The organism is Micromonospora sp. NBRC 110038, from assembly GCF_020884815.1.
GTDB lineage: Bacteria > Actinomycetota > Actinomycetes > Mycobacteriales > Micromonosporaceae > Micromonospora > Micromonospora haikouensis.
Genome location: NZ_BBOL01000006.1, coordinates 344,292 through 401,962, shown reverse-complemented (window position 1 = coordinate 401,962; position 57,671 = coordinate 344,292). Strand labels below are relative to the sequence as shown.

Sequence of the window (57,671 nt, the reverse complement as noted above, 5' to 3'; positions counted from 1 at the left end):
CGGGGCGACCGCTTCGACGATCTTCTGGAACGGGGTCTGCCCGTGCTCCATCGCGTCGAGCAGGCCGCCCTTGACCCGGCCGAGCAGTTCGGCGACGGTGGGGTCGCCGGTCAGGTCGCAGCGCAGCGCCACCGGGTTGACGAACATGCCGATCAGCGGGGCCACCTCGGCGGTGTCCCGGCCGGCGGTGGAGACGCCCACGACCACGGTGTCGTCGCCGGAGATCCGCGACAGCAGCGCGGCGAACCCGGTCAGCAGCACCATGTACGGGGTGGCCGCCGACGCGGTGGCGAGGGCGCCGACGGCGTCGAGCAGCCCGTCGGGCAGGTCGAAGCGGACCTCGTCGCCCGCGAAGCCGAGCTGGGCCGGGCGGGGCCGGTCCAGCGGCAGGCCGGTCACGGCGGGGGCGCCGGCCAGGTACGCCTTCCAGAAGTCGAGCTGCCGGTCCAGCTCCGGGCCGGCGAGCTGGTCGCGCTGCCAGGCGGCGAAGTCGGCGTACTGGATGGGCAGCTCGGGCACGGCGGCGGGCGCGCCGGTCAGCGCGGCCGTGGTGAACGCGGACAGCTCGGTGGTGAACAGCACCGCCGAGTGGGCGTCGAAGACGGCGTGGTGCACCACGAACTGCACCGACCACGCCTCGTTGACCTTGACCAGCCGGGCCCGCCACAGCGGCGGAACGTCCAGCGGGATCGGGGTGCGCGCCAGCTCCTCGCGGATCGCGTGGTAGCGGGCGAGCCGCTCGGCCTCGGGCAGGCCCGACAGGTCCTCGGCCGGCAGGCGGACCGGCTCGTGCTCGCGGACCACCTGCACCAGCGTCCCGTCGTCGGAGCGCAGGTGGGTGCGCAGCGCCTCGTGCCGGGCGACGACCTGGTTGAACACCTCGGTCACGGCGTCGGCGTCCAGCTCGGGCGGGAAGGGCCACGGGTTGGACACGTTGTAGACCGGCGAGCCGGGGTCGAGCTGGTTGGCCAGCCACACCCGCTCCTGGGCGAAGGAGGCGGGGAAGGTCCACTCCCGCGTCATGAGGCTGCCTCGCGTACGGAGCGGGGGCGCATGTCGGTCCAGACGGTGTCGATGTGGGCGAGGCACTCGGAGCGCGTGCCGGCGAAGCCGGTGTCGTGCCAGCCCGCGGGGAGCTCCCGGTCGGCCGACCAGATCGAGTACTGCTCCTCGTCGTTGCGCACGACCAGGAATCGGGTTTCGGCCATCAGTTGTCTCCAGTGCTCTCGGGGGTGTGCGGCTCGGCCATCGCGACTGCGATCTTGCGGGGGCCGGTGAACGGCTCCCGGGCGTGCGCGGCCGTCATGTTGTCGACCACCAGCACGTCGTCGCGCTGGTAGTCGAAGCGGACGCTGGCGGCCCGGTACGCGGCCCGCAGGTGGTCCAGCACGTCGGCGGGAATCTCGCCGCCGTCGCCGTAGTAGGTGTTCGACGGCAGCCCGTCGGGGCCGAACATCGCCAGCAGCCCCTCCTGGTATTCCTGCGGCAGGGTGCTCAGGTGGAAGAACGTGGCGTGGTTGAACCAGCGCGGGGTGTCCGAGCCGGGCCGGTAGTGCACCGGTTCGCGCACGGCGCGGGTGCGCAGCCCGTCCGCGCCCACCCACTCCAGGCTGATCCGGTTCGCCGCCGCGTACGCCTCGACCTCGGCGCGGTCGTCGGTGTTGAACACGTCCTGCCAGCGGGTGCCGAAGTCGGCGTGGAAGTTGCGCACCAGCATCCACCGGCGGCGCACGAACTCCTCCCGCACGGCCGGGTCGATCAGCTCGTACACCCGGCGCACGTCCGCCAGGGGCGTCGCGCCGAGGGTGTCCGGCGGCGTGACGCACCAGAAGAACAGCGTCAACGGCCAGCGCGCCTGGTACGAGTTCTCGTTGTGCAGGAAGATCTCCTCGTCCGGCGGGTAGTCGGTCGAGGTGTAGACCCGGCCCTTGATGGCGTGCCGGGGCGAGGACCGCTCGGTGTAGACCAGCGGCTCCCCGGCCAGCGCCCGCACCACCGCGTCGAAGCCGTCGACGCCGCCGACGTCGAAGCCGCGGAACAGCAGCCCGCCGTGGTCGACGAGGGCGGCCCGCAGCTCGGCGCGGCGCTCGCCGATCAGGTCGGTCAGTGCCCGGCCGTCGTTTTCGACGACCACCGGCAGCGTGGCGATCGTGTCGCTCATTGCTCTGTACTCCCTTGCTTGCTCGAAGCCACGACTTCTGGTGCTTCCTCGGTGCTCACGCGCGGGACCGCTTCCTCGGTGCTCACGCGCGGGGCAGCCGCGGGATGCTCGGGGTCGGGGCCGGGGCCGGGGGCTCGTCGGCGGCGGACGCCTCGGCGCGCAGCTCCTCGATGCGGGCGGCGAGCCCGGCGACGGTGGGCGTCTCGAAGAGGCTGCGCATCGGCAGCCGCACCCCGGTCGCCTTGCGCATCGACGCGATGAGCTGCACCGCGACGAGGGAGTTGCCGCCGAGGGCGAAGAAGTCGTCGTCCACGCCGACGACCGGCACGCCGAGGCCGTCGCGCCACACCTGGGCGATGGTGGCCTCCAGCTCGGTGCGCGGCGCGGCCGACGCGCCGGCCTCCACAGTGGCGGCGGACACCGCCGGGTCGGCCTCCGACTCCAGGCTCCCGGTGGTGACCCGGGCGGCGCGGGCCCGGATGTCGGCCACCGACCGGGTGGTGATCACCACCTGGGCGCCGAGGCCGGCGGTGAGGCTGCGGCGGAACGCCTCCGCGCCGTCGACCGGGCGGATGTCCTCGCTGGGCGCACCCGCCGCAGGGCCGTCGGCGTCGGCTGGCGTGCCGTCGGCGGCGAGCCCGCCGGTGACCGCCGACGCGTCCACCCGGCGCAGCACGAAGTCGCTGATCGAGACCAGCTCCCGCCCGTCCGGGTCGGTGAGGGTCAGGTCGGCGGAGACGACCTCGTCGGTGCCGCCGTCGCGGTGGCGCAGGTGGCTGTGGAACCGCCCGGGCAGCGGCCCGCGCACCACGATCCGCCCGTACGACAGCGGCAGGTAGGTGCCGGAGCCCTGCCCCCGGCCGAACGCGGTGGCCACGTCCAGCAGGGCCGGGTGCAGGCCCCACGCGCCGAGGTCGGCGGCGGCCTCGGCGGGTGCGGTCACCAGCGCCAGCTCCTCGCCGTCGGCGAGGTGGTGCGCGGTCAGCGACCGCCAGCGCGGCCCGAAGGTGAGCATGCTGGTGCGGCCCCGGCCGAACGACGCGTCGTCGTCGACCCGGCGGGAGCGGGCGGCCACCGCCGCCACGTCGGCCGCCGCCGGGGCGGGCTCGGTGGTCCAGCCGGCCGCGCCGCGCACGTGGGTGCGCAGCACCCCGGCGGCGAGGCTCTGCACCACGAACTCCGTGGCCCCGTCCTCGGCGGGGGTGAGCGCCACCCGGTACTGGGCGATCGTGCCGTCGGGCACCGAGAACGGCTCCAGGAACACCACGTCGCGCAGCTCCACCGCCGCGTCGGGGCCGGGGGCCGCGACGGCGGCGACCACGGCGGCACGCACCGACTCCAGGTGGGCGGTGCCCGGCACCACCGGCACCCCGCCGATGCGGTGCTCGTCGAGCAGCCAGTGGGTCGTGGCGGAGACCAGCCCGTGCAGCACCGTGCCCTCTGGGCCGGTCACCCGCGTGGTGAGCACCGGGTGGTCGACCGTGGCGGTGACGGCGTCCCGGGTCACCGCCCGGAACCCGGCCGGCGCGGTGCTCTCCGCCGCCATGCCGACCTCGGCCCAGCCGCCCCAGTTCTGCGACACCACCGGCGCGGCCCAGCCGGCCCCGGCGCGGGCGTGCGCGTCGAGGAAGTTGTTGGCCGCGCAGTAGTCGACCTGGCCGAAGCCGCCGATCACGGCGGTGATCGAGGAGCAGAGCACCACGAAGTCCAGCGGCAGGTCGCCGAAGACCTGGGCCAGGGCGAGGGTGCCGGCGAGCTTCGGGGCGAGCACCCGGTCGGCCTCGGCGCGGTCCTTCACCTCGGCCATGCCGCCGCCGGGCAGGCCGGCGGCGTGCACGATCCCGTCGATCCCGCCGAACTCGGCCTCGGCGGCGGCCCGCACCCGGCGCAGGTCGGCCGGGTCGGTGACGTCGGCGGCGAGGACCAGCACCGACGCGCCGGCGGCCTCCATCCGGCGGATCGCGGCGATGGCCCGGCCCGCCCGGTCGTCCGCGCCGTGCACTGCGAGGTGGTCGTCCCACCGCTCGCGCGGCGGCAGGCCCGAGCGGGCCAACAGCACCAGCTTCGCCTTCACGCGGGCGGCGAAGTCCTCGGCGAGGGTGATGCCGATGCCGCCGAGGCCGCCGGTGATGACGTACCGGCCGCCGTCGCGCAGCGCGCCCGGCTCGGCCTCGGCGTCGACCGTCACCTGCTCGTAGCCGGTGACCCAGCGGCGGGACCCGCGCAGCGCCACCTCCGGGTGCGCCGGGTCGACCGGGCGGCGCAGCTCGGCGACCAGGGCGTCCGCGTCGGGCGCGGTGGGGTCGGCGTCGAGCAGCCGCACCGTCAGCCCGGGCAGCTCGACCGGCAGCACCCGGGCCAGGCCGGCGAGCGTGGCGTGCTCGGGGCGGGTCAGGTCCGCGCCGGTCACGTCGCCGATGCCGGCGGTCACCAGGTCCAGGGCCAGCGGGCGCTCGTCGCCGGTGCGGCCGGCCCCGGCGAGGGCCTGCACCAGGTGCAGGGCGCTGAAGAAGCCCCGGTCCTGGGCGGCGAGAGTGGCGGCGATGTCGGTGCCGGTGGGCTCGCCGTCGAGGGCGAGGGCGTGCACCAGCCGCGCCGGCAGGTCGTCGCCGAGGGCGGCGACCAGCGCGTCGAAGTCCTCCCGCGCGGCGGGGCGCAGCGTGAAGCCGCGCGCCCCCGCACCGGCCGCGTCGGTGACGGCGGCGAACGCGTCGCCGGGGCGTACCACGAGGGTGTCGGCGCCCGCGGCGCGCAGGCCGGCGACGAGCGCCTCCCCGCGCGGGCCGTCGGCCAGCACCAGGCACCGGCCGAGCGGCGCGGTGGCCGGCGCGGGCGCGGCCTGCCGCCACACCGGCACGGCGAACCACTCCGGCAGCGGCCGCGGGCCCGTCTCGGCCGGCGCAGCGGCGACCGCCTCCACCGGGTCCGGGTCGACCCAGTAGCGGCGGCGCTCGAACGGGTACGTCGGCAGCGGCACCCGCCGGGCCGCCGGGTCGGAGCCGGTGCGCACGGGCAGGCCGGCGCACCACAGCGCCCCGGCGGTGGCCAGCAGCGTCGCCAGGTCGCCGGCCGGCTCCCCCGGGCCCGGGAGGCTGCCCAGCGGCACCAGGGCCCGCTGCTGCGCCGAGCCCTTGGCGACCTGCATCCGGGCCAGGTTGGCCAGCTGCCGGCCAGGGCCGCACTCCACCAGGGCCCAGGTGCCCTCGGCGAGCAGGGCGGCCACCGCGTCGCCGAAGCGCACCGGCTGGCGCAGGTGCGCCGCCCAGTACGCCGGGTCGGTGGCCTGCGCGTCGGTGATCCAGGTGCCGGAGACGTTCGACACGAACGGGATGCGCGGCGCGCGCAGCGCCACGGTGGCCATCAGCGCGGTGAACTCGGCGAGGATCGGCTCCATCATCGGCGAGTGGAACGCGTGCGAGGTGCGCAGCGCCTTGCTCTTGACCTTGCGGGTGGCCTTCAGCGTCTCGGCGAACGCGGCCACCGCGTCGGCCTCGCCGGCCACCACGCAGGTGCCCGGCCCGTTGACCGTGGCGATCGACACGCCCTCGGGCAGCAGCCCGGCGACCACCGACTCGTCCAGCGGCACAGCCAGCATCGACCCGGCCGGCAGGGACTGCATGAGCCGGCCCCGGGCGGCCACCACCTTCAGCGCGTCGGGCAGGTCCAGCACCCCGGCGACGGTCGCGGCGACGTACTCGCCGATGGAGTGCCCGACCATCGCCGCCGGCCGCACGCCGAAGCGCTGCCAGGCGACGGCCAGGGCGTATTCCACGACGAACAGGGCGGGCTGGGTGTAGCGGGTCTGCGCCAGCAGCTCGGCCGCCTCCGGGTGCCGGCCGAGGATCAGCTCCCGCAGGTCCAGGCCCAGCTCGGCGCGGAGCAGCTCGGCGCACTCGTCGACCACGGAGGCGTAGGCGGGCTCCTCGGCGTAGAGCTGCGCGCCCATGCCGGCGAACTGGGAACCCTGGCCGGAGAAGAGGAAGCCCACCTTCGGGGCGGGCCCGTCGGTCACCCCGCGCACCGCGCGCCGGGGGTTGCGCAGCGCGGCGACCGCGTCGGGCAGGTCGGTGGCGGCCACGGCGAGGCGGTGGGCGTACTGCTGGCGGCCCACCCGCAGGGTGTGCGCGACGTCGGCGAGGTGCGCGGCCCCGCCGTCGGGGTTGCCGGCGAGGTGCTCGGCGAGCCGGTCCACGGCGGCGTCCAGGGCGGTGGCGGTCTTCGCCGAGACGTGCAGCAGCTGCGCCGGGCGCACCCGCCGGTCGGCCCGGTGCGCCGGGGGCGCCTCCTCCAGCACCACGTGGGCGTTGGTGCCGCCGATGCCGAAGGAGCTGACCCCGGCGCGGCGCGGCGCGGCGTCGGTGTCCCACTTGGTGAGGGTGTTCGCCACGTAGAACGGGGTGTCGGCGAACTCGATCGCCGGGTTCGGGGTCTCGTAGTTGATCGTCGGCGGGATCAGCCCGTGCTCCATCGCCAGCACCGTCTTGATCACGCTGACGATGCCGGAGGGCTGGCTGAGGTGGCCGATGTTGGACTTGACCGAGCCGATGCCGCACCAGCCCCGGTCGTCGGTGTCCTTCGTGTAGACCGCCGACAGGGCGGCCACCTCGATCGGGTCGCCCATCGCGGTGCCGGTGCCGTGCGCCTCGACGTAGCTGATGGTGCGCGGGTCGATCCCGGCCATCCCGACGGCCTGGGCGACGGCCTCCATCTGCCCGTCCACGCTGGGCGCGGTGAAGCCGACCTTGCCCGCCCCGTCGTTGTTGATGGCGTTGCCGAGCACCACGGCGCGGATGTGGTCGCCGTCGGCGATCGCGTCGGAGAGCCGCTTGAGCAGCGTCACCCCCACGCCGCTGCCCCACACGGTGCCGTTCGCGGCGGCGTCGAACGGCCGGCACCGCCCGTCGGGCGAGGTGAAGCCGTCCATGCCGAGGTAGCCGGCCTGCGGCAGCTCGATGTTGACGCCGCCGGCCAGGGCCATGTCGCACTCGCCGTTGCGCAGCGCCTCGCACGCCAGGTGGAACGCGACCAGCGAGGTGGAGCAGGCGGTGTGCACGGTCAGGCTCGGCCCCCGCAGGTCCAGCCGGTACGACACGTTCGTCGCCACGTAGTTCGGCGAGTTGCTGGTGGCGATGGAGACGGCGCTGTGCGGGTTGCCGCCGACCTTCCTGTTGCGCAGCACGTTGCGGTTGAGGTACGACGCCGCGCCGGTGCCCGCGTACACGCCGACGGCCCCGTCGTAGCGGGCCGGGTCGTAGCCGGCGTCCTGCAGGGCCGTGTAGCAGGTCTCCAGGAACAGCCGGTGCTGCGGGTCGGTGACCTCGGCCTCCCGGGCGGTCATCCCGAACAGGCCGGCGTCGAACTCGTCGTAGCCGTCGACGAGGGGGGCGCGGCTGACCCAGCCCGGGTCGTCGACCTCCTCGGGCGGCACGCCCCGGGCGATCTGCTCCTCGCGGGTCAGCTCGGTCACCGACTCCACGCCGTCGACCAGGTTGCGCCAGAACTCGTGCACGTCGGCCGCGCCGGGCAGCCGGGCGGCCAACCCGACGATCGCGATCGGCTCGATGCCGTCGTCGGCGGGGTGGTCGGTGTCGATCGCGTTGTCCATCAGGTCGTCCTTCATGCGGTGCCGCCGGGGCGGCGGGGAGGGATACGTCGGGCGCGGCTGCGGCGGGCGGCGGCCCGCAGCGCGGCGCGGGCCAGCTCCGGCCGGTCGGCCGCGCCGTCGAGGTGCGCGGCGAGGGCCCGGACGGTGGGGTGGCGGAACAGGTCGAGCATCGCGATCGACCGGCCGGTGGCGGCGGTCAGCCGGGCGTGCACGGCGGCCAGGGCGAGCGAGTGCCCGCCGATGTCGAAGAAGTTGTCGGCCACGCCGACGCGGTCGCGGCCGAGGACCTCCCGCCAGATGCCGGCGACCAGCTCCTCGGTGTCGGTGAGCGCGTCGGGCCCCGCCGGCAGCGCCACCGGCCGGGCGGGCTCGGCGGACGCGGCGACGGTCATCGCGCCGAGCCCGGCGGTGCGCACCGTCGGCCGGGGCAGCTCGGCGGCCACCTCCCCGGCCGGGGACTGCGGCGCGGCCGCCAGCGCGCCGACGAGGGCGGCCAGGTCGGCCAGCATCGCCTCGACGCGGTCGGCGTCGAACAGGTCGGGGTTGAACACCACCTCGACGCCGAGCCGGCCCGGCCCGGCCGCCCCGGTGACCGCCCGCTCCACCACGTACACGGTGAGGTCGAACGGGGAGCCCGGCTTGGGCACCGGCACCGGCTCGCCGGCCAGCCCGGCCAGCGCCAGCCGGGGCTCGGCGAAGTTGAGCACGTTGAACAGCACCTGCACCAGCGGGGCGCGGGAGGTGTCCCGGCCCACGCCGAGGGCCTCCACGATCCGCTCCAGCGGCGCGCCGGGGTGGGCGGTGGCGTCGTGCAGCTCGGCGGCGCAGCGGTCGACCAGCTCGGCGAAGCTCGCCCCGGCCGTGCGGACCCGCACCGGGACGGTGTCGATGAAGAACCCGACGACGTCGTCGAACGCGGCCAGCCGCCGGTCGGCGACGATCGCGCCGACGACGTGGTCGTCGCCGCCGGTGAGCCGGCTCAGCAGCTCGCCGAACCCGGCCAGCAGCACCGCCGCCACGGTCGTCGAGCGCCGCTCGGCCAGCGCCCGCACCGCCCGGTCCGCCTCGGCGGAGAACGTCACGGCGGCCTCCACCCCGGCGTACGTCTGCACGGCGGGGCGGGGGCGGTCGCGGGGCAGCTCCAGCACCGTCGGCGCGCCGGCCAGGTGCGCGGACCACCAGGCGAGGTCGTCGGCGCCCCGGCGGCGGTCCCGCTCGGCCCGCCACACGGCGTAGTCGGCGTACCGGGCCGCCGGGGCGGGCAGCGCCGGGTCGTCGCCGGCCACCGCGCGGGCGTACGCGGCGGCGAGGTCGGCGTAGAACACCGCCTCCGACCAGCCGTCGAACACGGCGTGGTGCCAGGTGACGGCGAGCACGTGCTCCGCCGGGCCGAGTCGGTAGACGGTCACCTGCCAGGGCGGACCGGTGGCCAGGTCGAACGCGTGGGCCGCCCCGTCGGCGAGCATCCGGGCCAGCTCTGCGGCGGGGTCGCCGCCGCCGGTCAGGTCCACCACGGGCACCGCCACGTCGGTGGGTTCCGCGCAGACCGCGTACGGCACCCCGGCGGTCTGCGGGATGCGCCAGCGCAGCACGTCGTGCCGTTCGGCCACCGCCCGCAGAGCCGCGCCGAGGGCGGGCACGTCCAGCTCGCCGCGCAGCCGGTGGGCCACCGCGATGTTGTAGGGGGCGCTGGACGGGGCAAGCTGGTCGACGAACCACAGCCGCCGCTGCGGCGGGGACAGCGTGGGCGGGTTGCCGGTGGTCAGCCCGTCGGCGGCGGCGGGGGCGGCGGTGATCCGCTGCACCAGGCCGGCGAGGGTGCGGCCGGCGAACACGTCCCGGGTGTCCACGGCGCGGCCCAGCTCGGCGCGCAGCGCCGCGACCAGCCGCATCGCGGCGATGGAGTTGCCGCCGGCGGCGAGGAAGTCGGTGTCGGGGCCGGGGGCCGCGCCGAGCAGCCGCGCCCACGCCCGGGCCACCGCCCGGGTGACCGGGTCGCCGTCGGCCGGGCCGTCGACGTCGGCGGCCCCGGGCGCGGGGCGGGCGGCGGCGGCCAGGGCCCGCAGCGCCGGCCGGTCCAGCTTGCCGGTGGTCGGGCTGACCGGCAGCTCCGCCAGGCGCAGCACCCGGGCGGGGCGCATCGCGGCGGTCAGCCTCGGCTCGGCGTACGCGCGCAGCGCCGCGTCGTCGGGCGCGTCGGCGGGGGTGAGGAACGCGACCAGCTCGGCCCCGGCGGGGGCGTCGACGGCCTCCGCCACGACCCGGTCGACGCCGGGCAGCCCGGCGAGGACGGCCTCGACCTCGCCCAGCTCGATGCGCTGCCCCCTGATCTTCACCTGCCGGTCGGCGCGGCCGAGATAGACGATCCGCCCGTCGGGGGCCTGGGTGACCAGGTCACCGGTGCGGTAGAGCCGCTCGCCGGGCAGGCCGGAGAACGGGTCGGGCACGAACCGCTCGGCGGTCAGGCCGGGCCGGTTGAGGTAGCCGTCGGCCAGGCCGGGGCCGCCGATCAGCAGCTCGCCGGTCTCGCCGGGCGGCACGGGGCGCAGGTCGGCGTCGACGACGTACGCCCGGTGGTTGGGCAGCGGCCGGCCGATCGGCACCGGGTCGGTCTCGGCGGCGGTCAGCTCGGCGGTGACGGCCAGCACGGTGGTCTCGGTGGGGCCGTAGCCGTTGACGAAGCGCCGGCCGGGGGCCCAGCGGGCGGCCAGCTCGGCGGGCACGGCCTCGCCGCCGCAGAGCACGGTGCGCCAGCCGGGCAGCTCGGCCGGGTCCAGCATGGACAGCACCGTCGGGGTGATGAAGCCCCAGTTGACCTCGTGGGCGGCGACGAACCGGGCCAGCCGCGCCGGGTCGGACCGGTCGTCGGCGCCGACGAGCTGCACCGTGCCGCCGAGCAGCAGCGGCACGAACAGGTCCATGGTGGCGGCGTCGAATCCGAGGGAGGCGATGCCGAGGCTGCGCACCGACGCGTCGGCCCCGGTCAGGGCCGCGCAGCCGGTGACGAACTCGACGACGTTGCGGTGGGTGGTGAGCACGCCCTTGGGCCGGCCGGTGGAGCCGGAGGTGAACAGCACGTACGCGGGGTCGCCGGGCCGGGCCGGGCAGGGGGCCAGCGGCGCGGGGCCGGGCAGCCCGAGCGCCGTCACGCCGGAAACGTCCCCGAACTCGGCCTCGGCGGCGTCGCCGACGACGACGCGTACCCCGGCGTCGGCGGCGATCTCCCGCAGCCGGCGGCGGGGGCCGCCCGGCTCCAGCGGCACGTAGCACGCGCCGGCGAGCAGCACGCCGAGGACGGTGACCACCAGGTCCGGGCGGCGGTGCCCGCACACCCCGACCCGGCTGTGCCGGCCCACGCCGCGCTCGCGCAGCGCGGCGGCGACGCCGGCGGCCCGGCCGACCAGCTCCCGGTAGGTGAGCCGCTCGTCCCACTGGCGCACCGCCACCGCGCCCGGGGTCCGCGCGGCCTGCGCGGCGACCAGCTCGGCCAGCGTCGCGTCGGGCCACGGCAGCGGCTCGCCGTGCGCGGCGCTGATGGACAGGATGTCGGTCACCCGTGTTCCCCCCGGTAGGTGGCTGGATCGGTGATCTGCAGGCGCAGCTCGCTGACGTAGCCGCGCCCGGCGGCGTCGGTCACCCAGGCGTCGGCGGGGGCCGGCAGCAGCTCGCTGACGGTGAGCGTGACGGCCGGGTCGGTCCGGGCGGCGGCGTCGGCCATGGCGCACAGCGACTGGGCGTACAGCGGGCCGGTGAGGTCGACGTAGCAGGGCTTGACCTCGGTGCCGACCTTCACGAAGACCCGCTCGGGCAGGCCGAGGCGGGCCCGCCAGCGGCGCACCGCGAGGTAGCGCGCGGACTCCCCGGTGGCCCCGGCCAGGCCGCTGTCGGCGACGGTGGTGCGCCAGGTGCGCCGGGCCACCACCAGCCGGTCGATGGTGATCCGGGGCGTCGTCGGCGCGGGGGCGAGCAGCTTGAAGCTGTCCAGCAGCAGCGCGCCGAGGAGGTTGGCGAACACCTCGACCAGCGGCCAGCGGGCCCCGTCGGGCAGCACCGCGACGAGCCGGCCCGCGACGGACTCCACCCGTACGGCGCTCGCGGCGACGAGGTCGGTGACGTCCGCGCCCCTGGCCGTGTCGATGCCGACCTGCCGGTCGGCCGGGCCCCGCAGGTGCCAGGTGGTGCGGGTGGTCTGCCGGGGGAACCCGGCCGGCGGCAGCAGCCGCAGCCGGGCCGGTCCCAGGTCGGCGTCCACGGCGGCGCGCAGCGCGGCCGGGTCGGGGTGGAACGGGGCGAACACGGCGCTGTCGAACGGCGTCGTCGCCGGGTGCAGCTCGCCCAGGACGAGCTGGAACTCGCCCCGGTTGAGCGCGTCGACGCCGGCCGCGGCGACCTGCACGTCGGGGCTGTGCACGCGGGCGGTGGGCCAGCCCGGCGCGGTGGCGGGAAACAGCGCCGCGGCCCGCCCGGCCAGGTCGGCGCTGCGCAGCCGCAGCTCCGGCTGGTCGGCGGCGACGTCGGCGAGCCCGAACAGCTCCGCCCAGCGGGCGGTGAACCCGGCGCTGGCCACGGCGACGGGGCCGTCCGGGGCGAGGATGAGCCCCTGCGCGAGGGACCACATGTCGGCCAGCCGCACCGGCCCGTCGGCGGCCAGCTCGGCGTGCAGCTCGCCGAGGACCCGCTCGCAGGCCGCGCCGATCTCGGCGGTGAGCCAACGGGCGGCCCGCAGCACGATCGCCAGGGGCGCGGCGAGAGCGTCGAGGACGGCCGACCCGACGGCGACCTCCAGGTCCCGCGTCGTCTCCTCGTAGACGACGGTGCGACCCGTGTACATCTGCCCACCGTGCCGGGTCGCCGACTCCCCGGTGGCGGCGGTGAACGCGGCGTTGAGGGCGGCGAGGGCGGCGGCGAGCCGGGTCGGGTCACCGGCAGCGGCGGCCACGGCGTCGCGGGCGGCGGTGAGCCGGTCGAGGCCGGCGGTCAGGTCGGCGCGCAGCTCGGGGTCGCCGACGGCGGCGATCCGCGCGGCGAGCACCCGCACCGCCTGCGGGTTGTTGGGCAGGCCGGCGTCCCAGGTCAGCAGGCCCCGCTCGACGAGCCGGTCGAGCAGCAGGAAGCCGTCGTCGGCGCGGCGCAGGCCGGCGTCGCCGTCTTCGCACAGCCGCGCCACGATCTCCCGGGCCGGGGTGCGGCCGTCGCAGCCGGCGAGCAGCCGGGCCTCCACGGCGGTCAGCTCCACCGCCGGGGCCAGCGGCGGGCACAGCCGGCGGCCGTCGAGCCGCAGGTGGGGCGGGAGCACCGGGGCCCACCAGCGGCGCACCGCCGGGTCGGCGGCGAGCCGGTCGGCGTACGCGGACAGCGCCCACGCCTCCAGGTGCACCTCGCGGCGGGCCACCAGCCCGGTGCCCGGGGCGAGCCGGGTGTGCGGGCTGTCCGGGTCGACGGTGCCCCAGCAGACCGGCCCGAAGAAGCCGATGGTCTCGGCCTTGCCGCAGTAGCGCTGCCAGTAGCGCAGCACCGCGATCTCCCGCTTGCGGCGGGGCTTGTTGCGCACGGCCGGGTCGGTGCGCAACAGCCCGTCGAGGGCGACGAGCATCTCCGGGTTCTGCCAGGTGACCGCCTCCCGCACGGCCGGGTCGGCGCAGATCCCGGCGAGCACGTCGGAGGAGCGGGCCAGGGCGGCGGCCAGCTCCTTGTCGTACCCGTCGGTGGTGACCTCGCCGGCCAGCAGCGCGTCGGCCGCGGCGGCGGCCTCGGGCGCGGCGAGCAGGTCGAGGCCGGCGGCGGGGAACCCGGCGGTACGCAGCAGCACGTCCCGCCACACCGACCAGCCGGTGTCGCCCAGTGGCAGCAGGTGGCTCACTCCGCGGCCCGCCACTGGTCGTCGACGATGTGCAGCCGCAGCTCGCTGAAGTAGCGGCGGCCGGCGGCGTCGGGCACCCACGCGTCGTCGGGTGTCGGCAGCATCTCGCTGACGGTCAGCGACACGGCGTCGCCGCCGTCGGTGCGGGCGGCCCGCACCATCGCGGCGAACATGGCGGCGTAGGCGGGGCTGGACAGGTCGACGAAGCAGGGCTTGGTCTCGGTGCCGAGCTTGACGTAGACCCGCTCGGGCAGGCCGAGGTCGCGCCGCCAGCGGCGCACGGCGAGGAACCGGTCCCGCTCGGCGGTGACGTCGGCCAGGCCGCACCCGGCCACCGTGGTACGCCACGTCTGCCGGGCCACCACCAGCCGGTCCAGGGTGATCCGGGGCGTGTACGGGGCGGCGGCGACCAGCTTGAACCCGTCCACGGCGTGGGCGCTGAGCAGCCCGGCGAACACCTCGGTCAGCGGCCAGCGCGCCCCGTCGCGGGCGGTGACGACGAGCCGGCCGTCCTCGTCGGTGACGGTGAGGTCGACGGTGGGCAGCACCCGGTCGGGGTCGACGCCGGGGGCGGGCAGGAACGCGAGCTGCCGGTCGGTGGGGCCGGTGAGCGCCTCGGCGGTGCGGCTGGTGCGCCGGGGCCAGTCGGCGGGGAACAGCAGCCGGATCCGGTGCTCGCCGAGGTCGGCGGCGAGCGCCGCGCGCAGCCGCGCCACGTCCGGGTGGGACGGGGTGAACACCTGGCAGTCGAACGACGGCCAGGCGGCGTGCAGCTCGCCGAGCACGACGGTGTAGTCGCCCCGGGCGAGGGCGTCGGCGTCGGCGGCGCAGAGCTGCAGGTCGGGGCTGTGCAGCCGGCCGCTGGTCCAGTCGCTGGGGCGGTCGGGGAACACCTGCGCGACCCGGTCGACCAGGTCGGCCACGGCCAGCCGCACCTCGGTGGCGCCCTCGGGCAGGTCGGCGAGGCCGAACAGTCCCGCCCAGCGGGCGGCGAACTCGGCGGCGACGGCGTCGACGGGCCGCTCGCCGGTGCCCCAGAACAGGCCCTGCACGAGGAACCACAGGTCGGCCAGGCCGACGGGGGCGTCGCCGGCGTCGGCGCGCAGTTCCTCGTAGAGGTCGCGGAACGTCGCCCCGTACGCCTGCTCCAGCTCGCCGGCCAGCCAGCGGGCGGCCCGCAGCAGCACGGCGAGCGGGGCGGCGAGGTCGGCCAGCAGCGGCGCGCCGAAGCTCACGTCGAGGTCGCGGGCGGTGTCCTCGTAGCAGAGGGTGCGCCCGGCGTACATCTGGCCGGCGCGGCGGCGGGCCGGCTGGCCGGTCAGCTCGGTGAACGTGGCGTCGAGCCGGTCGAGGGCGGCGCGCAGCCGGTCGGGGTCGCCGGCGGCGTCGGCCACCTCGTCGCGGGCGGCTTGCAGCCGGTCGAGGCCGGCGCGGGCCGCGAGCCGGGCCGGCTCGTCGCCGATGGCGTCGATGCGGGCGGCCAGGGCCGCCTCGGCGTCGGGGGCGACGGGCAGGTTGGCGTCCCAGGTGATCAGTTCCCGCTCGACGAGGCGGTCGAGCAGGGCGTACCCGTCGTCGGGGCGGCGCAGCCCGATCGCCGGGTCGGCGACCAGGTCGCGGGCGCTGCGGTGGCCGTCGGCGGCGGCGAGCAGGGCCGCCTCGACGGGGGTGAGGGTGACCGGCGGGCGGCCGGGGCGCAGCACCGACCGGTCGCGCAGGCTCAGGTGCGGCTGGAGCAGCGGCGGCCACCACTGCCGCACGGCCAGGTCCGCCCCGACGGTGTCGGCGTACGCGGACAGCGCCCACGACTCGAACCACACCCAGCGCCGCCGGGTCAGGGCCGGCCCGGGGCGCACCCGGGCGGTGTCGGCCTGCTCGGGGTCGAGGGTGACCCAGCAGCTCGGGCCGAAGAAGCCGACGGTCTCGTTCTTGCCGCAGTAGCGCTGCCAGTACTTCAGCAGCGCCCGCTCGCGGTCGCGGCGGCGCACGTTACGCGGCGCGTCGGCCCCGGCGCGGGCCAGCCCGTCGAGGGCGAGCAGGGCGTTGCGGTTCTGCCAGGTGACGGCCTCGCGCAGCAGCGGGTCGGCGGCGAGCTCGTTGAGCCGGCCGGCGGCGGCGGTGAGCGCCTCGGCGAACTCCTTGTCGAACCGTTCCGCGCCGTCGCCGGTGGCGAGCAGGTCGTCGGCCGCGGCGGCGGCCTGCGGGGCGGAGAGCGCGGTGAGCCCGTCGGCGGGAAACCCGGTGGTACGCAGGATCGCGTCACGCCACACCGACCAGCCGGTGTCGCCCAGCGGCACCCGGTGCGCGCCGGCCTCGTCGGCCCCGTCCCCCGTCGTGTCGATCGCCGTTGGCTCCGCCGGGCCGTCCGGGGCCGGCACGGTCCCGTGTGCGCCGGCGACCCGGACGGCGGCGGCGCCCCGGAGGGCGTCGGTGAGGTCGGCGCGGATCGCGGCGACCAGTTCGGGCAGGCAGTCCTGCAGGAAGAAGTGCCCGCCGTCGATCTCGTGGAGGGTGAACCCGGCGGCGGTGTGCCGCTCCCAGGCGGCGCTCTGGGCGTGGCTGACGGCCCGGTCGGACCGGCCGCTGAACGCCACGACCGGCACCGGCAGCGGCTCGCCCGGGACGTACCGGTAGCTGTCGACCCGGCCGAAGTCGGCGCGCAGCAGCGGCAGCAGCAGCTCCACCAGCTCGGGGTGGGCCAGCACCTCCGGCGGCAGCCCGCCGCCGTCGCCGAGGCGGCGCAGCAGTTCCTCGTCGTCCACCGTGGACAGCCCGTCGAACAGGCTCGCGTCGTCGACGTGCGGGGCGCGGGCCCCGCCGACGTACAGCCGCAGCGGCAGCGGCCCGCCGGTGCGGCGCAGCTCGCGGACCACCTCGAAGCCGACCCGCCCGCCCATCGAGTGGCCGTAGATCGCGTACGGGCGGTCGGCCCGCCCGGCGATCGCGGCGGCGACGTCGGCGACGGTGAAGTTCGGGTCCTCGCTGATCCGGTTCTCCCGCCCGGGCAGCTGCACCGGCAGCACCTCGACGTCCGCGCCGAAGGCCCGCTGCCACTCGCGGAACGCGCTGGCCCCGGCCCCGGCGTAGGGCAGGCAGAACAACCGCACCGGCGCCTGGGGTCGGCTTCCGGCGGAGACGAACCAGTTCACCGCGCACCTTTCTGAGGGGGGTCGATCCAGTGCCGCTGACGTTGGAAGGGGTACGTGGGCAGCCCGGTGCGTCGCACGCCGCCCTCGGGGTGCAGGGCCGACCAGTCGACGTCGCGGCCGGCTACCCAGTCGAGGGCCAGCTCCCGCAGCTCGCCGTCCGGGCCGGCGACCCGGGCGTCGGCGGCGGGCAGCTCGGCCGGCCCGGCGGCGGCGAACAGCTCGTCCGGACCGACGGAGTCGAGCAGTTCGTCCAGGCCGGCGAGGGCGGCGGCGAGGTCGGTGGCGACGACCGCCGCCCGGCAGCCGAACTCCCTGCGGCCCAGCGCGAGGGTGGCGGCGACCTCGGCCAGCGCCGGGGACGCCCCGGCCAGGTGCTGCCGCAGCCGGCGCAGCGCCGCCCGCAACGCCACGGGGGTACGCGCCGACACCGGCAGCAGGTGCGCGACCGCGTCGGGAGTGGCCGGCGGCTCGACCGGGGGCGGCTGCTCGACGACGACGTGGGCGTTGGTGCCGCCGAGCCCGAACGAGCTGACCCCGGCCACCCGGCGGGCCGCCTGCGGCCAGTCCCGGGCCTTCGTCGGCACGTAGAACGGGCCGCCCGCCAGGTCGATCTCGGGGTGCGGGCGGGTGAAGTGCAGGTTCGGCGGGATGACGCCGTGCTGGACGGCGAGCACCGCCTTGATCAGGCCGGCGATGCCGGCGGCGGCGTCGAGGTGGCCGATGTTGGTCTTCACCGAGCCGAGCGCGCAGCTCTCGGCGGGCGCCGCGCCCCCGTACACCTCGTGCAGGGCGGCGACCTCCAGGGCGTCGCCGAACGGGGTGCCGCTGCCGTGCGCCTCGATGAGGCGTACCTCGCCGGGGGCGACCTCGGCGGCGGCGAGCGCGCCGGCCACGGCGGCGGCCTGCCCCGACGGGCCGGGGACGGCGTAGCCGGCGCGGTCCGCGCCGTCGTTGGTGACCGCCCAGCCGGGCAGCACCGCGTAGATCCGGTCCCCGTCGGCCTGCGCGTCGGCGAGCCGGCGCAGCGCGACGACCCCGGCACCGGAGCCGAAGCCGGAGCCGTTGGCGGCCTCGTCGAAGGCGCGGCACCGCCCGTCCGGGGACGCCATGCCGCCGGGGGTGTGCCGGTAGCGGGGCCAGGTCACGTTGACGCCGCCGGCCAGGGCGATGTCGCACTGGTAGTCGGCGAGGCTCTGGGCGGCGACGCAGACCGCGACCAGCGAGCTGGAGCAGGCGCTCTGCACGGCCAGCGCCGGCCCGGTCAGCCCGAGGCGGTAGGCGACCTGGCCGGGCAGGTGGTCGGTGAACTGCCGGCCGACCAGCCGGGCCTCCCAGTCGTCGGGGTCGACGTCGCCGACCACCGCCGGGTTGTCCATGAGGTGGAACAGGAAGTACCGGTTGGCGGAGGTGGCGGCGTAGACGCCGACCAGGCCGGGGAACCGGGACGGGTCGTGCCCGGCGTCCTCCAGGGCCTCCCACGCCGTCTCCAGGAACAGCCGGTGCTGCGGGTCGGTGCGGGCGGCCTCCTGCGCGCCGAAGGCGAAGAAGTCGGCGTCGAAGTCGGCCACGTCGTCGAGCCGGCCGGCGGCCCGCACGTGCCGGGGGTCGGCGAGCAGCCGGGGGCCGATGCCCAGCGCGGCCAGCTCGGCGTCGGTGTGGTCGTGGATGGCGTCGACGCCGGCGCAGAGGTTCCACCAGAAGGTGGCGGGGTCGGGCGCGCCGGGGAAGCGGCCGGCGAGCCCGACGACGACGATCTCGTCGCCGGTGTACTCGCGGGCGGCCGTGGCGGGCGCGGCCGGCGCCGGCCCGACGGGCGCGCGGTCGGTCGCGGCCGGCGCGTCGACCAGGCGGGCCTGCGCCTCGATCGTCGGGTTCTCGAACAGCCGCAGCAGGGGCAGCCGCACCCCGAACCGGGCGGCGAGCCGCTGCTGGACGACGCCGAGCAGCAGTGACTGGCCGCCGACGTCGAAGAAGCCGGCGGTGCGGGCGACCGTCTCGCGGCCGAGCACCGCGCACCAGATGTCGTGCACGGCCCGCTCGGTGGCGGTGGCCGGCTCCTGGTCGGCTGCCTCCCTGCCGGTGGTGGCTTCGGCGGCCGGGTCGGGCAGCGCCCGCTCGTCGATCTTGCCGGTGACGGTGAGCGGGAACTCGTCGACCACGACGACGGCCCGGGGCAGGGCGTAGTCCGGCAGCCGCCGGGCGAGGGCGGCGCGCAGGGCCGCCGGGTCGAGGACCCCGCCGGCCGGGCGGGCGTACGCGAGCAGCTCGCCGCCGCGGGCGATCGCGCGGACCGCGCCGACGCCCGGCTCGGCGGCGAGCACGGCCTCGATCTCGGTCAGCTCGACGCGGAAGCCCCGCACCTTGACCTGCCGGTCGAGCCGGCCGAGGCAGACGAGGTCGCCGCCGGGCAGCCGCGCCCCGAGGTCCCCGGTCCGGTACGACCACACGCCGTCGGCGTCGCGGCTGAACCGGTCGTCGGCCCGGTCGAGGTAGCCGGGCGCGACATGCCGCCCCCGCACGACGATCTCCCCGCTTTCGTTGTCGCCGGTCCCGGCGGCTTCGGCTGCGTCGGCGGCCTTCGCGGTGGCTGCGTCGGTGGTTTCGGCAGTGGCTTCGGCGGTGGTTTCGGCGGTGGTGAGGTGCAGCTCGTAGCCGGGCAGCGCGGTGCCGATCGGCAGCGGGCCGGTGGCCGCCGGGTCGGCCTCGGCCAGTGGCAGCGCGTACCGGGCGGCGAACGTCATCTCCGTCGCGCCGTACCCGTTGACCAGCACGCAGGCCGGGGCGAACCGGTCCCGGCCCCGGGCGGCGTCGGCGTGGGTGGCCTGCTCGCCGCCGAGCAGCACCGCCCGGACGCTGTCCAGCCGCCGGTCGCCGAGGGCGTCGAGCAGGAACCGGTAGACGGTCGGGGTGGAGTGGTAGACGGTGACCCGGTGCTTCTCGATCTGGTCGACGGCGTGGGCCAGCCCGTGCCGGCGCAGGTCGACGGGGACGACGGCGGCGCCGGTGAGCAGCGCCGGGTACAGGTCGGGGATGGCCGCGTCGAAGCTGAACGAGGCGAGCAGGCTGAGCCGGTCGTCGGGGCCGATGCCGAGGGTGGCGATCTGGTTGTCGACGACGTGGGCGAGGTTGCGGTGGGTCTGCCCGACGGCCTTCGGCAGCCCGGTCGAGCCGGAGGTGAACAGCACGTAGGCGAGGGCGTCGGGGTCGACCGGCACGGGGCGCAGCGGCGCGGAGGTGACCGCGTCGGTGGTCAGCACGACGCTGGCCGGCTCGGCGGTCCCGGGCCGGTCGACCTGTTCCCGGTGGCCGGATCCGGTCTGGCGCTCGGTCCCAGGCAATTTGGCCGGTTCCCGGTGGTCTGCGGTCAGCCGGTCGGCAAGGTCCCGGTGTTCGGGGGCGGTCAGCACGGCGCGCACCCGCGCGGCGGCGAGCATGTGGCGCAGCCGGTCGGCGGGGAAGCCCGGGTCCAGCGGCACGTACGCGGCCCCGGCGGCGAGCGTGCCGAGGATCGCGGCGACGGTGGCCACGCCGTGCGGGGTCAGCAGGGCGACCCGGTCGCCGGGGCGGACACCGGCGGCGGCGAGCAGCGCGGCGTGACCGCCCGCCGAGGCGGCGAGGGCCGCGTAGCTGACCGGCTGGCCGTCGCCGAGCAGGGCCGGCCGATCGGCGAAGATGGCCGAACGGTCAGCGAAACGATGGACGACGTTGTATATTTCCATGTCAGTGGGCGCGGGTCGTCGCCACGCCGACGGGCGCGCAGCATCCAAGCATCGTGATCACGATCCCCCCCAGGACTTCACAATGGATGCAGCATAGGACTCGATGCCTGGGCGGCAAGATCATCGATCAGAGTCGGACCGAACAGCCGACGGACGCGACCCGGGACGGCCGGCAAGATTCACCCGATCATCCCCCTAGCGCGCACATGAGTTTCGGCCTAGAGACGTACCAGCAAGTAATCTTGCGGCCGAAGCGCCTGGTGACCGGCGTTTTTCCTATGTGGGCGATCCTTAACGGCAGCCCAGGAAGGGCAATGCCGGGCGGGCCGGACGCCGACCATCGTACGCCGCAAAGGCGGCCCCCACCGCCCCACCGCGCCCCGCGTCGACCGCCCCGAACCCTGGCCGCCTCCGCGACACGACACGCCGACGCGATTCCACCGCAACCGGCCACCGAACGCTCACCCCGCGCCACCCGACGACCCACACCACCAGGGCGAGCCACATGCGGCGAACCCGACCGGGCCGGGACCAACCCGAGCGCTCGACGCCCCGACCCCCACCACCCCACGAGGCACCTGAACGAGATCGAGAGATCTTGGTACGAAACGGCCCCCAGAGGGGCCGAAACCTACCAAGATCCGTCACCGCCTCCGCGCGACGTCGCAACACCGGTGGCGAGCACGTTGTCGGCCGTCAGGTCACGTCGTGGTCGACTCATGCACGGGCCGGGGCGGGCCCGGTCAGCCGAGGGGGCCGATCCGCTTGGCGAGACTCACGAACCCGGCCCAGGCGGCAGGCGCGAAGACCAGCGTCCCGCCGTCACGGTCCTTCGTGTCCCGGACGAAGACGACACCAGGCAGGTTGTCGGCGACCTCGACACACGCACCGCCGTTGTTGCCGCTCCTCGTGCTCTTGCGCCACCGAGACTGGCTCATGTCCATGCTGCCGCCGCTTTCCTGATGAGTTCTAGGGATTGCGCCCGCGGCAGGGCATCACCACAGATGCGAGCCCACCGCCGATCCAGCGTAACAAGGTCAGCCGCCTGTTCGAGGATCTGCGCGTGGGCCTGACCATCCACGTGCAGGAGGCGCGCGCCGCCGTCCAGTTCGGCGAGAATGAACGGCCCGCCGAGCCCGGCATACATGCCCACCTCCGCAGGAACGACATGGACCTGCACGAACGGCAGGGTCGCGCAGTCCGCCAGGTGCTCGCACTGGTCGCGCATCATGGACCGGTCCCCACCAGCCGTGCGCCTGAGCACCATCTCATCGATGACCGCGACCAGCAGCATGGGCGGGTCGCGGCGCAGGACCGCCTGTCGGGCCAGACGAGCGGCGACGAGTCGGTCGACCTCACCACTGGACAACGCCTCGCCCGCGAGGGTGGCTCGCGCGTATGCCTCGGTCTGAAGTAGGCCCGGGACCCAGGCCAGCTCGAACCATCGCAGCGAGAGCGCCTCGCGCTCGACGTCGGCCCACCGCCGGAACCACGCCGGCTCGCGCCGCCTGCCGACCTCCGGCCACAACTCCGAGACTTCTCGGCCGAGCAGGGCGGCAACCTTTGCCCGGTGGCGGGACTGCGGGATATGTCCAGGGTTTGCCCACCGCCCTGCCGTCTTCGGGTCCACCTCAACCTGAGCTGCAAGGGCTTCGGCAGTCAGACCGGCAGTCGCCATCGCCTCGATCACCGCGTGGTTCATCCGGCTTCCTTTCTGGATTGTCCCATGCACCTCAACTCCATCCTGCTACAGGGTGTATTCGTCTCACAACCCTCAGCAAGCTGGTGTCGGGGCGGCGCGGGTCGGTCGACAGACGTCTCGACCCGTGTTCGCCGAGGGGGCCGTCGCGGTCCTTCCGCACCAGTCGGGCGGGCGGCCCCCTCTCCACTGCTCCATTGCCGACACGCACCGAGGGAGAGCCATGCCCCACCGACGAGCACGTGACCGGGCGACCCGCCTCGCGCACGGCGGCGCCGCTGCGCCGCGTACCCCGATCGAAGGCCGGCGGAGAGACGGAGGCCGCCGGTGAGGCCCGCGCTCGCGCTGGAGCGGCACTGCGCGGCCGGGCCCACCTGGCGGTGCGCGGCCGACGGCGAGCCGTTCCCCTGCGCCGCATGGCGCAGCCTGCCCCTGGACGACCACGCTGCTGGCGGGCTTCACGCTCTTCCTGCGCCCGGCGATCCACGACCTGCGGGGCCGCCCGGAGGGCCCGACGCCGCCGCAGATCGTGCGGCGGTTCCTGTGGTTCCTGCCGATGACCGACGAGGAGGCGCGGGCGACCGCGCTGCGGTACCGCTGATGTCGGGAGGCCCGCACCTGCCGATGCGCCCCCTCTGGCTGTGCCGCCGCTGCGGGGCCCCGTGGCCGTGCGGCCCGGCGCGGCTGTCGCTGCTCGTCGAGTACCGGGGCGACCGCACCGCCCTGCTGTTCTACCTGGCGCTGCTCATGCAGGAGGCGACGGCGCACCTGACGGCGCTGAACCCGGCGAGCCCGCCCGGCGACCTCACCAACCGCTTCCTGTCCTGGGTACGCGCGCCGCGACCGCCCTCCTGAGCGCCCCGCCTCGGGCCGGTTCCGGGTGAAGAGGACCGGCCCGAGGCGGGGCTCGGCGCTGCCCGCCAGGACAATTGTCACCGCGCACCGGGTACCGGCGGTTCTGCCAGCGCCGGCCTGGCCGTTCGTAGCGTGCTGGGCATGGCTGACCTCGTTCTGTCCCGCACACTCAGATTCGGTGCCCTGATCCTGGCCGCGGTGCTCGCGGCGCAGGCCGCTGCGGCGCTGGCCGCCCCGGCGTCGCCGGCGAGCGCCGGGCCGGTCGTCCGGACCGACAGCGGACTCGTCCGCGGGGTGACCGGCACCGGCTTCCGGGCCTTCCACGGCGTGCCGTACGCGGCGCCCCCGACGGGCGAGGGCCGCTGGCGGGCCCCGCAGCCCGTGCCCGCCTGGTCCGGGGTCCGCGACGCGACCGCGCCGCCCGAGAGGTGCGCGCAGAACATGGTCGGCGGCCCGCCGGCCGGGGTCGAGGACTGCCTCTACCTGAACGTCACCGCGCCCACCACGCCGGGCCCACACCCGGTCCTGGTCTTCGTGCACGGCGGCAGCTTCCAGAACGGATCGGGCGTCGACTACGACCCGGCCCGGCTCGCCACCCGGGGCGGCCTGGTCGTGGTGACCATCAACTACCGGCTCGGGGTGTTCGGCTATCTGGGGCTGCCCGGGCTGGCCGGGTCCGGCACCTTCGGGCTTGCGGACCAGCAGGCCGCGCTGCGCTGGGTGCGACGCAACGCGGCCGCGTTCGGCGGGGATCCGGGCAACGTCACCCTCGACGGCGAATCGGCGGGTGCGGCAAGCGTCTGCGCGCAGCTCACCTCGCCGTCGGCTCGCGGCCTGTTCGACAAGGCGATCATGGAGTCCGGTTCGTGCCTGACCGACTGGCCGGACGCGCTGTTCCTTCCGGGGACCGAGGCCGGGGCGCAGTTCAGTCCCCGCACGACGGTCGAACGGGCCGGCTCGGCCCTCGCCGCCACGCTCGGCTGCCCGGCTGGGCAGGCGCTCGCCTGCCTGCGCGGCCAGGACCCGGCCGCGCTGCTCGCCGCGACGACCGGGACCGGCATCGAGGCGCTCACCACCCCGGCGTACGGGACGGCGCTGTTGCCGGTCTCACCGGCGGCGGCGTTGCGGGCCGGGAGGGCGCTGCGGGTCCCGGCGCTGGTCGGCAACAACCGCCACGAGCACCGGGCGTTCATCGGGTTCATGGAGATCACGCGGGGGGCCTACACGGCAGCCGACTACGAGGCGACGCTGGAGGCGGCGTTCGGCGACCAGGCCGCCCAGGTGGCCGCGCGCTATCCGGTCGACGCCTACCCGACTCCGGGCCTGGCGTGGGCAGCGGCGGCGACCGACCGGATCTGGGCCTGCCCGACCCGCACCGCCCAACGCCTGCTCGCCCGGCACGCGCCGACCTACGCGTACGAGTTCGCCGAGGAGCACGGGCCGGCGCTGACCGCGGACTACCCCTGGGGCGCCGCGCACGGATACGAACTTCCGTACCTCTTCGACGTCGCCAACTTCCTGACGGTCGGCACGGTACAGCCCGAACTGGCCGCCGACATGATCGATTCATGGGCGCGCTTCGCGGCCACCGGGCGGGCGCCATGGCCTGCCGTACGCCCGACCGAGGCGGCACCCTACGCCCGGGTGTTCGCGGTCGGCCGAGGCGGCAGTGTCGACCTGGCCGCCGAGCACCAGTGCGCGTTCTGGGACACGATCGCCACGGAGGCCTCGGCAGGTGGTCGATCCGCCCCGGGTGCCACGCCCACGCCCGTCGGCCCCCGGTCCGCCCACCCGCGCTCGGCCCTGCGCCCCTGACCGCCGCTACGGTGTCCGTCATGTCCGGTGCTGCGGTCGACGCGACGAGTCCCGTCGACCGCAGCACGCGACGCCGTGGGTTCGTCCTCGTGGCGGCCCACACGCTGTGGCTGTGGCTGCTGCTGCCGCCGGCCGCCGCGATCGCGCGGGGGCAGGTTCGGCCCGCGCCGGTGGCGGCGACCGGGCTGGTCGTCTTCGCGCTGCTCTATCTCGCGCTGGTGGCGGTGCCGGTGGCCGGCCTGTCCGTCCGGCCGGCTCTGCACCACGCCGGGCTGGTCCTGCTCGCGCTGCTCGGGGTCGCGCTCGCCGCGACGTATGCCGGTGCCCCGCAGGGGTGGCTGGCCCTGCTGATGTACGTCTGCTCCGCGGGCGCCGTGGGGCTGATCCGGGCGAACTGGGCCTTCGCCTGGGTCGGCGGCAGCGTCGCCGCCGTGCTGGTGATCGGGGCCGCGCGACGGTTGCCCGCTGACGACACCGCCAGGATCGCGCTGATCACCCTGCTCGCGGGTGCCATGACGCTGGCGTTCGCCCGGGTGGCCCGCCTGGTGGACGAGTTGCGCCGCACCCAGCGGGAACTGGCCCGCGCGGTGGTGGAACGGGAGCGGCTCCGGTTCGCCAAGGACCTGCACGACCTGCTCGGTCACACGCTGTCGCTGATGGTGGTGAAGGCCGAGGTGGCCCGCCGGCTCGCCTCGACGGACCCGCACCGGGCCGCGGCGGAGGCGGCCGACATCGAGCGCATCGGCCGCACCGCGCTCACCGAGGTACGCGAGGCGGTCACCGGCTACCGGGAGCACAGCTTCGGCAGGGAACTGGACAACGCCCGGACCGTCCTGGCCGGCGTCGGCATCACCGTCACCGTACGAGGAGATGTCCGTCGACTCGACGTCGAGGCCGACGACGCGTTCGGCTGGGTGCTCCGGGAGGGAGTGACGAACGTGCTGCGGCACAGCCGGGCCTCGCGATGCGACATCGGGGTCGACATCGACGCCGACGGGGCGGTGCTGACCATCCGGGACAACGGGGTGGGCGGTCGACCGGACCTTGGCAACGGCCTGCGTGGCCTCACCGAACGGCTCTCGCAGGTGGGCGGGACGTTGCAGGTCGGCCCGGCTCCCGGTGGCGGTCTGCTGCTCACCGGCCGGGTTCCCGCGCGCCCGAGGGCGACGGGGTCCGAATGATCCGGCTGCTGCTCGCGGAGGACCAGGGAATGATGCGTGGCGCGCTGGCCCTGCTGTTGAACCTCGAACCCGACATCGAGGTGGTGGCCCAGGCCGGAACCGCCGCCGAGGCGATGGAGGCTGCCCGCGAAGTTCGTCCGGACGTGGCGCTGCTGGACATCGAGATGCCCGACGGCAGCGGCCTGGACACCGCGGCGATGCTGCGGGAACAGGTGCCCGACTGCCGGGTGCTGATCCTCACCACGTTCGGCCGGCCCGGCTATCTGCGACAGGCGATGGAAGCCGGCGCGGCGGGGTTCCTGGTCAAGGACGGCCCCGTCGAGCAGCTCGCGGTGGCCGTCCGACGGGTGCTGGCCGGTCATCGGGTGATCGATCCGGCGCTCGCGGCGGCGGCGCTGGCGGCCGGCCCGAACCCGCTCACCTGCCGGGAGCGGCACGTGCTGACCGCCGCCGCAGACGGCGCCACGATCGCCGACATCGCCGCGCGCCTGCACCTGTCGGAGAGCACCGTCCGCAACTACCTGTCGGCCGCCATCGGCAAGACCGGCACCCGTAACCGGATCGAGGCAGCCCTCAGCGCCCGGGCGAACGGCTGGATCTGAGGCCCGGCGGGCCGCGCGGGCGGTCAGCGCGGGACGGGCGACATCGGCTTGGTGCACAGCACGTCGGGCATGGCAGGTAGCCGAGCGCCTGCCAGAACCGCAGCCCGGCCGCGTTGTCCGGCATGACCAGCAGGTTCACCCTCGGGCAGCCCAGCACCACGGCCACCACATCGCCGAACGCCTCGCCGACGAGGAACAGCTCGGGGTCCCGGGGTGAGCCTGGCGGCCAGCTCGGCCCGGGGCACGACGTCGCGACCGGACACGGTCCACACCGCCGCGACAACGTCGTAGTCGCTCCAGCGGAACTGCCGGATGCTCAGCACGGCCTGTCTCCTCTCCCCGGTCATGGTCGTTGGATAACGAAGTCGACGGCAGCCAGCACCGGTGGGAGCATCACCGGGTGGCACCACTGCAGATCATCAGGGGCGACGCGACCAGCCCGCAGGCCAGGGGCCCGAAGATCATCGCCCACGTGTGCAACGACATCGGCGGGTGGGGCAAGGGCTTCGTCCTGGCCGTGTCCCGCCGGTGGCCGGAGCCCGAACGCGCCTACCGGCGGTGGCACCGCGAGCGTTCCGGCAACGACTTCGGCCTCGGCGCGACCCAGTTGGTCCAGGTCCGGCCCGACACCTGGGTGGCCAACATGGTCGCCCAGCGCGGCATCCGCACCGGCAGCAACGGGCCCCCGATCCGGTACGACGCCGTCGAGCGCTGCCTCGACGCCGTCGCCGCGCACGCCACGCGGCTGTCCGCCAGCGTCCACCTGCCGCGCATCGGCTGTGGCCTGGCCGGCGGCCGGTGGGAGCGCATCGAGCCGCTCGTCGTCGCGGCCCTGTGCGACCGCGACATCGCCACCACCGTCTACGACCACGACTGACCGGTGCCCGCCGGTGCGGACATGTCAGGGCCCGCAGACATAATGCCCCCGTGTCGCATGCCGATCTCACGTTGTCCGCCTGGTCGGGTCTGTCCGACGATGCCGCGGCCCGCACCGCCGCCGCCATCGCGCGGAGCACCGGAACGCGCCTGACCGGCGTCGGGCCGCACGCGTACGCCGGCCGAAGCGGCCGGGTCGCCTTCTTCGACCGGGACGGGGCCAGCTTCGCCCTCGTGCCGGGCGGCACCGCACAGCTCGGCCACGACCCCGACCGCTTCGTTCCCGATGCCCGGCTGCGCGCCGACTTCGCCCAGGCCAGCACGGAGTGGGCCCTCACCGAGCCGCTCGACCGCTTCCTGGCCGAGGTGACCTCGCCGCCGCGTCGCGTGTCCCTGCCGGCCCGTCTCGTCGCGGTCCGCTCCGTGGAGGCCGACGCGCTGCTGCCCGCCGACGACGATGACGATGACGATTCCGAGGGCGAGGACGGCCCCGAGGACGGCGACGAGGACGACGGTCACGCGTGGCTGATGGGCGGGCTCGACCGCCTCGGCCTGCGACCGCCGACTCCCGACGAGTGGGAGTACGCCTGCGGGGCCGGGGCCACCACCCTGTTCCGGTGGGGCGACGGGTATCCCGAGGGCCTGCCCTACGGCACGGTGCCGCTCATCCAGGAGCCGAACCTGTTCGGGCTGTTCATCGGCGACGACCCGTACCGCGCCGAGTTCACCGCCGACCCGGCGGTCCTGTGCGGCGGCGACGGCGGCGCGGCGCTCTGCGGGGGCTACGGCAGCTTCCTGAGCTGGATCGTCCTCGCCACCGCCTACCGGGAGCGGGAGCTGGCGGAGACCGTGCACGACGGCGGCCTGATCGGGGAGACGCCGGTGCGCCCCGTCGCGCCGATCCCCTGAGCCGGGGGCCGCTGCCGGGGCACGCCGGCCGGTCACCGCGGCCCGGATGACCCGACACCCTACGATCCATCGGGTACGGCCATCGCCCGTTCTCAGGCTCGGAAGAGGAACCGTGGACTCGTCCCTTGCGATCCTCATCGGCGGCACGGCGGTCTTCGCCGGCGGCGTCGGCTACCTGGTGGCCCGTCGGGACGCCGACCGGCGGCGTGCCGGCTTGGCCGCCGTCGGGGCGGCCGGCGGCGTCGCCGCGAGCTTCCTCCTCATGCTGTACCTCGCGACGGTCGCCCTGCCCGCCACGGTGGGGCTCGTCGCGTTCCTCGCCGGCCTGGTCGCCTACCTGGCGTTCCGGCGCGACCTCGGCCGGCGGCGGGCCGCGCTGGCCGCGGCCGGGGCGGGGGCCTTCGTCGCCGCGGGCTTCCTGTTCGTGGTCTACCTCGCGGTGATCGCCTTCGTCGTCGCCGTCGGCGTCTACCTCCTGGCCCGGGACCGGCTGCGGATCAGCCAGGCGGTGATCCTGACGGGCACCACGCTCGGCGGGCTGCTGGCCGCGTCCGCCCTCGTCTTCTGGGTCAGCCTGAGCTACGTGATGTGACCGCCACCGGGGCGCGCTGCCGCTGCGCCCCGGCGCGCCGGGTCAGCCGGCGCAGCACCCGCCCGCGCCGGAGTCCACGGTGGCCGGTGGCAGCACGGTGAGCAGCCCGCCGGCCAGGCCGGTGGCCAGTCCCCGGGCGGCCGGCTGCGGGGCGGGGCCGCAGCAGTTCTCCCCGTCGACGGAGTCGGCCGGGTCGCTGCTGCACACCCCGGTCTCGGGCAGTTCCAGCCGTACGTCGCGGGCCGCCGCCCAGTCCCCGGCGAGGGCGGCGACGACCGAGCGGACCTGCTCGTAGCCGGTGGCCATGAGGAACGTCGGCGCGCGCCCGTAGCTCTTCATGCCGACCGCGTAGTAGCCGGGCTCGGGGTGGCTCAGCTCGTCGACGCCGTGCGGCGGGACGGTGCCGCAGGAGTGCTCGTTGGGGTCGATCAGCGGGGCCAGGGCCCGGGTCGCGCCGAGCACCGGGTCGAGGTCGAGGCGCAGCTCGGCGGCGATGCCGTGGTCGGGGCGGAAGCCGGTGGCGGCGACGATCCGGTCGACGGTCACCGACTCCTGCCCGCCGTCGGGGCGGCGCACGGTGACGGTGACGCGGTCGCCGGCCGGGTCGAGGGCGTGCACGGAGAAGCCGGTGAGCAGCCGGATCCGGCCCGCCTCGACGTGGGCGCGCAGCCGGGAGCCGAGGGCGCCCCGGGCGGGCAGCGCGTCGGCGTCGCCGCCGCCGTAGGCGCGGGTCGGCGAGGCCGCGCGGATCGCCCAGGTCACCTCCGTGCCGGGCGCGTCGGCGGCCAGCTCGGCGAGGGAGAGCAGCGTGTTGGCGGCGGAGTGGCCGGCGCCGACGACGAGGGTGTGCCGCCCGGCGAACCGGTCGCGGTCCGCGCCGAGCACGTCCGGCAACGCATGGTCCAGGTACGCCCCGGCTGCCGCCTCGCCCCGGGCGGGCAGGCCGGAGGCCCCGAGCACGTTCGGGGTGTCCGCGGTGCCGGAGGCGTCGATCACGGCGCGGGCCAGCAGCTCCTCGCCGTCGGCGAGCCGGACGAGGAACGGGGTCTGCTCGCGGCCGGCGGTGCGCAGCCGGTCGAGGCCGAGCCGGCTGATCGCCACCACCCGGGCGCTCAGCCGCACCTGCGGCGCGATCTGCGGCAGCTCCGCGAGGGGCCGCAGGTACGCGTCGACCAGCTCGTCGCCGGTGGGCAGCGCGTCGGGATCGGGCGCGGTCCAGCCGCTGTCGGCGAGCAGCCGGCGGGCGGCGTCGTCGATGTCGTAGCGCCAGGGCGAGAAGGCGCGCACGTGCCCCCACCGGCGCACGGCCGCGCCGACGCTGTCCCCCGCCTCCAGGACGGTGCAGGGCAGGCCGCGCTCGTGCAGGTGCGCGGCGGCGGCGAGGCCGACGGGGCCGGCGCCGATCACCACGACGGGCAGGTCGTCGAGGACGGTCACGGGTTTCCTCCAGGTGGGTCGGATCAGCGGGATGTGGCGGTCAGCCGACGACGGTGCTGCGGCGTTCCAGCAGCACCACGTCGCGCCAGCGGCCGTGGTGCCGGCCGACCCGCTCCCGTACGCCGACGGTCCGGAAGCCGGCCCGCGCGTGCAGGGCGAGGCTGGCGGCGTTCTCCGGGAAGATCCCGGACTGGATGGTCCAGATCCCGGCGGCCTCGGTGCCGGTGATCAGCGCGTCGAGCAGGAGCCGGGCGATCCCTCTCCCCCGGGCCGCCGGGTCGACGTAGACGGAGTGCTCGACGACGCCCGCGTAGACGGGGCGGGTCGAGGTGGGCGACACCGCGACCCAGCCGAGCACGGTGTCGGCGTCGTCGACGGCGACGAGGCGGTGGGCGGCCAGCCGGGACGCGTCGAACGCCGCCCAGGTGGGGGCGACGGTCTCGAAGCTGGCGTCGCCGCCGTCGAGGCCGGCCTGGTAGATGGCGAGAACCCGGTCGGCGTCGGCGGCGACCATGGCACGGATCATCGGTTCACCCACGACCCAACCTCCCTGTCTCGATATCCGTCAAACCAGAGGCTTGCACAGTGATTAGACACCTGTCAACCTAGAGAAATGTCGAAACAAGCGCCGGATCTCGCCACCAGCCCCTGCTGCGCGCCCCTCACTCAGCGGCGGGTGCCGGCCGAGACGGCGGCGGCGCTCGCGCCGGCGTTCAAGGCGCTGGGCGACCCGGTGCGGCTGCAACTGATGTCGATGATCGCCTCCGCCGAGGACGGCGAGGTGTGCGTCTGTGACCTCACCCCGGCCTTCGACCTGACCGGGCCGACGATCTCCCACCACCTGAGGGTGCTTCGCGAGGCGGGCCTGGTCGACGCCGAGCGGCGCGGCACCTGGGTCTGGTACCGGGCCCGGCCCGGCACGCTGCACCAGCTCGCCGCCCTGCTCGCCAGTTGACATCCGGCATATTGCTCAACGATAGTTGAGTCAATGAACGCTGAGCTTGATTCCCTGACCCGGCGTGCGCGCGTCCACGCCGCCCTCGGTGACCCCGCGCGCCTGGCGATCGTGGATGCGCTCACTCTCGGCGACGCCTCCCCCGGGGAGATCGCCCGCAGCCTCGACATGCCCACCAACCTCGTCGCCCACCACGTGCGGGTGCTCACCGAGGCCGGCCTCGTCGTCCGGGCCCGGTCGGAGGGCGACCGGCGACGCACCTACCTGCGGCTGCGGCCGGAGGCCCTGGCCGCCCTCGCGCCCGCCCCGCTGACCGGGGTCGAGCGCGTGGTCTTCGTCTGCACCCACAACTCCGCCCGCTCCCAACTGGCCGCCGCGCTGTGGCGACATCGCACCCACGGCGCCGCCGCCTCCGCCGGGACGAAGCCCGCCGCCCGGGTACACCCCCGGGCCGTCGCCGTCGCCCGCCGGCACCGGCTGGAGCTCGACCCCACCCGCACCGCCCACGTCGCCGACGTCGTCGGGGACGACGACCTGGTCATCGCGGTGTGCGACAACGCGCACGAGGAGCTGACCGGCCCCGTGCGCCCCCGGCTGCACTGGTCCGTGCCCGATCCGGTCCGGCTCGACACCGACGAGGCGTTCGAGGCCGCCTACGCCGACCTCGCCGACCGCGTCGACCGCCTCGCTCCCACCGTCTCTCCCGGAGCCCACCATGACTGACACCCGACCGCGCCCACGGGACGACTTCTCCGTGGACCAGCGGCTGGCCCTGCGCACCGCCGCGACCCGCCTGGCCGCCGAGTTCGACGGCACCTACGGGGCCGAGACCATCGAGCGGTTCCTGCACGCCAGCTACGACCAGTTCGCCACGGCGGGCAGCGTCCCGCACCACCTTCCGCTGCTCGCCGAGCGCTTCGCCCGGCAACGCCTGCGCGCCCTGGCCCGGGTCGAGGGCCACCACCGCGACGGGCGGCCGGTGGCGTTGTTCCTGCGCACCCACAACGCCGGCCGTTCGCAGATGGCGCTGGGCTTCTTCGCCCACCTCGCCGGCGAGCGGGCGGTCGCCTGGTCCGGCGGCAGCGAGCCCGGCGTCGAGGTCAACCCGGCCGCCGTCGCGGCGATGGCCGAACGGGGCGTCGACATCTCCGGGGAGTTCCCCAAGCCGTGGACCGACGAGATCGTCCGGGCCGCCGACGTCGTCGTCACGATGGGCTGCGGCGACGCCTGCCCGGTCTTCCCCGGCACCCGCTACGAGAGCTGGGACCTCGACGACCCGGCCGGCCTCGATGTCGCCGGCGTCCGACCGATCCGCGACGACATCGAGCGTCGGGTCCGCCTGCTGCTCGACCAGCTGGGGGTCGCCCCGGAGCCGGTCGGGCGCGCCCACCCGAACACCGACACCCGCCTGGAGCGCCCGTGACCACCATCCGTGCCGACGCCGCCGAGACCGCGGTGGTCGCCCGGCTGTCCCGCCTCGACCGGTTCCTGCCCGTCTGGATCGGTCTGGCCATGGCCGCCGGCCTGCTGCTGGGCCGGGCCGTCCCCGGCCTGGACCGGGCGCTCGACGCGGTGCAGCTCGGCGGCATCTCGCTGCCGATCGCCCTCGGCCTGCTGGTCATGATGTATCCGGTGCTGGCCAAGGTCCGCTACGACCGCCTCGACACGGTCACCGGCGACCGCCGGCTCCTCGTCTCCTCGCTGGCGCTCAACTGGATCGTCGGCCCCGCGCTGATGTTCGCCCTCGCCTGGATCTTCCTGGCCGATCAGCCCGCCTACCGCACCGGGCTGATCATCGTCGGCCTGGCCCGCTGCATCGCCATGGTGATCATCTGGAACGACCTCGCCTGCGGCGACCGGGAGGCCGCCGCCGTGCTGGTCGCCCTGAACTCGGTGTTCCAGGTGCTCGCCTTCGGGCTGCTCGGCTGGTTCTACCTGGCCGTGCTCCCCGGCTGGCTCGGCCTGTCCGGTGCGGAGCTTGCGGTCTCGGGCTGGGACATCGCCCGCAACGTGCTCATCTTCCTCGGCGTGCCGCTGCTCGCCGGCTGGCTCACCCGCCGCCTCGGCGAACGCGCCCGGGGCCGCGAGTGGTACGAGTCGCGGCTGCTGCCCCGGATCGGCCCCGCCGCCCTGTACGGGCTGCTGTTCACCATCGTCGTGCTCTTCGCGTTGCAGGGCGACGCGATCACCGGCCGGCCGCTCGACGTGGCCCGCATCGCGGTGCCGTTGCTGGTCTACTTCGCGCTCATGTGGGCCGGGGCGTACCTGCTCGGCCGGGCGATCGGCCTCGGCTACGCGCGCACCACCACCCTCGCCTTCACCGCCGCCGGCAACAACTTCGAGCTGGCCATCGCCGTGGCCATCGGCACCTTCGGCGTCGCCTCCGGCCAGGCCCTCGCCGGGGTCGTCGGCCCGCTGATCGAGGTGCCCGTCCTCGTCGGCCTGGTCTACGTCTCGCTGTGGCTGCGCCGGCACTTCACCCACTGACCCCACCACCTCGGAGGAAACCACCGTGGCCGACAAGCCCAGCGTCCTGTTCGTCTGCGTGCACAACGCGGGCCGCTCCCAGATGGCCGCCGGCTGGCTGCGCCACCTCGCGGGCGACGCCGTCGAGGTCCGCTCCGCCGGCTCCGCCCCCGCCGACACGGTCAACCCGGCCGCCGTCGAGGCCATGGCCGAGGTGGGCATCGACATCACCGACCAGCGGCCCAAGCTGCTGGAGTACGCCACCGCCGAGTCCTCCGACGTGATCGTCACCATGGGCTGCGGCGACGCCTGCCCCGTCTTCCCCGGCAAGCGCTACGAGGACTGGAAGCTCGACGACCCGGCCGGGCAGGGGGTCGAGGCCGTGCGGCCCATCCGCGACGAGATCCGGTCCCGGGTGGAGTCGCTGCTGCGCGAGCTGTCCCCCGCCCGCTGAGGTCCACCCGCCGGGACCTCCGGCCCGTGGGGTACGGGCAGGAGGTCCCCGCGTTCGCCGGGCCGGCCGGCCCTGCCCGCCACCACCCGCCCGCTCCTACGGTCGGGGTGGAACGAGGGAGGTCGCCATGCGGGCGTGGCAGGTGCGGGACGTGATGACGACGGACGTCGCGGCGGTACGGGAGGGCACGGCGTACCGCGAGATCGTCGACGTGCTCACCGGCTGGCGCGTCACCGCGGCGCCGGTGGTGGACGGCGCGCGGCGGGTCCTCGGGGTGGTCTCCGAGGCGGACCTGCTGCACAAGGTGGAGCTGCTCGGGCAGCCGCACGAGCGGCGGGTGTTCGTCGGCCGCCGGCACCGCGAGGCGCAGGTCAAGGCCGGGGCGACGCTCGCCGCCGACCTGATGAGCGCCCCGGCGGTCACCGTCGGGCCGGACGCGTCCTGCGTGGAGGCGGCGCGGCTCATGACCCAGCGGCACGTCAAGCGGCTGCCGGTGGTCGACGACCTGGGCCGGTTGGTGGGCATCGTGACCCGTGGCGACCTGCTCCGGGTGCACCTGCGCCCCGACGGCGACATCCGCGCCGACGTGGTGGGCGAGGTGCTGCGCCGGACGCTGGGCGTCCGCGACGACGTCGTCGACGTCACCGTGCACGAGGGCGTGGTCACCCTCACCGGCCAGCTCGAACGCCGGTCCACGGTGCGCCTGGCGCTGCGGCTGGCCGCGCAGGTCAGCGGGGTCGTCGAGGTGGTCGACGCGCTCGGGTACGCCGTCGACGACATCCCGCTGTCCGCGCTGCGGGTGGGCGGCGGAACCCCGGCGGGCGTGGCCTGAGCCCCGGCGGCCGGCCGGCCGGCCCGCCCGTGGGCCGCCGCTCAGGTTTCGGCGAGGACGTCGAGCAGCAGCGCGGCGGTCCAGCCGAACGCGGGCGAGCCGAGCCCGGCCCCGGTGTCGGGGTGGAAGTACTCGTGGCAGCCGGCGGTCGCGACGAGGTCGATCATCGAGTCGCGCAGCCCGGCGGCCAGGTCGAACCGGTGGTGGGCACGCAGCCCCCGCCACAGCAGCCAGTTGAGGTTCTGCCAGCTCGGGCCCCGCCAGTAGCGCAGCGGCTCGAAGTCGGGCGCGGTGCGGTCGTGGCTGGGCAGCGGCCGGTCCATCCGGGCCGCCAGCCCGAACCGGGGCGAGCAGGCCTCGGCGAGCAGCGCCGCGACCGGCCGGGCGGGCAGGCCGGGCAGCGCCAGGGGCATGAGGCCCAGCGCGGTGCGGGCCGGGACGAGCCGGCCGGTGCGCAGGTCCCGGGGGTGGAAGGTGCCGCCGACCGGGTCGTACAGCCGGTCCACCAGGGCGGCGGTGATGCGGACCGCGCGCTCGCGGTGCGGGCCCGGGTCGGCCCCGGTCTCGCGGGCGATCGCGGCGAGCGCGTGCTCGGCGAGCCCCAGCGCCGTGTTCAGCAGCGGGCACTCCACCAGGAACGGGTGCCGCCCGTCCAGCCCGTCGTCGCGGTATCCGCCGGCCCGGTAGGCGTCGACCAGCGCGACGTAGCGCGCGTAGTCCAGGTCGGTGGGGCGGTGCGCGGCGTCGGCGTGCGCGGTGTCGTGTCGCCGGTACGCCCGCATGACCGCCGCGTCGGCGGGCACCGCGGCCAGCGGCGGGTCCCAGGCGGGGCTGTTGTCCAGCCCGGACTCCCACGGGTGCACGATGCTGGCGAGCCCGGCCCCGCCGACGTCGCGCCGGTCGGTGAGGTAGCGCTGCCAGGCGACCAGCCGGGGGTAGAGCCAGGCCAGCTCGGCCCGGCTGCGCTCCGACGGCGCCCGGCGGTGCACCAGCCACGCGGCGAGGGCGTGCACGGGCGGCTGGACGATGCCGGAGGTGGCCACGGCGGGCGCGCCGGGCGCCCGCGCGGAATCCCAGAACTCGGGCCCCGGGAAATACGACCCGGCGCGCAGGGCGGGGTTGAACACGATGTGCGGCACCCGCCCGTCGGCCCACTGGGCGGCGAACAGGGTGCGCAGCTCCCGCCAGGCCCGGTCGGGGCGCACGTGGGCCAGGCCCACGGCGACGAACGCCGAGTCCCAGCTCCACTGGTGCGGGTAGAGGGTGCGCGACGGGACGGTGTGGTCGTGCTCCCAGTTGCCGTCGAGGGTGGCCGCCGCCAGCCGCCACAGCGCCCCCGCCTCCCGGGCTCGGGCCGGTGCGCCGCCGTCGGCGGCGGTGCCCGTGCTCACGCGGCCATCCGCCGGGGCTCGGCGTGCCGCAGCACGGTGACCGCTTGGTGCAGCGCCTGCACCGGCTCGCCGCGCAGCCGGCACCCCAGCGCCAGCCAGCCCGGGTAGCCGAGGTCGCGCAGGGTGCGCACGAGCTCCGGCCAGTCGAGGTGGCCGGCGCCGGGCTGGTGCCGGTTGGTGTCGCTGACCTGCACGTGCCCGAGGTAGGGGGCGGCGGCCCGCAGGGCGGCGTGCACGTCGTCCTCCTCGATGTTCATGTGGAACGTGTCGGCGGCGACCCGCACCGAGGGCAGGCCGACGGCCGCGCAGAGCGCCACCGCCTCGTCGAGCCGGTTGACCAGGTGGTCCTCGTACCGGTTGAGCGGTGCGAGGAACAGGGTGACACCCTCGGCGCGGGCGTGTTCGCCCAGGGTGCCGAGGGCGTCCAGGAGGGCCTGGCGGTCGCCGGCCGGCGGGCGGGGCGGCTGGAACGGCGGCAGCCGGCGGGCGGGCGTCGCCCGGGCGGCGGGGGTCGTCACCCCGACGCCGCCCAGCTCGGCGACGACGGAGAGCTGGGAGCGCAGGTCGCGTACCACGTCGGCGGAGCGCTCGGGGTCGACGTCGCCGATGAGGGGGCCCGGCTCGACGCGGACGGTCGGCATGACCACCCCGGCGGCGCGGGCGCGGCGCAGCTCCGGCAGCCGGCGGGCGAGGGCCAGCTCGCCCCGGCCGCGCAGCTCGATGCCGGCGAAGCCGAGCGCGGCGGCGAGGGCGTGCTTGCGGATCAGGTCGTCGCCGGGGAGCAGCTGCTCCTGGCAGGCCAGCGGAAGGGTCGGCGGAATGGTCATGGGCACCTCGGCACGACGTGGCGGGCGTCGGCTTCGCCATGGTCGAGCGGTGCCCGGGCGCCCGAGGCTGATCCGTCGGGGCCGGCGAGTGAGACAACCCAGTTGACCATGAGTCACATCCCGGTAGCACCGGGCTTCAGTGTAGAGCAAAAAATCGGCATATGTCTTGTTATTGATCAATCGGCACCCTTCCGGCGGGGCGGGGAAGGGCTGACCGCGAGCACGACCGGTCGGCTCGGCTAGCGTGGGGCGATGGCAGACCCGACCCGATGGGTGACCGACACCGGCCCCGAACACTCGCAGTGGTATGTCGACCGGTTCCGCCGGCTGGCGGCCGAGGGCGCGGACCTTGCCGGCGAGGCCCGGCTGCTGGACGCGATGGTGCCGCCGCGCGCCCGCGTCCTCGACGCCGGCTGCGGCACCGGCCGGGTGGGCGCGGCGCTGCACGACCGGGGCCACACGGTGGTGGGCGTCGACGCCGACCCGGTGCTGGTCGAGGCCGCCGGTGTCGACCACCCCGGTCCCCGCTGGCTCGTCGCCGACCTGGCGGAGCTGGACCTCGCGGCGGCCGGGGAGCCCGAGCCGTTCGACGCCGCCGTGCTGGCCGGCAACGTGATGGCGTTCGTCGCGCCCGGCACCGAGCGGCGGGTGCTCGGCAGGGTCGCCGCGCACGTGCGCCCCGACGGGGTGGTGGTCGTCGGGTTCGGCACCGACCGGGGCTACCGGCTCACCGACTTCGACGCCGACGCGGTCGCCGCCGGCCTCCGGCTGGAGCACCGCTTCGCCACCTGGGACCTGCGGCCGTGGCGCGACGACGCCGACTTCGCGGTCACCGTGCTGCGCCGCCCCGCCTGACCGGCCGGCCGACGCTCACCGCCGGCCGACGCTCACCGCCGGGTCCGCGCTCGCCCGCCGGAGCGGGGTGAGAGGGGAACCCTGCTCCACCGTAGGCGTCAACAGGGGGCCCTTCCTTACTCGCCGGCCGAGCGGGCCGCCGCCGGGTCGAGCGGGCTGCCGGCCGGCACGAGACTCACCAGGCCGGCGGGCAGCCGGACGGGGCGCACGTCGCGGTAGCCGAGCATGCCGAGCACGGTGGGGTCGGCCAGCACGTACCGGCGGCCGAGATCGGTGACCACGCTCAGCGCGCCGCCGGTGGCACCCGGTGCGGCGACCGACTCCACCACGGCGCCGTGCCCGGGTTCGACCACGACGTGGTCGGCGACCGCCGTCCCGCCCGTCGCCTGCGGGCTGTCCGCCAGGTCGGGCAGGGTCGCGCCCAGCCGCACGTCGCCCGCTCCCGCGTCGTCGCCGACGCGGACGCAGAGCGCCCCCGGGTCCGCCGCGGCGAGCCGGGGCGGGGTCGGCGGCGGGGCGGCCGGCCCGGTCGGCACCAGGTCCGGCAGCTTGGGCAGGGCGGCGAACCGGCCGAGGGTCATCGCCTCCGGCTCCCCCTGGCCGGTGCGGGCCAGCAGCAGGGTGGCCTGCAACTCGGTGACGCCGGCCAGGCCGCCGGTGAGGGCGACGGCGTACTGGCGGCCGCCGCCGGAGTTGCGGACGAGGAAGACGTCGCCGACCGTCGCGCCGGTCACCCGGGGCGACGGTTGGCCGAGGCCGGGCAGGTCGAGCGGGGCGAGGTCGGCCCCGGCCGGGATGCTGTTGATCAGGGCGGGCGCGGCCGGCACCGCCCGCTGCCGGGTGGCGGCGAGCGCGGCGAGCACCCGCCCGGTGTCGCGCAGCAGGTAGCGGCGGGCGCGCCAGACCAGGTGCAACCCGCCGTCCGGGTGTTGCAGCAGGATCGCGTCGTCGCCCAGGGCCCGGCCGCCGGTGGCCGCCGTGCCGATCAGCACGACCGACCGGGGGGCGGCGGGTTCCGCCCCGGCGGCGGCGCGCTCGGCCCCGGCGGCCGAGCAGACCGTCCACCCGGCGGTGGACAGCCGGGCCCGGTCGGGCAGCGAGTCGGGGGCGTCGGGGATGCCCAGCGGCAGCCCGCGCGGCACGCCCTCGATCGAGCGGCGGGAGACCAGCACGGTCTTCGCCCGCTCGGCGCCGATGATCAGCAGGGCGGAGGCGTAGTTGAGCACCGGGTGCAGCTTCTGCTCGCGGTAGACGAACCGGGCGCCGGACTCCTTCTCCACGATCACCGCGCCGGCGTCGCGCCACTTGGTGCCGCCGCCGGCGAACAGCCCGTAGAGGGCGAAGCCGCCGAGGGCGATCGCGGCGACCAGGACACTGGCCAGCCCGGCCCCGGCCAGCCGCCGAAACGGCGACCGTGCGGGGTCGGTCTCCCGCATCACCAGGGCGGCGACCGCCCGCTGCACGGTGAACTGGTACGAGTGAAGCTGGTCCTGCCGCGACGGCATGCGGTCCCCTCCGACGGGTCGGTCGGGGCACAGGATAGACGCTGCGTCGACACCCCGGAGACCCTCCGCCACCGGGGGCGGGGCTCCCGGGAAGATGCCCGGGCGGGCCGCGAAACGGTGGCCGCTTCGTACCCCCCGGGGTACCCTTCTCTCCGGAGGTGACGCGAGGTGAAGCTGCGACCGGAGATGACCGCCGACGCCCTGACCCGCCTGAAGCGGGCCCGGGGCCAGCTCAACGCCGTGATCGACATGATCGAGTCGGGGGAGGACTGCCGGGCGACGCTGACCCAGCTCGCCGCGGTCTCCAAGGCCCTCGACCGGGCCGGCTACAAGCTGATCGCGTCCGGGATGCGGCACTGCAACGCCGCCCGCGACCGGGGCGAGGACCCGGAGATGACCGAGGAGGAGCTGGAGAAGCTCTTCCTGGCGCTCTCCTGAGCCCTCGCGCCCGGCGGGTCACCCGTGGGCGCAGGGTCAGGCGCGGGCGGGGTGGCGGGCGTCGGTGTCATACTCCCAGCCCTCGCGCCAGGCGAAGTCCGCGGTGATCAACTCCTCCAGCGGGACGCCGTCGAGCAGGTGGTCCAGCGCCCACCGGGTGGCGACGTGCCCGATCACCAGGATCCGACGCCCGGACCACCGCAGCGGGACGTCGTCGAGGAAGCGCCCGGCCCGCAGCACGGCCTGCCGCCAGCTCTCGCCACCCGGATAGGGCGAGTCGAGGTGGCGGGCCCGGCCCTGGTGCAGCTCCGCGGCGGAGGTGCCGTTGCGGTCGCCGTAGTCGCACTCGCGCAGCCGCCAGTCGTGCAGGACCGGGATGCCGGTGCCGCCGAAGGCCACCTCGGCGGTCTCCACCGCCCGGCGCAGGTCCGAGGTGAAGACGGCCGCGAGGCCGTCGTGGCGCCTGCGGTCACCGAGCTCGGCGGCCAACGCCCGGCCGCGCGCGGACAGCCGCCCCGGCAGCCAGCCGGTCGCCACTCCCCGGTCGTTGTCCTCACTCCACGAATGGGTCTCGAAGACGATCCGCGTCGACATGGATCAAGGCTAGGGGCCCGACGGCGGCAGAGGTTGCCGTCGCGTGACAGCCCTGTGAGCGAAACCGCCCCCGGTTACGACCCAACATTCCCTATCAACACCCTTTTGGGGTACGGTAGGGAGCGATGAGGGAAGAAATGTACTCGGTCGAGCAGGTGGCCGACCTCCTCGGCCTGCACGTGCGCACCGTGCGCGGTTACATCCGTGCCGGCCGGCTCCGGGCCACCCGGATCGGCAAGCAGTACCGGATCGCCCGCGCCGACCTCGACGCGCTCACCGGCCACCCGCCGACGCCGCCGGCGCGGAGCACCTCGGTGGAGGTGTCGAGCATCGTGCAGGTCGACGGCGTCGACCGGGCCACGGCCGACCGGCTCGGCACGTTCGTCCTGGCCGGGGCGAACAGCGGGTACGACCTCGCGCACCCGCTGCGGGTGCAGACCGTCCACGACGAGGAACGGAACCGGATGAAGGTCGTGATCCTGGGCGGCACCGCCGCCACGGCCGACCTGCTGCGCATGATCGACGCTGTGCTCGACGCCGACGGCGGCCTGCTCGGCCGCCAGGACGGGGAGACGAAAGATGCCTGACGAGGTGCGGGAGCTGGCCGGGGTGCCGGTGCTGGTGTGCGACGCGGTCGGCCCCGTGGTGGCCACCGAGCAGGACGCGCTGGACCTGATCGGCGCGGCCTTCCTCGGCGCGCAGGTGGTGGCCGTGCCCGTGGACCGGCTGGCCGAGGGGTTCTTCTCGCTCGGCACCCGGTTCGCCGGCGACGTGATGCAGAAGTTCGTCAACTACCGGCTGCGCCTGGCCGTCGTCGGCGACATCTCCGGGCACCTGGCGGCCAGCCCGGCGCTGCGCGCCCTGGTGCACGAGTCCAACCGGGCCGACCACGTGTGGTTCCTGCCCGACCTCGACGCGCTCGACGCCCGGCTGCGCGCCGGGTCCTGACCGGTCCCCGGCAGCCGGACGCGGGCGCGGCGCGCCCGTACCGGATGGCGGTTGTTGCGGCGGCCGGGCCCGCGCGGGCGGTAACATCCGCTCGGACCCGGCCGAAGTGAGGACCCGCGTGGGCGTGCGATTCGAGGAACTGGCCTGGCGGGAGACCCCGATCGGCGAGATCAGCCTGCGCCGTCGGCACGACCCCGCACTGGACCGCGAGGTCTACGAGGTCAAGCTCGACGACGAGTTCCTGATGTCCAGCCTCTTCCCCGTCGCGGAGATCGAGCTGGCCCGGCTCGGGCTGGCCCCGCTGCGCGGCACGGCGCTCGACGTCGTGGTCGGCGGACTCGGCCTCGGCTACACGGCCCGCACCGCCCTGGAGGACCCCCGGGTGGCCTCGCTGCTGGTGGTGGAGGCGATCGAGGATGTCATCGGCTGGCACCGGCAGGGCCTGCTGCCGTTCGCGGCGGGCCTGGCCGACGACCCGCGCACCCGGTTCGTCCAGGCGGACTTCTTCGCGGCCGTGGCCGACGGGGCGGGCTTCGACCCGGACTCCCCCGGCCGCCGGTTCGACGCGATCCTGCTCGACGTGGACCACTCGCCCCGGCACGTGCTGCACCCGAGCCACGCCCCGTTCTACACCGACGAGGGCCTGCGCCGCCTCGCCGGCCTGCTGCACCCGGACGGGGTGTTCGCGCTCTGGTCCAACGACCCTCCGGACCGGGACTTCCAGCAGGTGCTGACCGGGGTGTTCCCGACCTCCCTGGCCCACGTAGTCCGCTTCCCCAACCCGTTGCAGGGCCGGGAGTCGGCCAACACCGTCTACGTCGCCCGCCGGTAGCCGCCGACACCGGCCAGCGACGCCGGGCCGACGAACTCGGCCCGGCCCACGGGCATGGCGGCGGCGGGCATGGCGGCGGCCGAACCGGGAAAGGCGTGTCCGGCGGACGCCCCGGTCGGCGGGACCGTCCGGCCAACGGGAGGTGGACATGCGCGCCATGCTCTGGGTCGTCGGCGTCGTCGCCGGCGCGCTCATCCTGCTGGGGCTGCTGCTCGAGGCGGTCCGCTGGCTGGTGATCATCGGGGTGATCGCGCTGCTCGCGGTCATCGTGTTCGCGTTCGTCAAGGGCCGGCAGGCGGTGCAGCACCGACACTCGGCGCGGCGCTGAACCCGCTGCGGGCGAGCACGGCAGCGCTCTCCGGGGCTTCCGGACGCCCCCGGTCAGGCCGAAGAGGTCGCCAGGGCTTCCGTCCGCTCCTGCGGCTCGGCGGCCGACGGGGCGGAGACGGCGGCGGGGGGCTCGGTGGCGCGGTTGGGCAGGGAGAGCCGGATGACCTTCCACCACGCGGAGGCGACCTGCTTCGGCAGCGCCCCGGTGGTGTACGTCAGCCCGTACCTGGCGAACAGCGCCCGCACCTCGGGCGCGACCTCGGAGTAGCGGCAGCTCGGCAGGTCCGGGAAGAGGTGGTGCTCGATCTGGAACGACAGGTTGCCGGTCATGATGTGCAGCAGCCGGCTGCCGCTGATGTTGGCCGAGCCGAGCATCTGCCGCAGGTACCACTCGCCCCGGGTCTCCCCCTCGATGGAGGTCTTCTCGAAGGTCTCCACCCCCTCCGGGAAGTGCCCGCACATGATCACCGAGTGGCTCCACAGGTTGCGGATCAGGTTGGCGGTGAAGGTGGCCGCGAGGGTGCTGAGGAACGACGGCCCCGACAGCAGCGGGTGGATGACGTAGTCCTTGAGGAACTGGCGGCGGATCTTGCGGCCGACCGCGCGGGCGCGGGCCCGGAACTCGGGGGCCTTGTGCCGGCCCTTGCGCAGGTTGCGGCCCAGCTCCAGGTCGTACGCGGCGATGCCGTACTCGAAGAAGCAGGCGTTGACCAGGTTCCACAGCGGCTGGCCGAGGTGGACCGGGTGCCACGGCTGGTCCTCATCGACGCGCATGATGCCGTACCCGAGGTCGTTGTCCTTGCCGAGCACGTTGGTGTACGTGTGGTGCAGCTGGTTGTGCGAGTGCTTCCACTGCTCGGCCGGGGAGACGTGGTCCCACTCCCAGGTCGTCGAGTGGATCTTCGGGTCGCGCATGAAGTCGTACTGGCCGTGCAGGACGTTGTGGCCGATCTCCATGTTCTCCAGGATCTTGGCCACGGCGAGGCCGAGGGTGCCGACCACCCAGGCCGGCGGGAACAGCGAGAACAGCAGCACGGCCCGGCTGCCCAGCTCCAGCCGGCGCTGGGTGGTGATCACCTTGCGGATGTAGGCGGCGTCGGCCTCGCCGCGGCTGGCGAGCACCCGGTCGCGGATGGCGTCGAGCTCCCGGCCCAGCTCCTCGATGTCGGCGGCGGTGAGGTGGGCGATCGGGTTGTGGGCCTTCTTCTGGATCGCGGTCACGTCCGGTTCTCCTGTCAGAGGTCGATGTCGCAGGTACCGGCCGCCGCCGACACGCAGGTCTGGATGAGCACGCCGTCGCCGGGGACGGCGGTGGTGATCTCCCCGGTGCGCAGGTCCCGGACCGCGCCCTGGCGCAGCGGCACCACGCAGCCGAAGCAGATGCCCATCCGGCACCCGGACGGCATGAGCACCCCCGCGTCCTCCCCCGCGTCCAGCAGGGCGGTGCCACCGTCGGCGGCGACGGTGACCCCGGCGCGGGTGAAGGTGACGTCGCCGCCCGTGCCCGGGGAGATCACCGTGGGCCGGAACCGCTCGGTGTGCAGCCGGTCGGCCGCCCCGTGGGCGGCCCAGTGGGCCTCGACCGCGTCGAGCAGGCCGACCGGGCCGCACGCCCAGGTCTGCCGGTCGAGGTGGTCGGGCACCAGGTCGGCCAGCTCGGCCACGCCGAGCACGCCGTCGGTGTCGGTGTGCCGCTCGACGAGGCGGATCGCGCCCCGGGCGGCGAGGCCGCGCAGCTCGGCGGCGAAGATCACGTCGTCGGGAGTCGGCGCGGAGTGCACCAGCACGACGTCCGCCGAGGCGGGCACGCCGGCGCGCAGCATCCCCATGACGGGGGTGATGCCGCTGCCGGCGGTGAGGAAGAGGACCTTCCGCGGCGCGGTCGCGGGCGCGACGAAGTCGCCCTGGGCCTGGTCGAGCTGGACCAGGGTGCCGGGCCGGACCCGGCGGACCAGGTGGTTGCTGACCCGGCCGTCCGGGATCGCCTTCACGGTGACCGAGATCAGCCCGTCGCGGCGGCCGGGGGCGGAGGTGAGGGAGTAGGCCCGCCACTGGCGGACCCCGTCGACGTCCACGCCGAGGCGGACGTACTGCCCGGGGGTGTGCCCCCGCCAGCCCCGGCCGGGCCGGATGGTCACCGTCGCGGCGTCCCGGGTCTCCGGCCGGACGTCGAGGATCCGCCCGCGCAGGGCGGCGCCGGAGCGCAGCGGGGCGACCATGTCGAGGTAGTCGTCGGGCAGCAGCGGGGTGGTGACCGTCTCGGCGAGCCGGAACAGCCTGTCCCGGACGGTGCGGCGGCCGGACGGGCGCGGGACGGTGGTGGTCATAGGACCAGGGTGACGGACACGATCGCATAACATCTTGGCCAAGAAAGATGAAAGACCCGCACGGTTTTGTTCCGGGAGAACAACATGTCGGAAGAGTCCGGGACCGGCCACCGCGCGGCCCACCTCGAACTGGACGCGCCGATGGCCGCCCGGTTGCTCGGGGTGCTGCCGGCGGTCGCCGAGCGCACGGTCACCGCGATCACGGCCGAGGTGCCGGCCTACTCGGGCACCCTCACCGGGCAGATGCGGGCCAAGATCGAAAACGCGGTACGCATCGCGTTGGGCACCTTCCTCCAGCTCGTCGGGCGTCCCCATGCTGCGGCCGACCCGAGCACCCCGCTGGCCCCCGCGCTGGAGGCGGCGTACGCCCTGGGCAGCGGGGAGGCCCGCTCCGGCCGCAGCATGGACGCGCTGCTGGCGGCGTACCGGGTGGGGGCGCGGGTGGCCTGGCGGGAGGTCTCCACCACCACCGTGCGCGCCGGGCTCGCGGCGACGACCGTCGCCGAGTTCGCCGAGCTGATGTTCGCCTACATCGACGAGCTCTCCGCCGCCAGCGTGGCGGGGCACGCCGACGAGCTGGCCAGCGTGGGCCGGGCGCGGCAGCGGTACCTGGAGCGGCTCACCCAGCAGCTGCTGGCCGGCGAGGCCGAGGACGTGCTGCGCCGCAGCGCCGCCCGGGCGGACTGGCCCCCGCCGCAGACGCTGACCGTCGTGCTGCTGCCCCGCAGCGGCCTGCGCACGGTGCTGACCGCGCTGAGCCCGCACACGCTGGAGAGCGGGGAGGACATGCCGGGGCCGGAGCCGGCCGAGGAGCTGGCCGTGCTGCTGGTGCCCGACGTCCACGGCGGCCGGCGGCGGCAGCTGGCCCGGGTGCTGCGCGGCCACCGGGCGGTGCTGGGGCCGGCCCGGCCGTGGCACCGGGTGGCCGGGTCGTACGAGCGGGCCACCCGCGCGCTGCTGCTCGGGCTGCCCCGCGACGACGCCGACGCGCCCCTGGACACCGAGCGGCACCTGGCGCGGCTGCTGCTCAGCACGGACCCGGAGGCCCTGGCCGACCTGCGGGCGCAGGTGCTGGAGCCCTTCGCCGCGCTGCCGTCGGCCACCGCCCACCGGCTCGCCGAGACGCTGCGGGCCTGGCTGCTGCACCAGGGCCGCCGCGACGACGTGGCGGCGGCCCTGTTCGTGCACCCGCAGACGGTGCGCTACCGGATGGCGCAGGTGCGGGAGCTGTACGGCGACCGGCTGCTCGACCCGCAGACCGTGCTGGACCTGACGCTCGCCCTGGCGGTGCTGCCGCCACCGCCGGAGCCGGGCTGACGGCCGGTGTCGGTGGGCGTGGGACGGGTCGGACCGCCCGCTCAGGCCGGCACGGCGGCGCGGCGCGGGCCGGGCCGGTTGACCGCGTCGGGGACGTCGTCGCCGCGCAGGGCCGCCCGGACGCTCTCGGCGGCGGCGACGCCCGCCTTGACCTGTGCTTCGGCGGTGGACGCGCCCAGGTGCGGGGTGACCACCACCTCGTCGAGGGCGAACAGCGGTGAGGCCACGCAGGGCTCGGTGGCGAACACGTCGACGCCGGCCCCGGCCACTCGGCCGGCGGCGATCGCCTCGGCCAGCGCCTCCTCGTCGACCAGGCCGCCCCGGGCGCAGTTGACGATCCGTACCCCCGGCTTGACCCGCGCCAGCTCCGCCCGGCCGATCAGCCCGACGGTCTGCGGGGTGCGCGGCAGGTGCAGGGAGATGAAGTCGCTGGTGGCCAGGAGCTGGTCGAGGCCGACGAGGGCGACGCCGACCCGGGCCGCCCGCTCGCAGGTGGCGTACGGGTCGTAGGCGACGACCCGGGTGCCGAACGCGGCCATCCGCTGGGCGAAGAGCACACCGACGCGGCCCAGGCCGATCACGCCCACGGTCTTCCCGGCGATCTCCACGCCCGTGAACCGGGACCGCTGCCAGCGCCCCTGCTTGAGCGCGGCGCTGGCGGTGGCGGTGTGCCGGGCCACGGCGAGCAGCAGGGCGACGGCCTGCTCGGCGGCGGACACGACGTTCGAGGTGGGCGCGTTGACCACCAGCACGCCCCGGGCGGTCGCCGCCGGCACGTCGACGTTGTCCACGCCGACGCCGGCGCGGGCCACCACCCGCAGGCGTGCCGCCGCGTCGAGGGCCTCGGCGTCGACGCGGGTGGCACTGCGGATGACGACGGCGTCGGCGTCGGGCAGGGCCGCCAGCAGCGCCGCCCGGTCGGCGCCGTCGACCTGACGTACGTCGAACTCGTCGGCCAGCAGGCGCAGCGCCTCCCCGGCCAGCTCCTCGGTGACCAGCACCCGCTGCCGGGCGCCGGCCCCGGTCGTCATGGTCTGCTCGCTCATCTTCGCTCTCCTCGGGGACGTCCGGATCTCCCCCGGCACGCGACGCGCCGGTGCGCCGACGATGGACCGTGGGCGTTAGCCGGTGGTTACGCGGTCAGCGACAGCGGCTGCAGGCCCCGGGCGGCGGGGCGGCGGGGCGACGCCGGGCGAGGGGCCGAGGCCCGCCGCCCGCGCAGCCGCCCGGTGAGGGCGAGGTCACGGATCTGCCGGGTACGCCCGGTCGGGCCGACGTCGAGGCCGTCGCGCAGCCGCTGCACGCACAGGTCGTACCAGCTGCGGACCTGACCCAGCTCGCCGAGCATGCCGTGCACCACCAGCAGGTTCTGGTACGCCTCCTCCTGGTACGGGTCGACCGACAGGATGCGCCGGCACCAGGTGACCACCGCGCGGGGATCGTCGCGGAGCATGGCGTCGGCGCGCAGGTGGTGCAGCGACCGCAGCACCATGGCCCGGGTCCACTGGCGCTGTTCGTCGACCCAGTCGGCGGTCTCGCCGTTGAGGAAGTCGCCCTGGTAGAGGCTGATCGCCCGGTGGTGGGCGGCCAGGGCCGCCCCGGTGTCGCCGGTCCGCTCGGCCTCCCGGGCGGCGTCGACGGCCGCCTCGAACTCCTCGGTGTCGACGCAGATCTCGGCGCACCGCAGCAGGTATCCGACGTCCTGGTAGACGATCTCGACCCCGGTGCCGCCGGGGCAGCTGCCGAGGATCTGCCGCAGCGCGTGGGCGGCCACCTTCAGCGAGGTCGACCGGTCCGTGTCGCTGTCGGGCCAGAGCACCTCGTAGAGCCGCTCCCGGGGCACCACGTGGCCCCGGTTGAGCACGAGGAACTGGAAGAGGTTGCGCGCCTTGCCGGCGCGCCAGCGTTCGACGGGCACGCCGTCGACGGTGACCGCGAAGTCACCGAGGAAACGAACGGTGACGGCGGCGGGAGGGTTCGGCAGCATGGGTGTCCCTTCTCAGGCGGTGACGGAAACCTTCATCGACACCTCCGACGCTAAAAGGACCTCCTGAGTCCACAAGGGAACCGTTCGCAACTGGGTACTTCCCCTACGACCAAGGTGACAGTCGCACTACGACCTACCGCGCCCGGACGCTGTGACCTGCGACAGACGACCGCACCGTCGTCCACACCGGACGATCGGTCCGACGACGACCGAGGGGAGCTGGTGACGATGACCATGAGCACGCTGACGGCGACCCGGCCGTCGGACCGGTGGTGGCGGACCCTCGGCCTGTCCTTCGTGGAGGCCCGGCCGGTGGTGCAGGTGATCTTCCTGCTCCGGTTCGCCGCGGGCGCGGCGGCCGGCGCGTTGTCCGGGGCGGACCTCGACGGCGCCCTCGGCCGGGGCGCGCTGGCCTGGCTGCTGCTGACCTGGAGCGTCTACCTGCTCAACGGCGTCGCCGACGTCACCGAGGACCGGGCCAACGGCTCCCGCCGTCCGATCGCCCGGGGCCGGCTCGACCGGGGTGTCGCCCTGCGGACCGCGTACGGGCTGGCGGCGGCCGGCCTGCTGGTGGCCGCGACCGTCGGCTCGACCCTGGTGCTGCTCGGCGCGGGGCAGCTCGCGCTCGGCTGGTGGTATTCGATGGGCCGGGCGCCGTTGAAGCGCCGGGTCGCCGGGACCGCCGGCGCGGTGGTGATCGCCGGCCTGCTCACCTACCTGGCCGGGGCGGACAGCGCCGGGGCCCGGCCGGTGCCGCACCTGTGGGTCTTCTGCGTCGCGATGGCCCTGTGGATGGCCGTCGGGGCCCTCGCGAAGGACCTCTCCGACGTGCCCGGCGACCGGCTCGCCGGGCGGCGCACCCTGCCCGTCACGCGGGGCGTGACGTGGGCCCGCCGGTCCGTGGCGGCCGTCGCGCTCACCGTCGCGCTCGCCTTCCTGCTCGCGGCCCACGACGCGTGGCCGGCCGTCCGGGTCGCGTCCTGGCTCACCGTGGCCGGGGCGCTGGTGCTGACCGGGTTGACCTGCGGGCCCGTCGGGGACGGCACGCCGGCGCGTCGGCGCCGCCCGTACCGGGTGTTCATGGCCACCCAGTACCTGGCCCACCTGGCGCTGCTCGGTCCGGTTGCGACCTGTGTCGGCACTCAGGGACACTACGTGTGCGGGGGTCAACTCGGACCATGAGCCGGCGCTGGGCTGAGAGGTGCGGTGGGGGACACGAGGACAGATGCGGGCACGACCGGACGCGGCCTGCCACCCGCGGTCCGGGCCGAGATCCTCGACGCGTACGAGCAGCGACTACGGACCACCGGCAACGCGATCTTCGCCGACCCGGAGGCGCGCCGGCAGGCGCTGTGCCAGGCCAACGCGGTCATCGACGACGTCGACCGGTACGGGGCCAGCGGCACCGCCGAGATGACGCCGGTGGCGACCCCGTTCACGCTCAGTGTCGGCCGCGACCGCGCCCAGCGCGGCATCCACCCCGTCCAGTCGCTGCGCGCCGCGACCCTGCTCTTCGAGGCCGCCCTGCCCCCGCTGATCCGCGAGTACGCCCGCGGGGACGCCGACGACGGCGTGGTCACCGCCAACATCGCCGCCACGCTGCACCGCACGATCATGGCCCGGATCGAGACGGGCGCCCTGTCCTACGTGGGCTTCCTGCTGGAACGGGTGTTCACCTCGCACCTGGCCGAGCGCCGCCGGATCGGCCGGGAGCTGCACGACCGGGTGGCGCACGCCATCGGCGTGGGGCTGCAACACCTCGACCTGCACCGCATCTACCAGAAACGCCGGTCGGACCGGGCCGAGGGCAAGCTCGACCAGGCCGGGCGCGCCATGCGGGACGCGCTGTCGCTGACCCGGGCCCTGTCCGAGGAGCTGCGGCACTCGGTGGGGCCGGCCGGGCTGGAGGACGCGCTGCGCGGCTACCTGAAGGCGAGCGTCCCGTCGAGCGTCGCGATCACCTGCACCGTCACCGGCGACACCCGCACCGTCCCGCAGGCCATCGCCGAGGAGATCTACCTCGTGCTGCGCGAGGCGGTCCGCAACGCCCTGCTGCACTCCGGCAGCGGCCGGCTGGACGTCTCGGTCGAGGTGTGCGGCACGGCGCTCACGGCGGCCGTCCGCGACCACGGCCGCGGCTTCACGCCGAGCCCCCAGGACCTCTCCGGCGGCGGCCTGCTGTCCATGCGGGAGCGCGTCGAGCTGGTCGGGGGGTCGTTGTCCATCTGCCCCGGCCCCGCCGGGGGCACCACGGTCGCCATTTGCGTGCCGTTGTCCGGGGAGTCCCGATGACCCACGGCGCGGGGCAGACCCGGGTGGTCGTCGCCGACGACCACATGCTGTTCCGCGACGGCCTGCGCGAGCTGCTGGAGACCGACCCGGGCTGCGCCGTGGTGGGCGAGGCGGCCACCTCAGACGAGGCCCTCGCGCTCGTCGCCCACCTGCACCCGGACGTGCTGCTGCTCGACGTCGAGATGCCCGGCCCCGGCACGCCGGTCGTCATCGACCGGGTGCGCCGGGAGTTCCCGCACACCCGGGTCATCGTGCTCACCATGCACGAGAGCGCGGCCATCGTGCAGGACCTGCTGGCCCGGGGCGCGTACGCCTACCTGGTGAAGAACATCGCCGGGGAGGAGCTGATCGCCGCCGTGCACTCCGTCGGCCGGGGGCGGGACAACGTGCTGCTGTCGGTGTCCCGGGAGACGATCGGCCAGTTGGAGAGCCACCAGGAGGGCACGCCGCCGCTGCTGTCGCAGCGGGAGCTGGACGTGCTGCGGCTGGTCGCGCAGGCGTACAGCAACGGGCAGATCGCCCATCGGCTCGGGATCACCGAGGGCACCGTGAAGCGGCACCTGACCAACATCTACGCCAAGCTCGACGCGGTGTCCCGGGTGGACGCCATCCGCAAGGCCGTGGCCGCGCGGCTGCTCTCCGCCGAGGAGACCAGCTGACCGACCGGGCCGCCCCGGGTGGCACCGGGCCGGGGCCGGCCGGTCAGCTCAGGCCCGGCGGTCAGCGCCGGACGACCCGGGCCGCCGCCACCGGCCCGGCCGGCGCTCCCGCCAGCACCAGTTCCCGATCCTCGCCGGCCCGCCGGTCGGCGGTGAGCCGCCCGGCGGCGCGCGCCACCTGGAGCACCCCGTCGACGAGCTCCGGCAGGCGGTGCGTGGGCAGGGCCTGCTTGCCGTCGCAGAGCGCCGCGGCGGGGTCGCAGTGGGTCTCCACGATGATCCCGTCCGCGCCGCAGGCCGCGGCGGCCAGGGCCAGCGGCAGCACCCGGCTGGTCTCCCCGGCGGCGTGGCTCGGGTCGATGATCACCGGCAGGTGGCTGCGTTCCTTGAACACCGGCACGGCGGCGATGTCGAGGGTGAAGCGGTAGCCCGTCTCGAAGGTGCGGATGCCGCGCTCGCAGAGGACGACGTCGGGGTTGCCGCCGTCGAGGATGTACTCGGCGGCCATCAGCGTCTCGTCGATCGTGGCGGCCAGGCCGCGCTTGAGCAGCACCGGCACCCGCAACCGGCCCAGCTCCCGCAGCAGCGCGTAGTTCTGCATGTTGCGCGCCCCCACCTGGAGCATGTCCACCGCCGGCAGCATCGCGTCGAGGTCGCGGACGTCGAGGACCTCGGAGACGACCGGCAGGCCGGTGGCGCGGCGGGCCTCCGCCAGCAGGGCCAGGCCGCGCCGGCCCAGCCCCTGGAAGGCGTACGGGGAACTGCGCGGCTTGAACGCGCCGCCGCGCAGGGCGTGCGCGCCGCAGTCGCGTACGGCGTGCGCCACCTCCAGCAGCTGGTCGCGGCTCTCCACGGAGCAGGGGCCGGCGATGACGGTGAACCCGCCAGGGCCGACCGTGGCGTCGCCGAGCCGCACGCTGCTGGGCAGCCCGATGCGGGCCTGGGCGGACGCGCACGGGTACTGCCCCGGCACCCCGGCGACGTGCCGGACCTGGGGCAGGTGCGCGACCGCCTGGTCCACCGTCGCCAGGTCGCCGGTGAGGGAGAGCAGGTGGGGGCTGTGCCGGCGCACGCCGGAGCCGATCCGGTCGGCCAGGTTGAGCACCTGGGACAGTTCGCTTTCGGTGGCCGTCTCCCGGAGCACGATGATCACGGTCATGGTTCACCTCGCTGAATCTTCGACGGGGGTCCGCGCCGGCCGGCGCGGGCCCTGAGCCGGTGGCGGCGACCGACGCCGCTACCACCGGTGGAGGTCAGCCGCCCACCGCGACGGTGGCGGGAGCGGTCGGGTCGACGGCCGGTTCGGCGAGCCGGGCGCGCAGGGCGGCGTCGACGCGGTCGAGCGTCGCCCGGGCCACTTCGCCGCCCGGACAGGTCCAGTCCAGCTCCAGCCGGGGGCCGGTCACCCGCGCGGTCAGGTCGGCCGCGACGCCGGGCAGCAGGTTCGCCCGGCGTACCGGCAGCCAGTCCTCGCCGTCGTCGTCGGCGCGCAGCACGCGCACGGCGACGGCGGGCTCCCCGCCGGTCGGGCCGGCGGTCAGCGGGCCCACGACGTCCCGGGCCGCCGCCGGCGCGCCGGCCGGGGCCGGGGCCAGGGCCGCCGGGGCCCCGGTCGCCTCGGCGTACGCGTCCACGGCGAGCGCGCCGAGCAGCTCCTCGGGGCCGGTGCCGGCCCGCCGGGCTGCGGCGGCCAGCGCGGACCAGCCGTCGCCGACGGCGCGGTGCCACCGGACCGGATCGGCGGCGACGGGCCCCGCCGGCGCGGCGGGCGCCACCGCCGGCGCGGGCTCGGCGCGCAGCAGGTCCCGGACGGTCAGCGCGGGCGCGGGCAGGTCCGGGTCCTCGTAGCCGGCGGCGAGCAGCCGGGGCAGCACCTCGTCGAGGCTGCGGTCGTCGGCGACCGCCGGGTGCACGGCCAGGTGGACGGCGACGACGTCGTCGGGCAGCAGCGTCAACCGCAGCCGGTACGGTGGCCCCTCGGCCAGGTCGAACGGCGTGGCCAGCAGCTCGGCGCGGACCCGGTCGAGCCGGTCGGCGGCGTCGGCGGCGTCGGTCAGGTCGCGCACCGGCGGCGGGGCGGGCGCGCGCTCGGCGACCCGCTGGGTGCCGTCGGCGGCGAGGACCAGCCGCAGGGCGTCCTGCTGCGTGACCAGCCGCTGCCACGCGGCGACGAACCGGTCCACGTCGAGCCAGTCGCGCTGCCACTCGACGTACCGCACGCCGGGTGCGCCGGCCAGGCCGGCCTGGGCCGCGCCGAGGCCGAACGGCGCGTGGCGGCCCGCCGCGTCGTGCGTCACGACCCCGGGGGCCCGCCGGGAGGTGCCGGCCCGCTCGGCGAGGGCGGCCACGGTGGGCGCGCGGAACAGCTCGGACATCTTCAGCCGCAGCCGCGCCTCGTCGCGCAGCCGGGCCAGCAGCCGCATCGCCCGCAGCGAGTCGCCGCCCAGCTCGAAGAAGTCGTCGTCGACGCCGATGTCGTCGAGGTCGAGCACCTCGGCCCAGATCCGGGCCACCCGCTCCTGCGCCGGGTTCTCCGGCGCCCGGTACGGCGTGTCCAGCTCGGGGCGGGTGCGCGGCGGGGGCGGCAGCACCGCCCGGTCGATCTTGCCGTTGGCCGTGGTGGGCAGGTCGTCGACGACGTACGCCGCCGGCACCATGTAGCCCGGCAGCCGCCGCCGCAGCGCGGCCCGGACCGCCGTCAGCTCCGGCGGCCGGGCGCGGTCCGGCTCGACGTACGCGACGAGCCGCCGCTCCCCCGGGGTGTCCTCGCGGGCCAGCACCGCGCACTGGCGCACCCCCGGCTGCTCGGCCAGGACGCTCTCGATCTCGCCGAGGTGCACCCGGTAGCCGCGGATCTTCACCTCGTTGTCGGTGCGGCCGACGATCTCCACGGTGCCGTCGGGCCAGTACCGGGCGACGTCGCCGCTGCGGTACAGCACGGGGTACGGGTCGCCGGGCAGCTCGTTGGGCAGGAACTTTTCGCCGTTGACCTCCGGCCGGTTGAGGTAGCCGCGCGACAGGCTCTCGCCGGAGACGTACAGCTCGCCGAGCACCCCCGGGGGCACCGGCTGGCGGTTCGCGTCCAGCACGTACGCCCGGACGTTGGCCACCGGGCGGCCCACCGGCGGCATCCGGTCGGGGCGGCCGTCGGGCGCCTCGGCGGCCAGGGTGGACAGGTCGCAGGTGCCCACCACGGTGGCCTCGGCGGAGCCGTAGACGTTGAGCACCCGGAACGGCAGCTCCGGGTCGGGCCAGGACCGCACCCGCTCGCCGGCGATGCGCATCCAGCGCAGCGCGGTGCCGGCGGGCCAGTCGAGCCGCCACAGCCGCTCGGCCATCGCGGTGAGCACCAGCGACTGCTCGATGCGCTGCTCGACCAGCCAGTCCCGCAGCTGCTCCGGGGACGCGGCGACGGCCGGCTCCGGGATGTGCACGGTGCCGCCGACGGCCAGGATCGGGAAGCAGTCCACCTGCACCAGGCCGAAGCCGGGCGAGCAGAGCCAGGTGCCGCGCTGCCCCGGCGCGAGGCCGCACTGCTCGCGCAGGACGTGCACGGTGTTGCGCAGCGGGCCGTGGCGCAGCAGCACCGCCTTCGGCTTGCCCGTGGACCCGGAGGTGTAGGCGATGTGGCAGACCTCCTCGTCGGCGACCGGGCAGCCGGGGTCGACGGCGGGGGCGGCCCGCCACGCGTCGCCCTCGACCTCCACGACGGGGCAGGCCGCCGCGCCGAGGCGGGCGCGCAGGCCGGCGCGGGTCAGCACGGCCGCGGCCCGCGAGTCGTCGACCATGAACTCCAGCCGCTCCTGCGGGTACTCGGGGTCGAGCAGCACCGCCGTGGCGGCCAGCCGGAACGCGGCGAGTTGGGCGAGGATGCTCTCCGGGGAGCGTTCCAGGCAGACGCCGACCCGGTCGCCCCGGCCCACGCCGAGGCCCGCCAGGTGCTGCGCGAGCCGGTTGGCGTCGGCGTCGAGGTCGCCGTAGCTGAGGATGCGATCGCCGGCCACGACGGCGGGACGACCGGGGGCCTCGCGGGCCACGCGGGCGACCAGTTCGGGGAACTGCTCCGGCGGGAACTGCCGGGCGGTGTCGTTCCACCCGTAGAGGATGGCCGACCGCTCGTCCGGGCCGAGCAGGGGCAGCTCGGCGACGCGCGCGTCCGGGTCACCGGCGAGGGCGGTGAGCAGCCGGCCGAGGTGCGCGGCGATGCGCGCGACGGTGCCGGGGGCGAAGCGCGGGTCCGCGACGAGGCACGTCCGCCCGTCGGCGCTGGTGACGGTCAGCTCGGCGGCGGCCGGGTCGGCGGCCTCCGGCGGCCCGTCGACCACCACCGCGTGGCAGGGCCGCTGCCCGCCGGCCGGGTCCACGCCGCGCAGCCGCGCCAGCTCGGCCGGTGTGACCTCGCCGAGGTCGACGGCCGCCCGGACGGCCCCGGCGGCGGCGGCGCGCAGCTCGGCGACGGTCTGTCCACCCTCGACGGTCACCCGGACGGCGAGCAGGCGCCCGGTCGCGGCCACGGACCGGCCGACGAGCAGGCGCGGCTCGCCGCCGTAGCGGTGCAGCAGCGCGCCGACCCCGGCGAGGAGGTCGGCGGCCGGGTACGGCCCGCCCGGCACCTCCCGGACGACGGGCGCCGCGTCGCGCGCGGCGGCGGTCCGGTCGGCGGGCAGGTTGACCGCCCGCGGGACGTCCTGCAGATGTCGCTCCCAAGCAGCGGTGTCGGGCACGGCCGCCTCCTTCAGGTGGTCGACGGATCTCGGTCTCGGGTCGGCGGGCGTCGCGCCCGGATCGGTGCGGCCCCGCCCCCGTCGCTGGTTGTCGGTCTCCGGCGGACGGTAGGCAGGCCGGGTTAGACCCCGGTTACGGGCGTCCCGACGGCGGACCCGGTGCGCCGGGCGGCGGTCGCGGGTAACCGGGAGGCAACCGACGCGACGTATCATTTCCCACTCAATCCACCGGAGCCGGTCCGTGCCGGATATGGCGGACCGGTCCGCCGACGGAAGGGGAGGCCGGCCATGGCACCACACTTCCTCCGCGTCGTCGTCAACCGGGCCGGGCGGTACGCGTTGTGGCCACACGCCCACCCCACGCCGGCCGGCTGGGCCGACACCCACTTCATCGGCAGCCGGCTGCGCTGCCTGGCCCAGATCGGTGAGCTCAGCCGGACCCGGGGCGTCCCCGCCACCGGCCCGCCCGCCCACCCACCGGCGCACCTCCCGGTGCGGCTGCCGGCCGGGGCGTCGGGGCAGGTCGCCGTCGCCGACCCCACGGTGCAGACCCTGCCCGGCCTGCTGGCCACGGTCGCGGCCGCCACCCCGGACGCCCCCGCCGTCGTCCACGAGGGACACCGGACGAGCTTCCGGGACCTCGACCGCCGCTCCGGCGACCTGGCCCGGCTGCTCGCCGAGCACGGGGTGCGCCCCGGCGACACGGTCGGACTGCTGCTGCGCGGCGGGGTGGACGCCGTCGTCGGGCGGCTCGCCGCGCTCAAGAGCGGGGCCGCGTACCTGCCGCTGCCGTCCGGGGACGGGCGCGGCGCGGCGCGGGTCGGGCTGGGCCTGGTGCTCGCCGAACCCGAGTGGGCCGGATCGGCCCGTCGTCACGGCGTCCGCGTGCTGCCCTGGCGACGCCGTCACGGCTCAGGCCGGGCGCTGGTCCGCCCGGTGCGGGCGGAGGACCCGGCGTACGTGCTGAGCGGGGTGACCCCGCTCGGGGGCCTGCTGCTGGCCCACCGTCACCTCGTGCTGGCCGCCCGGTCGGGGGCGACCGACGGGAACCCGGCGGACGACGCTCCCGTGGCGCCCGGCGCGGTCGAGGCCGCCGTATGGGGCCCGCTGCTGCGCGGCGACCCGCTCGCCCTCGGTCCGACGGGCGCGGATGCCCCGCCCGCCGGGGCGCTGCCCGGCGGCGACTGGCAGGTGCTCGACGACGGCCTCGTTCCCGCCGCCGTGGGGCGGCTGTACGTCGGGGTGCCCTGGCTGGCGGGGGTGGTCGCCGACAGCCCGCTGCGCTCGGCCGGATGGCTGGTGCCCGACCCGTCCGACCCGGGCGGGAACTCGGTGCTGGTGGCGACCGCCTGGCGGGCCGTGCGCGCCCCGGACGGCCGGCTCCGGCTGCTCGGCCCGGCGGCCTGACGAGGCCGGCGGCCCGGTCGGTGGCCGGGGAGGTGCCCCCGGGCCGCCCGTCCGGTGGGCCGGCGGCCCGC

Annotated in this window: 45 protein-coding genes and 1 pseudogene (1 of these 46 only partly in view); 24 read left to right on the top strand and 22 right to left on the bottom strand. The window is 75.9% G+C overall.

Annotation, left to right across the window (positions count from 1 at the left end):
• The 10 genes from LPU61_RS22840 to LPU61_RS22790 all read right to left on the bottom strand — a co-directional run.
• Positions 1-1,023: the 5' portion of a non-ribosomal peptide synthetase gene (locus LPU61_RS22840; protein ID WP_229406060.1), read on the bottom strand. The gene continues 2,100 nt to the left of window position 1, outside the view; only the first 1,023 of its 3,123 coding nucleotides appear in the window; it begins with the start codon at positions 1,021-1,023; its stop codon lies beyond the left edge, outside the window.
• Positions 1,020-1,208: an MbtH family protein gene (locus tag LPU61_RS22835; RefSeq protein WP_043968608.1), complete on the bottom strand. Its 189-nt coding sequence runs from the start codon at positions 1,206-1,208 to the stop codon at positions 1,020-1,022. Before LPU61_RS22835 ends, LPU61_RS22840 begins: the two co-directional genes overlap by 4 nt.
• Complete coding sequence (locus LPU61_RS22830; RefSeq protein ID WP_077939858.1) at positions 1,208-2,161, bottom strand: TauD/TfdA family dioxygenase; 954 nt, start codon at positions 2,159-2,161, stop codon at positions 1,208-1,210. The genes LPU61_RS22835 and LPU61_RS22830 overlap by 1 nt, the downstream gene beginning before the upstream one ends.
• 82 nt (positions 2,162-2,243) lie before the next feature.
• Positions 2,244-7,766: a type I polyketide synthase gene (locus tag LPU61_RS31650; protein WP_305071981.1), complete on the bottom strand. Its 5,523-nt coding sequence runs from the start codon at positions 7,764-7,766 to the stop codon at positions 2,244-2,246.
• 11 nt (positions 7,767-7,777) lie between these two features.
• Positions 7,778-11,320: a non-ribosomal peptide synthetase gene (locus tag LPU61_RS22815; RefSeq protein ID WP_229406059.1), complete on the bottom strand. Its 3,543-nt coding sequence runs from the start codon at positions 11,318-11,320 to the stop codon at positions 7,778-7,780.
• Positions 11,317-13,626 carry a lantibiotic dehydratase gene (locus LPU61_RS22810; RefSeq protein ID WP_229406058.1) on the bottom strand — a complete coding sequence of 770 codons (2,310 nt, stop codon included), beginning with the start codon at positions 13,624-13,626 and terminating at the stop codon, positions 11,317-11,319. The genes LPU61_RS22815 and LPU61_RS22810 overlap by 4 nt, the downstream gene beginning before the upstream one ends.
• Positions 13,623-16,775 carry a thioesterase domain-containing protein gene (locus tag LPU61_RS22805; RefSeq protein ID WP_229406057.1) on the bottom strand — a complete coding sequence of 1,051 codons (3,153 nt, stop codon included), beginning with the start codon at positions 16,773-16,775 and terminating at the stop codon, positions 13,623-13,625. The genes LPU61_RS22810 and LPU61_RS22805 overlap by 4 nt, the downstream gene beginning before the upstream one ends.
• On the bottom strand, positions 16,772-20,494 hold the full coding sequence (locus LPU61_RS22800; RefSeq protein ID WP_229406056.1) for an AMP-binding protein: 3,723 nt from the start codon (positions 20,492-20,494) through the stop codon (positions 16,772-16,774). The genes LPU61_RS22805 and LPU61_RS22800 overlap by 4 nt, the downstream gene beginning before the upstream one ends.
• A gap of 743 nt (positions 20,495-21,237) precedes the next feature.
• Positions 21,238-21,438, bottom strand: coding sequence for a DUF397 domain-containing protein (locus tag LPU61_RS22795; RefSeq protein WP_229406055.1), 201 nt, complete (start codon positions 21,436-21,438; stop codon positions 21,238-21,240).
• Entirely contained in the window at positions 21,429-22,196 is a 768-nt protein-coding gene (locus tag LPU61_RS22790; protein ID WP_043968599.1) for a DUF5753 domain-containing protein, read from the bottom strand. The genes LPU61_RS22795 and LPU61_RS22790 overlap by 10 nt, the downstream gene beginning before the upstream one ends.
• A 597-nt stretch (positions 22,197-22,793) precedes the next feature.
• On the opposite strand from LPU61_RS22790, the gene LPU61_RS22785 reads away from it, so the two are divergent.
• The 7 genes from LPU61_RS22785 to LPU61_RS22755 all read left to right on the top strand — a co-directional run bounded on the left by LPU61_RS22785 (position 22,794) and on the right by LPU61_RS22755 (position 29,023).
• Positions 22,794-23,048 carry a flavin reductase gene (locus LPU61_RS22785; protein ID WP_178065066.1) on the top strand — a complete coding sequence of 85 codons (255 nt, stop codon included), beginning with the start codon at positions 22,794-22,796 and terminating at the stop codon, positions 23,046-23,048.
• 141 nt (positions 23,049-23,189) lie between these two features.
• Positions 23,190-24,863 carry a carboxylesterase/lipase family protein gene (locus LPU61_RS22780; protein ID WP_229406054.1) on the top strand — a complete coding sequence of 558 codons (1,674 nt, stop codon included), beginning with the start codon at positions 23,190-23,192 and terminating at the stop codon, positions 24,861-24,863.
• A gap of 20 nt (positions 24,864-24,883) precedes the next feature.
• Entirely contained in the window at positions 24,884-26,044 is a 1,161-nt protein-coding gene (locus LPU61_RS22775; protein ID WP_229406053.1) for a sensor histidine kinase, read from the top strand.
• Entirely contained in the window at positions 26,041-26,646 is a 606-nt protein-coding gene (locus LPU61_RS22770; RefSeq protein ID WP_229406051.1) for a response regulator transcription factor, read from the top strand. The genes LPU61_RS22775 and LPU61_RS22770 overlap by 4 nt, the downstream gene beginning before the upstream one ends.
• Before the next feature lie 400 nt (positions 26,647-27,046).
• Entirely contained in the window at positions 27,047-27,523 is a 477-nt protein-coding gene (locus tag LPU61_RS22765) for a macro domain-containing protein (protein WP_229406050.1), read from the top strand.
• Positions 27,524-27,573: 50 nt separating this feature from the next.
• Positions 27,574-28,431, top strand: coding sequence for a hypothetical protein (locus tag LPU61_RS22760; protein WP_229406049.1), 858 nt, complete (start codon positions 27,574-27,576; stop codon positions 28,429-28,431).
• A 112-nt stretch (positions 28,432-28,543) separates the two neighbouring features.
• A complete protein-coding gene (locus LPU61_RS22755; RefSeq protein WP_229406048.1) occupies positions 28,544-29,023 on the top strand; it encodes a hypothetical protein in 480 nt (159 codons plus the stop codon).
• Between the two features lie 42 nt (positions 29,024-29,065).
• Here LPU61_RS22755 and LPU61_RS22750 read toward each other — a convergent pair whose 3' ends face one another.
• Together LPU61_RS22750 and LPU61_RS22745 are read right to left on the bottom strand one after the other, a co-directional pair.
• Positions 29,066-30,460: an FAD-dependent oxidoreductase gene (locus LPU61_RS22750; protein ID WP_229406047.1), complete on the bottom strand. Its 1,395-nt coding sequence runs from the start codon at positions 30,458-30,460 to the stop codon at positions 29,066-29,068.
• A 40-nt stretch (positions 30,461-30,500) separates the two neighbouring features.
• Positions 30,501-30,986 (bottom strand): N-acetyltransferase family protein, encoded by a 486-nt coding sequence (locus LPU61_RS22745; protein WP_374199708.1) that lies wholly within the window; start codon positions 30,984-30,986, stop codon positions 30,501-30,503.
• A gap of 87 nt (positions 30,987-31,073) precedes the next feature.
• Here LPU61_RS22745 and LPU61_RS22740 point away from each other — a divergent pair, with 87 nt between their 5' ends.
• The 6 genes from LPU61_RS22740 to LPU61_RS22715 all read left to right on the top strand — a co-directional run bounded on the left by LPU61_RS22740 (position 31,074) and on the right by LPU61_RS22715 (position 35,167).
• Complete coding sequence (locus LPU61_RS22740; RefSeq protein WP_229406046.1) at positions 31,074-31,415, top strand: helix-turn-helix transcriptional regulator; 342 nt, start codon at positions 31,074-31,076, stop codon at positions 31,413-31,415.
• A gap of 33 nt (positions 31,416-31,448) precedes the next feature.
• Entirely contained in the window at positions 31,449-32,138 is a 690-nt protein-coding gene (locus tag LPU61_RS22735) for a helix-turn-helix domain-containing protein (RefSeq protein ID WP_229406045.1), read from the top strand.
• Positions 32,131-32,838: an arsenate reductase ArsC gene (locus LPU61_RS22730; protein ID WP_229406044.1), complete on the top strand. Its 708-nt coding sequence runs from the start codon at positions 32,131-32,133 to the stop codon at positions 32,836-32,838. Before LPU61_RS22735 ends, LPU61_RS22730 begins: the two co-directional genes overlap by 8 nt.
• A complete protein-coding gene (arsB, locus tag LPU61_RS22725) occupies positions 32,835-33,902 on the top strand; it encodes an ACR3 family arsenite efflux transporter (RefSeq protein ID WP_255700185.1) in 1,068 nt (355 codons plus the stop codon). Before LPU61_RS22730 ends, arsB begins: the two co-directional genes overlap by 4 nt.
• Positions 33,903-33,927: 25 nt before the next feature.
• Positions 33,928-34,335 (top strand): arsenate reductase ArsC, encoded by a 408-nt coding sequence (locus LPU61_RS22720; RefSeq protein ID WP_229406043.1) that lies wholly within the window; start codon positions 33,928-33,930, stop codon positions 34,333-34,335.
• A 127-nt stretch (positions 34,336-34,462) separates the two neighbouring features.
• Complete coding sequence (locus LPU61_RS22715; RefSeq protein ID WP_043968579.1) at positions 34,463-35,167, top strand: CBS domain-containing protein; 705 nt, start codon at positions 34,463-34,465, stop codon at positions 35,165-35,167.
• Positions 35,168-35,208: 41 nt separating this feature from the next.
• Here the strand turns inward: LPU61_RS22715 and LPU61_RS22710 are convergent, their stop codons facing one another.
• Together LPU61_RS22710 and LPU61_RS22705 are read right to left on the bottom strand one after the other, a co-directional pair.
• A complete protein-coding gene (locus LPU61_RS22710; protein WP_374199707.1) occupies positions 35,209-36,558 on the bottom strand; it encodes a hypothetical protein in 1,350 nt (449 codons plus the stop codon).
• Positions 36,555-37,385: a sugar phosphate isomerase/epimerase family protein gene (locus LPU61_RS22705; RefSeq protein ID WP_229406042.1), complete on the bottom strand. Its 831-nt coding sequence runs from the start codon at positions 37,383-37,385 to the stop codon at positions 36,555-36,557. The genes LPU61_RS22710 and LPU61_RS22705 overlap by 4 nt, the downstream gene beginning before the upstream one ends.
• Before the next feature lie 252 nt (positions 37,386-37,637).
• On the opposite strand from LPU61_RS22705, the gene LPU61_RS22700 reads away from it, so the two are divergent.
• Positions 37,638-38,240, top strand: coding sequence for a bifunctional 2-polyprenyl-6-hydroxyphenol methylase/3-demethylubiquinol 3-O-methyltransferase UbiG (locus LPU61_RS22700; protein ID WP_229406041.1), 603 nt, complete (start codon positions 37,638-37,640; stop codon positions 38,238-38,240).
• A gap of 116 nt (positions 38,241-38,356) precedes the next feature.
• Here LPU61_RS22700 and eccB read toward each other — a convergent pair whose 3' ends face one another.
• Positions 38,357-39,745: a type VII secretion protein EccB gene (gene eccB / locus LPU61_RS22695; RefSeq protein WP_043968572.1), complete on the bottom strand. Its 1,389-nt coding sequence runs from the start codon at positions 39,743-39,745 to the stop codon at positions 38,357-38,359.
• A gap of 168 nt (positions 39,746-39,913) precedes the next feature.
• On the opposite strand from eccB, the gene LPU61_RS22690 reads away from it, so the two are divergent.
• Complete coding sequence (locus LPU61_RS22690; protein ID WP_043968569.1) at positions 39,914-40,183, top strand: metal-sensitive transcriptional regulator; 270 nt, start codon at positions 39,914-39,916, stop codon at positions 40,181-40,183.
• Positions 40,184-40,219: 36 nt separating this feature from the next.
• Here the strand turns inward: LPU61_RS22690 and LPU61_RS22685 are convergent, their stop codons facing one another.
• Positions 40,220-40,777 (bottom strand): histidine phosphatase family protein, encoded by a 558-nt coding sequence (locus LPU61_RS22685; RefSeq protein WP_229406040.1) that lies wholly within the window; start codon positions 40,775-40,777, stop codon positions 40,220-40,222.
• A gap of 125 nt (positions 40,778-40,902) precedes the next feature.
• Here LPU61_RS22685 and LPU61_RS22680 point away from each other — a divergent pair, with 125 nt between their 5' ends.
• The 4 genes from LPU61_RS22680 to LPU61_RS22665 all read left to right on the top strand — a co-directional run bounded on the left by LPU61_RS22680 (position 40,903) and on the right by LPU61_RS22665 (position 42,885).
• Positions 40,903-41,364 (top strand): helix-turn-helix domain-containing protein, encoded by a 462-nt coding sequence (locus LPU61_RS22680; RefSeq protein ID WP_229406039.1) that lies wholly within the window; start codon positions 40,903-40,905, stop codon positions 41,362-41,364.
• The gene (locus LPU61_RS22675; RefSeq protein ID WP_043968564.1) at positions 41,357-41,725 is read left to right on the top strand and encodes a DUF4180 domain-containing protein; all 369 of its coding nucleotides are present in this window, start codon (positions 41,357-41,359) and stop codon (positions 41,723-41,725) included. The genes LPU61_RS22680 and LPU61_RS22675 overlap by 8 nt, the downstream gene beginning before the upstream one ends.
• A gap of 124 nt (positions 41,726-41,849) precedes the next feature.
• Positions 41,850-42,557 (top strand): spermidine synthase, encoded by a 708-nt coding sequence (locus tag LPU61_RS22670; RefSeq protein WP_229406038.1) that lies wholly within the window; start codon positions 41,850-41,852, stop codon positions 42,555-42,557.
• 148 nt (positions 42,558-42,705) lie between these two features.
• A complete protein-coding gene (locus LPU61_RS22665; RefSeq protein WP_043969511.1) occupies positions 42,706-42,885 on the top strand; it encodes a hypothetical protein in 180 nt (59 codons plus the stop codon).
• A gap of 53 nt (positions 42,886-42,938) precedes the next feature.
• On the opposite strand, the gene LPU61_RS22660 is transcribed toward LPU61_RS22665, so the two are convergent.
• Entirely contained in the window at positions 42,939-44,108 is a 1,170-nt protein-coding gene (locus LPU61_RS22660) for an acyl-CoA desaturase (RefSeq protein WP_043968562.1), read from the bottom strand.
• A 14-nt stretch (positions 44,109-44,122) separates the two neighbouring features.
• A complete protein-coding gene (locus LPU61_RS22655) occupies positions 44,123-45,214 on the bottom strand; it encodes a ferredoxin reductase (protein WP_043968561.1) in 1,092 nt (363 codons plus the stop codon).
• An 84-nt stretch (positions 45,215-45,298) separates the two neighbouring features.
• Between LPU61_RS22655 and LPU61_RS22650 the strand changes: the two genes are divergently transcribed.
• Positions 45,299-46,531: a CdaR family transcriptional regulator gene (locus tag LPU61_RS22650; protein WP_043968557.1), complete on the top strand. Its 1,233-nt coding sequence runs from the start codon at positions 45,299-45,301 to the stop codon at positions 46,529-46,531.
• Between the two features lie 77 nt (positions 46,532-46,608).
• Here the strand turns inward: LPU61_RS22650 and LPU61_RS22645 are convergent.
• Both LPU61_RS22645 and LPU61_RS22640 read right to left on the bottom strand, forming a co-directional pair.
• Positions 46,609-47,562: pseudogene (locus LPU61_RS22645) on the bottom strand (hydroxyacid dehydrogenase); the annotation flags it as partial.
• Positions 47,563-47,663: 101 nt separating this feature from the next.
• The gene (locus LPU61_RS22640; RefSeq protein ID WP_229406037.1) at positions 47,664-48,518 is read right to left on the bottom strand and encodes a BTAD domain-containing putative transcriptional regulator; all 855 of its coding nucleotides are present in this window, start codon (positions 48,516-48,518) and stop codon (positions 47,664-47,666) included.
• A 228-nt stretch (positions 48,519-48,746) separates the two neighbouring features.
• Between LPU61_RS22640 and LPU61_RS22635 the strand changes: the two genes are divergently transcribed.
• From LPU61_RS22635 to LPU61_RS22625, 3 genes are read left to right on the top strand one after another with little or no spacing between them, the layout of a single operon-like run.
• The gene (locus LPU61_RS22635; RefSeq protein WP_229406036.1) at positions 48,747-49,700 is read left to right on the top strand and encodes a UbiA family prenyltransferase; all 954 of its coding nucleotides are present in this window, start codon (positions 48,747-48,749) and stop codon (positions 49,698-49,700) included.
• 24 nt (positions 49,701-49,724) lie between these two features.
• Complete coding sequence (locus tag LPU61_RS22630) at positions 49,725-50,810, top strand: sensor histidine kinase (protein ID WP_229406035.1); 1,086 nt, start codon at positions 49,725-49,727, stop codon at positions 50,808-50,810.
• Positions 50,807-51,469 carry a response regulator transcription factor gene (locus tag LPU61_RS22625; protein ID WP_043968554.1) on the top strand — a complete coding sequence of 221 codons (663 nt, stop codon included), beginning with the start codon at positions 50,807-50,809 and terminating at the stop codon, positions 51,467-51,469. The genes LPU61_RS22630 and LPU61_RS22625 overlap by 4 nt, the downstream gene beginning before the upstream one ends.
• Before the next feature lie 61 nt (positions 51,470-51,530).
• Here LPU61_RS22625 and aroF read toward each other — a convergent pair whose 3' ends face one another.
• Both aroF and LPU61_RS22615 read right to left on the bottom strand, forming a co-directional pair.
• Positions 51,531-52,628 (bottom strand): 3-deoxy-7-phosphoheptulonate synthase, encoded by a 1,098-nt coding sequence (aroF, locus tag LPU61_RS22620; RefSeq protein WP_229406034.1) that lies wholly within the window; start codon positions 52,626-52,628, stop codon positions 51,531-51,533.
• A 94-nt stretch (positions 52,629-52,722) separates the two neighbouring features.
• Entirely contained in the window at positions 52,723-56,193 is a 3,471-nt protein-coding gene (locus LPU61_RS22615) for a non-ribosomal peptide synthetase (RefSeq protein WP_229406033.1), read from the bottom strand.
• 288 nt (positions 56,194-56,481) lie between these two features.
• Between LPU61_RS22615 and LPU61_RS31645 the strand changes: the two genes are divergently transcribed.
• Complete coding sequence (locus LPU61_RS31645) at positions 56,482-57,600, top strand: AMP-binding protein (protein WP_305071980.1); 1,119 nt, start codon at positions 56,482-56,484, stop codon at positions 57,598-57,600.
• Positions 57,601-57,671 lie beyond the last annotated feature (71 nt).

Excerpts from the sequence above, each read along its gene's own strand:
- LPU61_RS22835 (WP_043968608.1), bottom strand. The coding sequence starts at position 1,208 with ATGGCCGAAACCCGATTCCTGGTCGTGCGCAACGACGAGGAGCAGTAC.
- LPU61_RS22830 (WP_077939858.1), bottom strand. The coding sequence starts at position 2,161 with ATGAGCGACACGATCGCCACGCTGCCGGTGGTCGTCGAAAACGACGGC.
- LPU61_RS31650 (WP_305071981.1), bottom strand. The coding sequence starts at position 7,766 with ATGGACAACGCGATCGACACCGACCACCCCGCCGACGACGGCATCGAG.
- LPU61_RS22800 (WP_229406056.1), bottom strand. The coding sequence starts at position 20,494 with ATGGAAATATACAACGTCGTCCATCGTTTCGCTGACCGTTCGGCCATC.
- LPU61_RS22795 (WP_229406055.1), bottom strand. The coding sequence starts at position 21,438 with ATGGACATGAGCCAGTCTCGGTGGCGCAAGAGCACGAGGAGCGGCAAC.
- LPU61_RS22790 (WP_043968599.1), bottom strand. The coding sequence starts at position 22,196 with ATGAACCACGCGGTGATCGAGGCGATGGCGACTGCCGGTCTGACTGCC.
- LPU61_RS22785 (WP_178065066.1), top strand. The coding sequence starts at position 22,794 with ATGTCGGGAGGCCCGCACCTGCCGATGCGCCCCCTCTGGCTGTGCCGC.
- LPU61_RS22780 (WP_229406054.1), top strand. The coding sequence starts at position 23,190 with ATGGCTGACCTCGTTCTGTCCCGCACACTCAGATTCGGTGCCCTGATC.
- LPU61_RS22775 (WP_229406053.1), top strand. The coding sequence starts at position 24,884 with ATGTCCGGTGCTGCGGTCGACGCGACGAGTCCCGTCGACCGCAGCACG.
- LPU61_RS22770 (WP_229406051.1), top strand. The coding sequence starts at position 26,041 with ATGATCCGGCTGCTGCTCGCGGAGGACCAGGGAATGATGCGTGGCGCG.
- LPU61_RS22745 (WP_374199708.1), bottom strand. The coding sequence starts at position 30,986 with ATGATCCGTGCCATGGTCGCCGCCGACGCCGACCGGGTTCTCGCCATC.
- LPU61_RS22740 (WP_229406046.1), top strand. The coding sequence starts at position 31,074 with ATGTCGAAACAAGCGCCGGATCTCGCCACCAGCCCCTGCTGCGCGCCC.
- LPU61_RS22735 (WP_229406045.1), top strand. The coding sequence starts at position 31,449 with ATGAACGCTGAGCTTGATTCCCTGACCCGGCGTGCGCGCGTCCACGCC.
- LPU61_RS22730 (WP_229406044.1), top strand. The coding sequence starts at position 32,131 with ATGACTGACACCCGACCGCGCCCACGGGACGACTTCTCCGTGGACCAG.
- LPU61_RS22715 (WP_043968579.1), top strand. The coding sequence starts at position 34,463 with ATGCGGGCGTGGCAGGTGCGGGACGTGATGACGACGGACGTCGCGGCG.
- LPU61_RS22705 (WP_229406042.1), bottom strand. The coding sequence starts at position 37,385 with ATGACCATTCCGCCGACCCTTCCGCTGGCCTGCCAGGAGCAGCTGCTC.
- LPU61_RS22700 (WP_229406041.1), top strand. The coding sequence starts at position 37,638 with ATGGCAGACCCGACCCGATGGGTGACCGACACCGGCCCCGAACACTCG.
- eccB (WP_043968572.1), bottom strand. The coding sequence starts at position 39,745 with ATGCCGTCGCGGCAGGACCAGCTTCACTCGTACCAGTTCACCGTGCAG.
- LPU61_RS22685 (WP_229406040.1), bottom strand. The coding sequence starts at position 40,777 with ATGTCGACGCGGATCGTCTTCGAGACCCATTCGTGGAGTGAGGACAAC.
- LPU61_RS22680 (WP_229406039.1), top strand. The coding sequence starts at position 40,903 with ATGAGGGAAGAAATGTACTCGGTCGAGCAGGTGGCCGACCTCCTCGGC.
- LPU61_RS22675 (WP_043968564.1), top strand. The coding sequence starts at position 41,357 with ATGCCTGACGAGGTGCGGGAGCTGGCCGGGGTGCCGGTGCTGGTGTGC.
- LPU61_RS22665 (WP_043969511.1), top strand. The coding sequence starts at position 42,706 with ATGCGCGCCATGCTCTGGGTCGTCGGCGTCGTCGCCGGCGCGCTCATC.
- LPU61_RS22655 (WP_043968561.1), bottom strand. The coding sequence starts at position 45,214 with ATGACCACCACCGTCCCGCGCCCGTCCGGCCGCCGCACCGTCCGGGAC.
- LPU61_RS22650 (WP_043968557.1), top strand. The coding sequence starts at position 45,299 with ATGTCGGAAGAGTCCGGGACCGGCCACCGCGCGGCCCACCTCGAACTG.
- LPU61_RS22640 (WP_229406037.1), bottom strand. The coding sequence starts at position 48,518 with ATGCTGCCGAACCCTCCCGCCGCCGTCACCGTTCGTTTCCTCGGTGAC.
- LPU61_RS22635 (WP_229406036.1), top strand. The coding sequence starts at position 48,747 with ATGACCATGAGCACGCTGACGGCGACCCGGCCGTCGGACCGGTGGTGG.
- LPU61_RS22625 (WP_043968554.1), top strand. The coding sequence starts at position 50,807 with ATGACCCACGGCGCGGGGCAGACCCGGGTGGTCGTCGCCGACGACCAC.
- aroF (WP_229406034.1), bottom strand. The coding sequence starts at position 52,628 with ATGACCGTGATCATCGTGCTCCGGGAGACGGCCACCGAAAGCGAACTG.
- LPU61_RS31645 (WP_305071980.1), top strand. The coding sequence starts at position 56,482 with ATGGCACCACACTTCCTCCGCGTCGTCGTCAACCGGGCCGGGCGGTAC.